Source organism: Lelliottia sp. SL45 (assembly GCF_026672535.1).
Taxonomy (GTDB): Bacteria; Pseudomonadota; Gammaproteobacteria; order Enterobacterales; family Enterobacteriaceae; genus Enterobacter; species Enterobacter nimipressuralis.
In genome coordinates, this window is record NZ_JAPPRH010000003.1 from 3,082,394 (window position 1) to 3,140,064 (window position 57,671).

Annotated in this window: 47 protein-coding genes, 1 pseudogene and 1 riboswitch (2 of these 49 running past the window's edge); of the genes and pseudogenes, 22 read left to right on the forward strand and 26 right to left on the reverse strand. The window is 56.6% G+C overall.

Annotation, left to right across the window (positions count from 1 at the left end):
• Together OVA10_RS20965 and sgrT are read right to left on the reverse strand one after the other, a co-directional pair.
• Nucleotides 1-675, reverse strand: partial view of a sugar efflux transporter gene (locus tag OVA10_RS20965; RefSeq protein WP_102104589.1) — the 5' portion only. 504 nt of this gene lie to the left of the window's left edge; only the first 675 of its 1,179 coding nucleotides appear in the window; its start codon is at nt 673-675; its stop codon lies beyond the left edge, outside the window.
• Between the two features lie 120 nt (nt 676-795).
• Nucleotides 796-948 carry a glucose uptake inhibitor SgrT gene (sgrT, locus tag OVA10_RS20970; protein WP_100777656.1) on the reverse strand — a complete coding sequence of 51 codons (153 nt, stop codon included), beginning with the start codon at nt 946-948 and terminating at the stop codon, nt 796-798.
• 87 nt (nt 949-1,035) lie between these two features.
• On the opposite strand from sgrT, the gene sgrR reads away from it, so the two are divergent.
• The 4 genes from sgrR (at nt 1,036) to thiQ (ending at nt 6,117) form a co-directional block, all read left to right on the forward strand.
• Nucleotides 1,036-2,691: an HTH-type transcriptional regulator SgrR gene (sgrR, locus tag OVA10_RS20975; protein ID WP_129035432.1), complete on the forward strand. Its 1,656-nt coding sequence runs from the start codon at nt 1,036-1,038 to the stop codon at nt 2,689-2,691.
• 36 nt (nt 2,692-2,727) lie between these two features.
• Nucleotides 2,728-2,828: riboswitch (TPP riboswitch) on the forward strand.
• Nucleotides 2,829-2,859: 31 nt separating this feature from the next.
• Nucleotides 2,860-3,843, forward strand: coding sequence for a thiamine ABC transporter substrate binding subunit (thiB, locus tag OVA10_RS20980; RefSeq protein WP_268196731.1), 984 nt, complete (start codon nt 2,860-2,862; stop codon nt 3,841-3,843).
• Nucleotides 3,819-5,429 (forward strand): thiamine/thiamine pyrophosphate ABC transporter permease ThiP, encoded by a 1,611-nt coding sequence (gene thiP / locus OVA10_RS20985; protein ID WP_268196732.1) that lies wholly within the window; start codon nt 3,819-3,821, stop codon nt 5,427-5,429. Before thiB ends, thiP begins: the two co-directional genes overlap by 25 nt.
• On the forward strand, nt 5,413-6,117 hold the full coding sequence (gene thiQ / locus OVA10_RS20990) for a thiamine ABC transporter ATP-binding protein ThiQ (protein ID WP_268196733.1): 705 nt from the start codon (nt 5,413-5,415) through the stop codon (nt 6,115-6,117). Before thiP ends, thiQ begins: the two co-directional genes overlap by 17 nt.
• A 57-nt stretch (nt 6,118-6,174) precedes the next feature.
• On the opposite strand, the gene OVA10_RS20995 is transcribed toward thiQ, so the two are convergent.
• Nucleotides 6,175-6,942 carry a DedA family protein gene (locus OVA10_RS20995; protein ID WP_102104584.1) on the reverse strand — a complete coding sequence of 256 codons (768 nt, stop codon included), beginning with the start codon at nt 6,940-6,942 and terminating at the stop codon, nt 6,175-6,177.
• A 128-nt stretch (nt 6,943-7,070) separates the two neighbouring features.
• The gene (gene araC, locus OVA10_RS21000) at nt 7,071-7,913 is read right to left on the reverse strand and encodes an arabinose operon transcriptional regulator AraC (RefSeq protein WP_100777662.1); all 843 of its coding nucleotides are present in this window, start codon (nt 7,911-7,913) and stop codon (nt 7,071-7,073) included.
• A gap of 337 nt (nt 7,914-8,250) precedes the next feature.
• Here araC and araB point away from each other — a divergent pair, with 337 nt between their 5' ends.
• From araB to rluA, 6 genes are all read left to right on the forward strand, one after another.
• Entirely contained in the window at nt 8,251-9,960 is a 1,710-nt protein-coding gene (araB, locus tag OVA10_RS21005; protein ID WP_268196734.1) for a ribulokinase, read from the forward strand.
• A gap of 10 nt (nt 9,961-9,970) precedes the next feature.
• On the forward strand, nt 9,971-11,473 hold the full coding sequence (gene araA, locus OVA10_RS21010; RefSeq protein ID WP_100777664.1) for an L-arabinose isomerase: 1,503 nt from the start codon (nt 9,971-9,973) through the stop codon (nt 11,471-11,473).
• 82 nt (nt 11,474-11,555) lie between these two features.
• The gene (gene araD / locus OVA10_RS21015; protein WP_100777665.1) at nt 11,556-12,251 is read left to right on the forward strand and encodes an L-ribulose-5-phosphate 4-epimerase; all 696 of its coding nucleotides are present in this window, start codon (nt 11,556-11,558) and stop codon (nt 12,249-12,251) included.
• A gap of 132 nt (nt 12,252-12,383) precedes the next feature.
• Nucleotides 12,384-14,741 carry a DNA polymerase II gene (gene polB / locus OVA10_RS21020; protein WP_268196735.1) on the forward strand — a complete coding sequence of 786 codons (2,358 nt, stop codon included), beginning with the start codon at nt 12,384-12,386 and terminating at the stop codon, nt 14,739-14,741.
• A gap of 129 nt (nt 14,742-14,870) precedes the next feature.
• Nucleotides 14,871-17,777, forward strand: a complete 2,907-nt coding sequence (gene rapA / locus OVA10_RS21025) for an RNA polymerase-associated protein RapA (RefSeq protein ID WP_268196736.1) — start codon at nt 14,871-14,873, stop codon at nt 17,775-17,777.
• Between the two features lie 12 nt (nt 17,778-17,789).
• Nucleotides 17,790-18,449 carry a bifunctional tRNA pseudouridine(32) synthase/23S rRNA pseudouridine(746) synthase RluA gene (gene rluA, locus OVA10_RS21030; RefSeq protein WP_102104579.1) on the forward strand — a complete coding sequence of 220 codons (660 nt, stop codon included), beginning with the start codon at nt 17,790-17,792 and terminating at the stop codon, nt 18,447-18,449.
• Between the two features lie 30 nt (nt 18,450-18,479).
• On the opposite strand, the gene djlA is transcribed toward rluA, so the two are convergent.
• Nucleotides 18,480-19,301, reverse strand: a complete 822-nt coding sequence (gene djlA / locus OVA10_RS21035) for a co-chaperone DjlA (RefSeq protein WP_268196737.1) — start codon at nt 19,299-19,301, stop codon at nt 18,480-18,482.
• Between the two features lie 239 nt (nt 19,302-19,540).
• On the opposite strand from djlA, the gene lptD reads away from it, so the two are divergent.
• The 6 genes from lptD to apaH are packed head-to-tail and all read left to right on the forward strand — an operon-like array spanning nt 19,541 to nt 26,267.
• Nucleotides 19,541-21,889, forward strand: coding sequence for an LPS assembly protein LptD (gene lptD, locus OVA10_RS21040; protein ID WP_181827324.1), 2,349 nt, complete (start codon nt 19,541-19,543; stop codon nt 21,887-21,889).
• A 53-nt stretch (nt 21,890-21,942) separates the two neighbouring features.
• Nucleotides 21,943-23,229 carry a peptidylprolyl isomerase SurA gene (gene surA / locus OVA10_RS21045; RefSeq protein ID WP_100777671.1) on the forward strand — a complete coding sequence of 429 codons (1,287 nt, stop codon included), beginning with the start codon at nt 21,943-21,945 and terminating at the stop codon, nt 23,227-23,229.
• Nucleotides 23,229-24,215, forward strand: a complete 987-nt coding sequence (gene pdxA, locus OVA10_RS21050) for a 4-hydroxythreonine-4-phosphate dehydrogenase PdxA (RefSeq protein ID WP_123429503.1) — start codon at nt 23,229-23,231, stop codon at nt 24,213-24,215. Before surA ends, pdxA begins: the two co-directional genes overlap by 1 nt.
• The gene (gene rsmA, locus OVA10_RS21055) at nt 24,212-25,033 is read left to right on the forward strand and encodes a 16S rRNA (adenine(1518)-N(6)/adenine(1519)-N(6))-dimethyltransferase RsmA (protein ID WP_100777673.1); all 822 of its coding nucleotides are present in this window, start codon (nt 24,212-24,214) and stop codon (nt 25,031-25,033) included. The genes pdxA and rsmA overlap by 4 nt, the downstream gene beginning before the upstream one ends.
• Nucleotides 25,034-25,036: 3 nt before the next feature.
• Nucleotides 25,037-25,414: a Co2+/Mg2+ efflux protein ApaG gene (gene apaG, locus OVA10_RS21060; RefSeq protein WP_100777674.1), complete on the forward strand. Its 378-nt coding sequence runs from the start codon at nt 25,037-25,039 to the stop codon at nt 25,412-25,414.
• A gap of 4 nt (nt 25,415-25,418) precedes the next feature.
• The gene (gene apaH / locus OVA10_RS21065; protein ID WP_100777675.1) at nt 25,419-26,267 is read left to right on the forward strand and encodes a bis(5'-nucleosyl)-tetraphosphatase (symmetrical) ApaH; all 849 of its coding nucleotides are present in this window, start codon (nt 25,419-25,421) and stop codon (nt 26,265-26,267) included.
• Nucleotides 26,268-26,358: 91 nt separating this feature from the next.
• On the opposite strand, the gene folA is transcribed toward apaH, so the two are convergent.
• From folA to OVA10_RS21150, 17 genes and pseudogenes are all read right to left on the reverse strand, one after another.
• Entirely contained in the window at nt 26,359-26,838 is a 480-nt protein-coding gene (gene folA / locus OVA10_RS21070; protein ID WP_100777676.1) for a type 3 dihydrofolate reductase, read from the reverse strand.
• 114 nt (nt 26,839-26,952) lie between these two features.
• On the reverse strand, nt 26,953-28,818 hold the full coding sequence (gene kefC, locus OVA10_RS21075) for a glutathione-regulated potassium-efflux system protein KefC (RefSeq protein WP_123429505.1): 1,866 nt from the start codon (nt 28,816-28,818) through the stop codon (nt 26,953-26,955).
• Nucleotides 28,811-29,341: a glutathione-regulated potassium-efflux system oxidoreductase KefF gene (kefF, locus tag OVA10_RS21080; protein ID WP_100777679.1), complete on the reverse strand. Its 531-nt coding sequence runs from the start codon at nt 29,339-29,341 to the stop codon at nt 28,811-28,813. Before kefF ends, kefC begins: the two co-directional genes overlap by 8 nt.
• Before the next feature lie 96 nt (nt 29,342-29,437).
• On the reverse strand, nt 29,438-30,289 hold the full coding sequence (locus OVA10_RS21085; protein ID WP_268196738.1) for a 4Fe-4S binding protein: 852 nt from the start codon (nt 30,287-30,289) through the stop codon (nt 29,438-29,440).
• Nucleotides 30,289-31,113 (reverse strand): dimethyl sulfoxide reductase anchor subunit family protein, encoded by an 825-nt coding sequence (locus tag OVA10_RS21090; RefSeq protein ID WP_268196739.1) that lies wholly within the window; start codon nt 31,111-31,113, stop codon nt 30,289-30,291. Before OVA10_RS21090 ends, OVA10_RS21085 begins: the two co-directional genes overlap by 1 nt.
• Complete coding sequence (locus OVA10_RS21095) at nt 31,106-31,735, reverse strand: DMSO/selenate family reductase complex B subunit (RefSeq protein WP_268196740.1); 630 nt, start codon at nt 31,733-31,735, stop codon at nt 31,106-31,108. Before OVA10_RS21095 ends, OVA10_RS21090 begins: the two co-directional genes overlap by 8 nt.
• A complete protein-coding gene (locus OVA10_RS21100; protein ID WP_268196741.1) occupies nt 31,722-34,118 on the reverse strand; it encodes a DMSO/selenate family reductase complex A subunit in 2,397 nt (798 codons plus the stop codon). Before OVA10_RS21100 ends, OVA10_RS21095 begins: the two co-directional genes overlap by 14 nt.
• 119 nt (nt 34,119-34,237) lie before the next feature.
• Nucleotides 34,238-34,471, reverse strand: a complete 234-nt coding sequence (locus tag OVA10_RS21105; protein ID WP_100777684.1) for a YgdI/YgdR family lipoprotein — start codon at nt 34,469-34,471, stop codon at nt 34,238-34,240.
• A gap of 208 nt (nt 34,472-34,679) precedes the next feature.
• Nucleotides 34,680-37,904, reverse strand: a complete 3,225-nt coding sequence (gene carB, locus OVA10_RS21110; RefSeq protein WP_100777685.1) for a carbamoyl-phosphate synthase large subunit — start codon at nt 37,902-37,904, stop codon at nt 34,680-34,682.
• An 18-nt stretch (nt 37,905-37,922) separates the two neighbouring features.
• Nucleotides 37,923-39,071: a glutamine-hydrolyzing carbamoyl-phosphate synthase small subunit gene (carA, locus tag OVA10_RS21115; RefSeq protein WP_102104569.1), complete on the reverse strand. Its 1,149-nt coding sequence runs from the start codon at nt 39,069-39,071 to the stop codon at nt 37,923-37,925.
• 454 nt (nt 39,072-39,525) lie between these two features.
• The gene (gene dapB, locus OVA10_RS21120; protein WP_268196742.1) at nt 39,526-40,347 is read right to left on the reverse strand and encodes a 4-hydroxy-tetrahydrodipicolinate reductase; all 822 of its coding nucleotides are present in this window, start codon (nt 40,345-40,347) and stop codon (nt 39,526-39,528) included.
• Between the two features lie 246 nt (nt 40,348-40,593).
• Nucleotides 40,594-41,544, reverse strand: a complete 951-nt coding sequence (gene ispH, locus OVA10_RS21125) for a 4-hydroxy-3-methylbut-2-enyl diphosphate reductase (RefSeq protein WP_100777688.1) — start codon at nt 41,542-41,544, stop codon at nt 40,594-40,596.
• Nucleotides 41,525-41,995, reverse strand: coding sequence for an FKBP-type peptidyl-prolyl cis-trans isomerase (gene fkpB, locus OVA10_RS21130; protein ID WP_095280714.1), 471 nt, complete (start codon nt 41,993-41,995; stop codon nt 41,525-41,527). The genes ispH and fkpB overlap by 20 nt, the downstream gene beginning before the upstream one ends.
• Before the next feature lie 108 nt (nt 41,996-42,103).
• Nucleotides 42,104-42,604, reverse strand: a complete 501-nt coding sequence (lspA, locus tag OVA10_RS21135) for a signal peptidase II (RefSeq protein ID WP_268196743.1) — start codon at nt 42,602-42,604, stop codon at nt 42,104-42,106.
• Entirely contained in the window at nt 42,604-45,420 is a 2,817-nt protein-coding gene (gene ileS, locus OVA10_RS21140; protein WP_268196744.1) for an isoleucine--tRNA ligase, read from the reverse strand. Before ileS ends, lspA begins: the two co-directional genes overlap by 1 nt.
• 37 nt (nt 45,421-45,457) lie before the next feature.
• Complete coding sequence (gene ribF / locus OVA10_RS21145) at nt 45,458-46,396, reverse strand: bifunctional riboflavin kinase/FAD synthetase (RefSeq protein ID WP_102104566.1); 939 nt, start codon at nt 46,394-46,396, stop codon at nt 45,458-45,460.
• 7 nt (nt 46,397-46,403) lie between these two features.
• Nucleotides 46,404-46,625, reverse strand: a pseudogene (locus OVA10_RS21150) (DUF2575 domain-containing protein).
• A gap of 98 nt (nt 46,626-46,723) precedes the next feature.
• Here OVA10_RS21150 and rpsT point away from each other — a divergent pair.
• On the forward strand, nt 46,724-46,987 hold the full coding sequence (gene rpsT / locus OVA10_RS21155; RefSeq protein ID WP_100777693.1) for a 30S ribosomal protein S20: 264 nt from the start codon (nt 46,724-46,726) through the stop codon (nt 46,985-46,987).
• A 58-nt stretch (nt 46,988-47,045) separates the two neighbouring features.
• Here the strand turns inward: rpsT and nhaR are convergent, their stop codons facing one another.
• The 4 genes from nhaR to dnaK all read right to left on the reverse strand — a co-directional run bounded on the left by nhaR (nt 47,046) and on the right by dnaK (nt 52,511).
• Nucleotides 47,046-47,948, reverse strand: coding sequence for a transcriptional activator NhaR (gene nhaR / locus OVA10_RS21160; protein ID WP_100777694.1), 903 nt, complete (start codon nt 47,946-47,948; stop codon nt 47,046-47,048).
• Between the two features lie 60 nt (nt 47,949-48,008).
• Entirely contained in the window at nt 48,009-49,187 is a 1,179-nt protein-coding gene (nhaA, locus tag OVA10_RS21165) for a Na+/H+ antiporter NhaA (protein ID WP_100777695.1), read from the reverse strand.
• A gap of 172 nt (nt 49,188-49,359) precedes the next feature.
• Entirely contained in the window at nt 49,360-50,505 is a 1,146-nt protein-coding gene (dnaJ, locus tag OVA10_RS21170; RefSeq protein ID WP_102104565.1) for a molecular chaperone DnaJ, read from the reverse strand.
• An 86-nt stretch (nt 50,506-50,591) separates the two neighbouring features.
• Entirely contained in the window at nt 50,592-52,511 is a 1,920-nt protein-coding gene (dnaK, locus tag OVA10_RS21175) for a molecular chaperone DnaK (protein ID WP_107702285.1), read from the reverse strand.
• 294 nt (nt 52,512-52,805) lie between these two features.
• Here dnaK and satP point away from each other — a divergent pair, with 294 nt between their 5' ends.
• The 5 genes from satP to OVA10_RS21200 all read left to right on the forward strand — a co-directional run.
• Nucleotides 52,806-53,369 carry an acetate uptake transporter gene (gene satP, locus OVA10_RS21180; protein ID WP_100777698.1) on the forward strand — a complete coding sequence of 188 codons (564 nt, stop codon included), beginning with the start codon at nt 52,806-52,808 and terminating at the stop codon, nt 53,367-53,369.
• A gap of 117 nt (nt 53,370-53,486) precedes the next feature.
• Nucleotides 53,487-54,737: a chloride channel protein gene (locus tag OVA10_RS21185; protein WP_268196745.1), complete on the forward strand. Its 1,251-nt coding sequence runs from the start codon at nt 53,487-53,489 to the stop codon at nt 54,735-54,737.
• A 256-nt stretch (nt 54,738-54,993) separates the two neighbouring features.
• Nucleotides 54,994-55,995: a FecCD family ABC transporter permease gene (locus OVA10_RS21190; protein WP_369804796.1), complete on the forward strand. Its 1,002-nt coding sequence runs from the start codon at nt 54,994-54,996 to the stop codon at nt 55,993-55,995.
• Nucleotides 55,995-56,768, forward strand: coding sequence for an ABC transporter ATP-binding protein (locus tag OVA10_RS21195; protein ID WP_268196746.1), 774 nt, complete (start codon nt 55,995-55,997; stop codon nt 56,766-56,768). The genes OVA10_RS21190 and OVA10_RS21195 overlap by 1 nt, the downstream gene beginning before the upstream one ends.
• 29 nt (nt 56,769-56,797) lie before the next feature.
• Nucleotides 56,798-57,671 carry the 5' portion of an ABC transporter substrate-binding protein gene (locus OVA10_RS21200; protein WP_268196747.1) on the forward strand. 245 nt of this gene lie beyond the right edge of the window, so the window shows 874 of its 1,119 coding nt (coding positions 1-874); the start codon lies at nt 56,798-56,800; its stop codon lies beyond the right edge, outside the window.

Below are 57,671 nucleotides of genomic sequence, written 5' to 3' on the forward strand. Positions count from 1 at the left end.
CGTCGAGGCTATGAACAGCATGCGCACGTTTTTATTGTGCCAGCCGCTCACCTGGGTGACGGGCGTATCCGCCGCCTGCTCCACCCGGGCGACCGACGGCAGCACAAAGGCGATCAGCGCCAGGCTGATGGCAAAAATCCCGGCCGCAATGGAGAACATCACCGTAAAGCCGTAATTCAGCGCCAGCATAAAGGCCAGCGGCGGGCCGATCACCCACGCCAGGGAGAGCTGTGCACGCATCACCGAGCTGAACATCACCACTTCCCGCGCCGAGCTGTCCGCGTACTCACGGGCGAGCGCAAAAAGCTGCGGCATGGCGGTATTGGCGAGCGAAGCCAGCAGCACCCCGCAGGTGAGCAGCGTCAGATAGTGGCGGTTGAAGGCAAACAGCAGAGCGTTGCCGATGGCCATCGCGCAACAGAACAGAATTAATTTGCGGCGATCGCCCTGGCTGTCGGATCGTTTTGCCAGCCACAGGCTGACCAGGATCCCGGCAATGGCGTTGACCGTGTAAAACAGGCCCACCCAGAAAGGCTGTGCGCCCACCTCACGACTCAGGAACAGGCTCAGGGTCGGCGCCTGTAGCGCCCCCGCGACGCCCATCATAAAGGCCACCAGCATAAAAGCGGCATACACGCCGTTCAGGCGGCGGCCCATCGTCATCAACCAGAGCATGCGCAGTTCCTTGTCAAAGAGGAGCGAAATGGAGAGGCAGTGTAAACGAAAAAAGCCAGCAAAAACATTTTGCTGGCGGGTGATAAGCACCAATACTCAGTCACACATGGTCGAGGCGAGTCAGCGGTCAGAGGTCGATTTCGTAACGTCCCACTGCATCAGATCTTCAAGCATTTTCAGGCGCTGTTCTGCGCACTGGCGGGCCAGCCAAGACACTCCCTTTGTCGCTGAAAAGTAGTGCTGATAAAACTGACGTGCGGTAGACCTCTTCATATTTACCTCCTCACTTCAACAAGGAGGATTATTGGCTTAATATGAGGATTAATAAATTGCTGATTTTTTGTCAGGAGTTCCCCTTTTATGCCGTCTGGTCGTCTGCAACAACAATTTATCCGCCTCTGGCAGTGCTGCGAAGGCCAGTCAAAAGAGACCACGCTGAACGAACTGGCGGAACTGCTGAACTGCTCGCGCCGCCACATGCGCACGCTGTTGAACACCATGCAGCAGCAGGGCTGGCTGAACTGGGAGGCGGAAGCAGGGCGCGGAAAGCGTTCGCGCTTAACCTTCCTGTATACCGGTCTGGCCTTACAACAGCAGCGCGCTGAAGACCTGCTGGAGCAGGACCGCATCGATCAGCTGGTGCAGCTGGTGGGCGATAAAGCCGCCGTCCGCCAGATGCTGGTCTCCCATCTGGGCCGCAGCTTCCGCCAGGGAAAGCACATCCTGCGCGTGCTCTACTACCGTCCGATGAAAAACCTGCTGCCGGGCACGGCGCTACGCCGCTCCGAAACGCACATGGCGCGACAAATCTTTAGCGGCCTGACGCGCATAAATGAGGAAAACGGGGAACTGGAAGCCGACATCGCGCATCACTGGCAGCAACTTTCTCCGCTGCACTGGCGCTTTTTTTTGCGTCCCGGCATCCATTTTCACCATGGCCGCGAGCTGGAGATGAACGATGTGATCGCTTCTCTGCAGCGCGCTCGCGGGCTGCCACTCTACTCCCACATCGCACACATTCACTCTCCCACCGCCTGGACGCTGGATATCGAGCTTTCCGAGCCTGACCAGTGGCTGCCGTGGCTGATGGGCTATGTCCCGTCGATGATTTTGCCTCATGAATGGGAGAGCATGCCCAGTTTCGCCAGCCAGCCCGTCGGCACCGGCCCTTACGCCGTGATGCGCAATAACAGTAACCAATTGAAAATCCGCGCCTTCGATGACTACTTTGGCTACCGCGCGCTGATTGACGAGGTGAATGTCTGGGTGCTGCCGGACATCAGCGAAGAGTTCAGCCCCGGCCTGACGCTGGAAGGCCCGACCGAAGGCGAAAAAGCCGTCGAAAGTCGCCTCGAAGAGGGCTGCTACTATCTGCTGTTTGACGCCCGCACCCACCGGGGTGCCAGCAGCGAGGTGCGCCAGTGGATAAGCCAGATCCTCGCCCCCGCCAATCTGATCTATCAGGCGGAAGACCAGCACCAGACCTACTGGTTCCCGGCCTACGGGCTGCTGCCCCGCTGGCACCACGCCCGTCCTGGGCGCGGCGAAAAGCCCGCCGGGCTGGAAACCATTACCCTCACCTATTATCGCGAACACGTTGAGCACCGCTTTATTGCGCGCATCATGAGCAAACTGCTGGCCGCGGAAGGCGTGACGCTGGAAATTCAGGAGGTGGATTACGATGAATGGCATCGCGGCGAAGCGGTGAGCGATATCTGGCTCAACAGCGCGAACTTCACTCTGCCGCTCGATTTCTCGCTCTTCTCGCATCTGTATGAGATCCCGCTGATCCAGCACTGCATTGCCCGCGACTGGCAGCAGGACGCCGCTCAGTGGCGCGCCGGAGAGATGAATCTGGCGGTCTGGTGCCAGCAGTTGCTGTCCCAGCAGGCGATGGTACCACTGATCCACCACTGGCTGATGATCCAGGGACAGCGCAGTATGCGCGGCTTACGCATGAACACGCTCGGCTGGTTTGACTTTAAATCCGCCTGGTTTGCGCCGCCGGAACCATAACACTTTCGTAATATTCACCAAATCATTACAATACCGCCGTTCTCAACGGGGTGCTGCATCGATGATGTGCGCTGAGATAATACCCGTCGAACCTGATCCGGATAACGCCGGCGAAGGGATTTGAGGCTGTCGCTCAAAATCCTTTGCCACTCAACTTTGAGGTGCAAAGTGTTAAAAAAAGTTCTCCCCCTGCTGGCGCTCTTCGCGCTGCCTGCGTTTGCCAAGCCCGTTTTAACGGTCTACACCTACGACTCCTTTGCCGCCGACTGGGGCCCAGGCCCGGTGGTCAAAAAAGCCTTTGAAGCCGACTGTCACTGCGAACTGAAATTCGTGGCGCTGGAAGATGGCGTTTCGCTGCTCAACCGTCTGCGGATGGAGGGTAAAAACAGCAAGGCCGACGTGGTGCTGGGCCTGGATAACAACCTGCTGGAAGCGGCCTCGCAAACCAAACTCTTTGCCAAAAGCGGTATCGCCGCCGATGCGGTGAACGTTCCGGGCGGCTGGAAAAACGACACCTTTGTCCCCTTCGATTACGGTTATTTCGCCTTCGTCTACGATAAAAACAAGCTTAAGAATCCGCCGAAAAGCCTGAAAGAGCTGGTCGAGAGCGACCAGAAATGGCGCGTGATTTATCAGGACCCACGCACAAGCACACCGGGCCTTGGCCTGCTGCTGTGGATGCAAAAAGTGTACGGCGATAAAGCGTCGGAAGCCTGGCAAAAACTGGCGGCGAAAACCGTTACCGTCACCAAAGGCTGGAGTGAAGCCTACGGCCTGTTCCTGAAAGGCGAAAGCGATCTGGTCCTGAGCTACACCACCTCGCCGGCCTACCACATTATCGAAGAGAAAAAAGACAACTACGCCGCCGCTAACTTTGCCGAAGGCCACTATCTGCAGGTGGAAGTCGCCGCCCGCACCGCGGCCAGCAAAGAGCCGGAACTGGCCGAGAAGTTCCTGAAATTTATGGTCTCGCCTGCGTTCCAGAACGCCGTCCCGACGGGCAACTGGATGTATCCGGTGACCGACGTGAAACTGCCTGCGGGCTTCGATCAGTTGAGCAAACCGCAAACCACGCTGGAGTTCACCCCGCAGCAGGTTTCCACTCAACGCGCCGCCTGGATCAGTGAATGGCAACGCGCCGTCAGCCGCTAATTCCCGGCTGGCTGCTCCCTGGGCTGACTGCCGCCACGCTGATGGTGGTGGTGAGCCTGGGGGCTTTTCTTGCCCTGTGGCTGAACGCACCGCAAAGCGATCTCGCCGCGCTGTGGCACGATAGCTATCTCTGGCACGTGGTGCGATTCTCCTTCTGGCAGGCATTTCTCTCAGCCCTGCTCTCGGTCGTCCCGGCGATCTTTTTGGCACGGGCGCTTTATCGCCGCCGTTTCCCCGGAAGACAAGCGCTGCTGCGCCTGTGCGCGATGACGCTGATCCTGCCCGTACTGGTCGCCGTCTTCGGTATTCTGAGCGTGTATGGGCGCCAGGGGTGGATCGCCACGCTGTTAAATGCGTTTGGCATCGAATGGACATTTTCGCCTTACGGCCTGCAGGGCATCCTGCTGGCCCACGTTTTTTTCAATATGCCCATGGCGACGCGACTGTTCTTACAGGCGCTGGAAAATATCTCTGGTGAACAGCGACAGCTGGCCGCCCAGCTCGGAATGCGCGGATTTGCCTTCTTTCGCTTTGTTGAGTGGCCATGGCTGCAGCGGCAGATCCCGCCCGTTGCAGCATTAATTTTTATGCTCTGCTTCGCCAGTTTTGCCACGGTGCTGTCGCTGGGCGGCGGCCCGCAGGCCACCACCATTGAGCTGGCGATCTATCAGGCCCTGAGTTACGACTACGATCCGGGTCGTGCGGCGCTGCTGGCGATGATCCAGATGTTCTGCTGTCTGGGGCTGGTCCTGCTCAGCCAGCGCCTTAGCAAAGCCATTGCAGTGGGGAGCCATCAGGTGAACGGCTGGCGCGATCCGCAGGACAGCCTGCGCAGCCGCCTGAGCGATCTCCTGCTTATTGTACTTGCACTGCTGTTACTCCTCCCGCCGCTGCTGGCAGTGGTAGTGGATGGTCTCAATCTGAATCTGATCTCGGTGCTGCAACAGCCGGTGCTGTGGCAGGCGTTGTGGACGTCGCTGCGAATTGCCCTCGGCGCCGGGCTGCTGTGCGTCCTGCTGACCATGATGCTGCTCTGGAGCAGCCGCGAGCTTTACGCCCGCCACTCCCGAATCGCCGGGCAAGCGCTGGAGCTAAGCGGGATGTTGATTCTGGCGATGCCGGGCATCGTGCTGGCGACCGGGTTCTTTTTGCTGTTTAACAGCACCATCGGATTACCCGAGCACGCCGACGGGATCGTCATTTTCACCAACGCGCTGATGGCGATTCCCTATGCCCTGAAAGTGCTCGAAAACCCGATGCGCGACCTGAGCGCCCGCTACACTCTGCTCTGTCAGTCGCTGGGGATGCGCGGCTGGCAGCGAGTGAGGGTCGTTGAACTCCGCGCCCTGAAACGCCCTCTGGCGCAGGCGCTGGCTTTTGCCAGCGTGCTGTCGATTGGCGATTTCGGCGTAGTGGCGCTGTTTGGTAATGACGATTTCCGCACGCTGCCGTTCTGGCTGTATCAGCAAATCGGTTCGTATCGCAGTCAGGATGGTGCCGTGACGGCCCTGCTCTTGCTGCTGCTGTGCTTTACCCTCTTCACCGTTATCGAAAAACTTCCGGGGCGCGATGCTAAAACTGACTGATGTAACCTGGCTTTATCAGCACCTGCCAATGCGCTTTACGCTCTCCGTCGAACGCGGAGAGATGATTGCCATTCTCGGCCCAAGCGGTGCCGGGAAAAGCACGCTGCTCAATCTGATTGCCGGTTTCCTGCCCCCGGCGCGCGGCAAGATGCTGATCGACGGGCAAACGCACACCCACACGCCGCCGTCCCAGCGCCCGGTGTCGATGCTGTTTCAGGAAAATAATCTGTTTACCCATCTGACGGTGCGACAGAATATCGGCCTGGGAATGGACCCCGGCCTCAAGCTGACGGCGCTTCAGCGTGAGAAACTCGAAGCGATTGCTCAGCAGATGGGGCTGAATGAATTTCTCGAACGCCTGCCTGGTGAGCTTTCTGGCGGGCAGCGTCAGCGCGTCGCGCTGGCTCGCTGTCTGGTGCGGGAACAGCCAATTTTGCTCCTCGACGAGCCGTTCTCGGCCCTCGACCCGGCCCTGCGTCAGGAGATGCTGTTGCTGGTAAAAGAGGTGTGTCAGCAAAAAAATCTCACCATGCTGATGGTCTCGCACAGCGTGGAAGACGCCGCCAGAATCGCGGCGCGCTCCGTCGTGATTGCCGACGGGCGCATCGCCTGGGATGGGGAAACGCAGGAGCTGATAAGCGGGAAGGCAAGTGCCTCAGCGTTGTTGGGAATAATGCAGCCGCAGTAAGCCCGGCAAACAATGCGCCACCGGGCAATCTCAGGCCTGGTGGCGGCTGAAAATCGCCTACCGGCTCACCACCTTCAACAAAATCTCGCCATACACGGGCATCAGCGGATGACGAATCAGCGCCACCAGCGCCACCACGGCCACCCCGAGCGTCAAGGGCGCCAGCCACAACAGGCGGCCACGCGGCAGATATTGGGTGAGGCGATCCGTACCGGCTTTCGCACTGCGCCACAGGCGCCAGCACAGCCACACCGCGACCCACAGCAGCAGCGCGGTGGCTAACAGCAGCCATTTAAAATGGCCGCTTTGCGCATCGGCGGGGATATCAATCGCCGCACCGGCCAGAATGCCCGGCAGGAAATAGAACGGCGGCCAGAAGACGCAGCCGATGATATTGGGCAGAATAAATTTTGAAACGGGCAGATCCAGCATCCCGGCAACCATCGGCACCAGCGGACGCGTCGGGCCGACAAAACGCCCGACCAGAATGGTAAACATACTGTGCTGATGGAGGGCATGCTCGGTTTTGTCGAGCAGCGCTTTGTTCTTTTTCATGAACGACCAGCGGTGCAACGGCTTTTTGAAGCGCCAGCCTAACCAGAAAGAGATCCAGTCGCCCAGCAGACAGCCAACGATACCGGCCATCCACGCCTGCCAGAAGTTCACCTCGCCGCTGCCAATCAGCGCACCGAGGCCCGCCATCATGACAGTGCCAGGTAAAATCAGCCCCACCAGCGCCAGCGATTCCAGAAAGGCGACCAGCGCGACAGCGATCAGCGAGTAGGCCACGGACTGCGTAATAAAATGTTCCAGCAATGCCTGCATAACGATTCCGGTCAGATAACAGAGCAGGGATTCTGCGAAGTGCTTCCTGCCTCGTCAAGACAACAATTGTCTGAATAGTTTACCGGGTGCCGCCAGACTTCACCTGTTTGTTTCGTTTTATTTACGTTTTACTCACATCCGGCGCGGAATTCGCTCGGGCTGGCGCCGGTGCATTTCTTGAAGACGCGGGAAAAATAGAGCTGATCCTCAAAGCCGACGTTACGCCCCACGGTGGCAATCGGCATACGCGTGGTGCTGAGAAGCAGTTTGGCCTGGCTGATGCGCTGATCCTCGCGCCAGCTCAGAACGCTCACCCCCAACTGCTGACGGAAGAGGTGCGACAGGCGCGACGGCGACAGGCAGACGTGCTGCGCGACCCCCGCGATATCAAACTGGCTGTCCGACAGATGATCGCTGATGTACTGGCAGGCGTCGCGCACGCGATTGTCCAGCGGCGGATTAAGGGAGGCGTTAATCGCCTCCATGCGCCGCAGCAACAGCTGTTCGAGCAGATTGATCGCCAGCAGCTCGGCGTAGCGCCCGCCCGCCTGGGCTTCGATGATCTGGGCAAAAAGCTCGCGGAACTGCGCCTGATGCGCTTCGTCGGGCCGGTAAAAACCGGTGTGGGCGAAAATCGACGGCCAGGCCAGCCACTCCTGCCAGTAAGCACGCGGGCGGAAGTAGACCCACTGGTGATACCACTCTTTTGCATCAGGATGCCGACCGTAGTGGTGAATTTCTCCCGGCGGGAACAGCAAAATATCGCCAGGGCGACAGACAAATTGCCGATCATTATTTTTGATCACCCCCTCACCGCGCACAGTGATATTCAGGATATAGCCTTTCATGCCCAGCGGGCGGTCGACGAAAAAGTCGAGGTAACCCTCGGCTTCGATAGGGGTCAACCCCGCCACCAGATGGGCGTTGAAGGAGTACCCCGGCAACAGGGGATCGTTTTGTGTTTCGGCCATAAACAGGTCACTCCCGACGGTCAATAAGGAAACAAATTGTCCATATCTATAAAAGCGGTATAAAAACGGGTCTTTAAGAGAATCACATCGCCTGCCCTCTCTTTTAACTCCGCTTTGTCTCGGCCTTTACCCCAGATTCATCCACGATCTCGTGCAAATCAGCAGTAACAAAAGTGTCTATAACTGCGGCAGAAATGTCCACATTGAATATTTGCACAACGTCACACTTTCCACCTCAACAGCAATTTAATCCATAAGATTAGCGGATCCTGCCTGACGATTTTCTCCCTCAATCTCTAATGTTGATCCATACCCGTTTTTTGATGGAGCAACATAAATGGCAATTGCGATTGGCCTCGATTTTGGCAGTGACTCAGTACGCGCCCTGGCGGTGGAGTGTCGTACGGGCCAGGAGATAGCGACCAGCGTTGAGTGGTATCCGCGCTGGCAAGAGGGGCGTTATTGCGATGCGCCAAATAATCAGTTCCGCCATCATCCGCGCGATTACATCGAATCGATGGAAGCGGCGATCAAAAACGTTCTGGCCGAATTGAGCGAAGATCAGCGCGCACAGATCGTCGGTATTGGCGTGGACAGCACCGGCTCAACGCCTGCCCCCGTCGATGCCGAAGGCCGCGTGCTGGCGCTGCGCCCTGAGTTTGCCGACAACCCGAACGCCATGTTCGTGCTGTGGAAAGACCATACTGCGGTTGAAGAAGCCGAAGCCATCACCCGTTTGTGCCATCAGCCTGGAAAAGCGGACTACTCCCGCTACATTGGCGGCATTTATTCCAGCGAATGGTTCTGGGCCAAGATTTTGCACGTCACCCGTGCCGACCGTGACGTGGCGCAGGCCGCCGTGTCATGGATTGAGCTGTGCGACTGGGTACCGGCCCTGCTGTCGGGCACTACCCGCCCGCAGGATATTCGCCGTGGACGCTGCAGCGCCGGGCATAAATCCCTGTGGCATGAGAGCTGGGGCGGTCTGCCACCTGCGGCGTTCTTCGATGAACTCGATCCGATTATCAATCAAAGCCTGAAATATCCGCTGTTTACCGACACTTATACCGCCGACATTCCGGTCGGAACCCTGAGCGCAGAGTGGGCGCAGCGTCTGGGCTTGCCGCAAAACGTGGCGATTTCCGGCGGCGCGTTCGACTGCCATATGGGTGCCGTCGGCGCGGGCGCACAGCCTAATACACTGGTGAAAGTGATTGGTACCTCCACCTGCGACATCCTCACCGCGGATAAAGCCAGCGTCGGCGACCGCGCCGTGAAAGGTATTTGCGGCCAGGTGGACGGTAGCGTGGTCCCTGATTTTATCGGGCTGGAGGCCGGACAATCCGCCTTCGGCGATATCTACGCCTGGTTTGGCCGCGTGCTCGGCTGGCCGCTGGATCAGCTGGCGGAAACGCATCCGGAGCTGAAAGCGCAGATCGCGGCCAGCAAAAAACAGCTTCTCCCGCAGCTGACGGAAGCCTGGGCGAAAAACCCGTCCCTTGATCATCTCCCGGTGGTGCTCGACTGGTTCAACGGTCGTCGCACGCCGTTTGCCAACCAGCGTCTTAAAGGCGTGATTACCGATCTCAACCTGGCAACTGACGCCCCTGCGCTGTTTGGCGGTCTGATTGCGGCCACCGCCTTTGGCGCGCGCGCCATCATGGAGTGTTTCACCGAGCAGGGCATCGCCGTGAACGAGGTGATGGCGCTCGGCGGCATCGCGCGTAAAAACCCGGTGATCATGCAGGCCTGCTGCGACGTGCTGAACCGTCCGCTGCAGATCGTCGCCTCCGATCAGTGCTGTGCCCTGGGGGCCGCCATTTTCGCGGCAGTCGCGGCGGGTGTTCACGCAAATATTCCGACCGCTCAACAGCACATGGCGAGCGCCGTCGAGAGCACGCTCCAGCCGCGCCCTCAGCAGGCCCAACGCTTCGAGCAGCTTTATCAGCGCTACCTGCAATGGTCAAAAAGCGCCGAACAACACTATCTCCCTGTCGCCGCCCCGGCCAAAAACACCGCGGAAAAACCGGCAACCCTGACACATTAAGGACACGATAATGAGCATTTTTAATAATTATGAAGTGTGGTTTGTCATTGGCAGCCAGCATTTATACGGCCCGGAAGCGCTGCAACAGGTGACGAAACACGCGGAGCATGTGGTTAACGCCCTGAACGCTGAGGCCAAACTGCCGTGCAAACTGGTGCTGAAACCGCTCGGGACCACGCCAGACGAAATCACCCACATCTGCCGCGACGCGAACTACGACGACAAATGCGCCGGGATGGTGGTGTGGCTGCACACCTTCTCTCCGGCCAAAATGTGGATCAACGGCCTGACCATCCTCAATAAACCGCTGCTGCAGTTCCATACCCAGTTCAACGCTTCCCTGCCGTGGGACAGCATCGATATGGACTTTATGAACCTGAACCAGACCGCGCACGGCGGCCGCGAGTTTGGCTTTATCGGCGCGCGTATGCGTCAGCAGCACGGGGTAGTGACCGGCCACTGGCAGGATCAACACGCGCAGCAGCGCATCGGCTCGTGGATGCGCCAGGCTGTCTCCAAACAGGATACCCGTCATCTGAAAGTGGTGCGTTTTGGCGACAACATGCGCGAAGTGGCAGTGACGGACGGCGATAAAGTCGCTGCACAGATTAAGTTTGGTTTCTCCGTTAACACCTGGGCCGTGGGCGATCTGGTGCAGGTGGTGAACGAAATCAGCGACGGCGATATCAGCGCGCTGGTGGACGAATACGAAAGCAGCTACCGCCTGACTGCTGCGGCGCAGATCAACGGCGATAAACGCCAGAACGTCATCGATGCGGCGCGCATTGAACTGGGGATGAAACGCTTCCTGGAACAGGGCGGCTTCCACGCCTTTACCACCACATTTGAAGACCTGCACGGCCTGAAACAACTGCCAGGCCTGGCGGTACAACGTCTGATGCAGCAAGGCTACGGCTTTGCGGGCGAAGGCGACTGGAAAACCGCCGCCCTGCTTCGCATCATGAAGGTGATGTCGACCGGTCTACAGGGCGGCACCTCATTTATGGAGGATTACACCTACCACTTCGAGAACGGCAACGATCTGGTGCTCGGCTCGCACATGCTGGAAGTGTGTCCATCCATCGCCGTCGAAGAGAAACCGATCCTCGACGTGCAGTACCTGGGCATTGGCGGCAAGGCCGATCCGGCCCGTCTGATCTTCAACACCCGCACCGGCCCGGCGATAAATGCCAGCCTGATCGATCTGGGCGATCGTTTCCGCCTGCTGGTGAACTGCGTGGATGCCGTGGAGACCCCGCATTCATTGCCGAAACTGCCCGTCGCGAACGCCCTGTGGAAAGCGCAGCCGGATCTGCCGACCGCGTCTGAAGCCTGGATCGTGGCCGGTGGCGCGCACCACACGGTCTTCAGCCACTCGCTGGATCTGAACGATATGCGTCAGTTCGCGGAGCTGCACGACATCGAGCTGACCGTCATCGATAACGACACCCGTCTGCCAGCGTTTAAAGACGCGCTGCGCTGGAACGAAGTCTATTACGGTTCAAAACGTTAAGCACGTGCCCGGCGGCACGTCGTCTGCCGGGCTTATAAACCCAGGCCGGATAAGCAAAGTGCCATCCGGCAAGGAGAACAGAATGCTTGAAGCATTAAAGCAGCAGGTGCTGGAAGCCAACCTGGCCCTGCCGAAACACCATCTCGTCACCCTCACCTGGGGCAACGTCAGCGCTGTCGATCGGGAGAAAGGGGTGTTTGTGATTAAGCCGTCCGGCGTGGATTACAGCGTGATGACCGCCGAGGATATGGTGGTGGTGAGTATCGCGACCGGAGAAGTGGTCGAAGGGAAGAAAAAGCCCTCTTCCGATACGCCAACCCATCGCCTGCTCTATCAGTCATTCCCGTCGATTGGCGGTATCGTGCATACCCACTCGCGCCACGCCACCATCTGGGCGCAGGCAGGACAATCCATTCCGGCGACAGGCACGACCCATGCCGACTATTTTTACGGCACCATCCCCTGCACCCGTAAAATGACCGATGCGGAAATTAACGGCGAGTATGAGTGGGAAACGGGCAACGTGATCGTCGAAACCTTTGAAAAAGCGGGAATCGATGCGGCGCAAATGCCGGGCGTGCTGGTGCACTCTCACGGGCCGTTTGCGTGGGGCAAAAACGCCGAGGATGCGGTGCATAACGCCATCGTGCTGGAAGAGGTCGCCTATATGGGGATCTTCTGCCGCCAGCTGGCGCCACAGCTTCCGGATATGCAGCAAACCCTGCTGGATAAACACTATCTGCGCAAGCACGGTGCGAAAGCGTATTACGGGCAGTAACTCGGGAACAGGGACATTATTGCCGGATAAGCTCAGCGCCATCCGGCAAAATCACACCTGTATATAAACCCAGCAAAAAATCCGTAACCAGGCTATAATCACGCCTGGTTTTGTTTTTTGGGATGACGGTGTGTGACGCAGGCGCGAGAAGGCTTTTTACTGACCCGACACTGGCGGGATACGCCGCAGGGTACTGAAGTGGAATTCTGGCTGGCGACGGACGAGGGTCCGCTGAACGTCACGCTGCCGCCACAGGAGTCCGTGGCGTTTATCCCGGAACAGCACGTCGAAAAAACGCGCGAGGTGTTACGCGGGGAAAATGGCTGGCGCATCACGCCGCTTGAGCTGAACGATTTCCACCGCCAGCCCGTTTACGGGCTTTACTGCCGCGCCCATCGCCAGCTGATGCGCTTTGAAAAGCTGCTGCGAGAAGCCGGGGTAACGCTGTACGAAGCGGATATTCGCCCGCCGGAACGTTTTCTTATGGAGCGTTTTATTACCGCTCCCGTCTGGGTCGACGGCACGCCGCAGGGCGGCAAACTGCTCAACGCCCGCCTCAAACCCAATCCCCACTACCGTCCGCCCCTGAAATGGGTGTCGCTGGATATCGAAACCACGCGCCACGGCGAGCTGTATTGCATCGGCCTTGAAGGCTGCGGACAGCGGATTGTCTATATGCTCGGGCCGCCAAACGGTGATGCGTCAGCCCTCGATTTTGAGCTGGAGTATGTCACCAGCCGCCCACAGCTGATTGAAAAGCTAAACCAGTGGTTTGCCATTCACGATCCTGATGTCCTGATTGGCTGGAATGTGGTGCAGTTTGACCTGCGCGTGCTGCAAAAGCATGCCGAGCGTTACCGTATTCCGCTGATGCTGGGCCGCGGCAACAGCGAGCTTGAGTGGCGCGAGCACGGTTTTAAGAATGGCGTGTTCTTCGCGCAGGCTAACGGGCGGGTGATTATCGACGGTATCGACGCGCTCAAATCCGCCTTCTGGAGTTTCTCCTCGTTTTCGCTGGAAGCCGTCTCTCAGGAGCTGCTCGGCGAAGGGAAATCCATCGACAATCCCTGGGATCGAATGGATGAGATTGACCGGCGCTTCAATGAAGACAAACCGGCGCTGGCCACCTACAACCTGAAGGACTGCGAGCTGGTGACGCGGATTTTCCACAAAACGGAGATCATGCCGTTCCTGCTGGAGCGCGCGACCGTCAACGGCCTGGCGATCGATCGTCACGGCGGTTCCGTCGCTGCGTTCGGCCATCTGTATATTCCGCGCATGCACCGCGCGGGCTATGTCGCGCCAAATCTTGGCGAGGTCCCGCCTCAGGCTAGCCCTGGCGGCTATGTGATGGACTCCAGGCCTGGCCTGTATGACTCGGTCCTGGTGCTGGATTATAAAAGCCTCTATCCGTCGATCATTCGCACCTTTCTGATCGATCCCGTTGGCCTGGTCGAGGGGATGGCCCAGCCGGATGACGCGCACAGCACCGAAGGATTTCTCGGCGCGCGTTTCTCGCGGGAAAAGCACTGCCTGCCTGAAATCGTCGGCCAAATCTGGCACGGGCGCGAGGAAGCTAAGCGTCAGCACAATAAACCGCTCTCTCAGGCGCTGAAGATCATCATGAACGCCTTTTATGGCGTGCTCGGCACCAGCGCCTGTCGGTTCTTCGATCCCCGTCTCGCCTCGTCGATCACCATGCGCGGGCATGAAATCATGCGCCAGACCAAAGCGCTGGTGGAATCCCAGGGCTATGACGTGATTTACGGCGACACGGACTCAACGTTCGTCTGGCTGAAAGGCGCCCACAGCGAAGAGGACGCCGCGCAAATTGGCCAAAATCTGGTGGCGTTCGTCAACGACTGGTGGCGCAATCATTTGCAAAAAGAGCGGTTAACCAGCGCGTTAGAGCTGGAATTTGAAACCCATTTCAGCCGCTTTTTGATGCCGACAATTCGCGGTACCGAGCAGGGCAGTAAGAAGCGTTACGCCGGTTTGATTCAGGAGGGCGAGAGCCAGCGCATGGTGTTTAAAGGCCTGGAAACGGTGCGAACCGACTGGACGCCACTGGCGCAACAGTTCCAGCAAACGCTCTATCTGCGCGTGTTCCGCAACGAGCCGTATCAGGATTATGTCCGCGAGACTATCGCCAGCCTGCTGGCCGGTGAGCTGGACAGCCAGCTGGTCTACCGCAAGCGCCTGCGCCGCCCGCTGGCAGAGTATCAGCGCAATGTGCCGCCGCATGTTCGCGCCGCGCGGCTGGCCGATGAAGAGAACGTACGTCGCGGCCGCGCGCCGCAGTATCAAAATCGCGGCACCATTAAATACGTCTGGACCACCAGCGGCCCGGAACCGGTGGATTATCAGCACTCGCCGCTGGACTACGATCACTATCTGACGCGACAGCTAATGCCTGTCGCCGATGGAATTTTACCTTTTGTCGACGATGATTTTGCTACACTCATGACAGGGCAACTGGGGCTATTTTGACGCGTGACGAAAACGCCGCCATCCAGTACCATAGCGCCCTTTCCATTCCCGGACCCATTTTTCGATGGCCGTCACTTTGCGACGGTGGTCGAACTATTGCCTGCAATTAAAGATTAGAGCCAAACAACTATGCCTTTTACACTTGGTCAACGCTGGATCAGCGATACAGAAAGCGAGCTTGGATTAGGAACTGTGGTAGCGCTGGATGCGCGCATGGTCACTATCCTTTTCCCGGCCACGGGTGAAAACCGTCTGTATGCACGCAATGACTCCCCTGTTACCCGCGTCATGTTTAACCCGGGTGACACCGTTACCAGCCATGAAGGCTGGCAGCTGAAGATTGAAGACGTAAAAGAAGAGAACGGGATCCTCGCCTACATCGGTACGCGAGTCGACACGGAAGAAACAAATGTCATCCTGCGCGAAGTGCTGCTCGACAGCCGACTGGTCTTCAGCAAGCCGCAGGACCGTCTGTTTGCCGGTCAGATCGACCGCATGGACCGTTTTGCCCTGCGCTATCGCGCGCGTAAATTCCAGAGTGAACAGTACCGCATGCCGTGGAGCGGCCTGCGTGGTCAGCGTACCAGCCTGATCCCACACCAGCTGAACATCGCCCACGACGTTGGCCGTCGCCATGCGCCGCGCGTGCTGCTGGCTGATGAAGTCGGCCTCGGTAAAACCATCGAAGCAGGGATGATCCTGCATCAACAGCTGCTCTCCGGCGCTGCCGAGCGCGTGCTGATCGTGGTGCCTGAAACCCTGCAACACCAGTGGCTGGTCGAGATGTTGCGCCGCTTCAACTTACGCTTCTCCCTGTTTGACGACGAGCGCTACGCCGAAGCCCAGCACGACGCCGATAATCCGTTCGAAACGGAACAGCTGGTGATCTGCTCTCTGGACTTCGTGCGCCGCAGCAAGCAGCGCCTTGAGCATCTGTGCGATGCTGAGTGGGATCTGATGGTCGTCGATGAGGCCCACCACCTGGTCTGGAGCGAAGATGCGCCCAGCCGTGAATATATGGCGATCGAACAGCTGGCCGAACGCGTGCCGGGTATCCTGCTGCTGACCGCTACGCCGGAGCAGCTGGGGCTGGAAAGCCACTTTGCGCGTCTGCGCCTGCTCGATCCTAACCGTTTCCACGATTTCTCTGTGTTTGTCGAAGAGCAGCAAAACTACCGCCCGGTTGCCGATGCGGTCGCCCTGCTGCTGGCTGGTAAGCACCTGTCCAACGATGAACTCAACACCCTGAGCGAGCTGATTGGCGAGCAGGATATTGAGCCACTGCTGCACGCCGCCAACAGCGACCGCGACGACGCGGAAACCGCGCGTCAGGAGCTGGTCTCCATGTTGATGGACCGCCACGGCACCAGCCGCGTGCTGTTCCGTAACACCCGTAACGGCGTGAAAGGCTTCCCGAAACGCGAGCTGCACACCATCAAGCTGCCGCTGCCGACACAGTACCAAACCGCGATTAAAGTCTCCGGCATCATGGGGGCGCGCAAAAGTGCTGAAGAGCGCGCGCGCGATATGCTCTATCCGGAACAGATTTATCAGGAATTTGAAGGCGATACCGGCACCTGGTGGAACTTCGATCCGCGTGTCGAATGGCTGATGGGCTATCTGACCGCTCACCGCTCGCAGAAAGTGCTGGTGATTTGCGCCAAAGCGGCCACCGCGCTGCAGCTGGAGCAAGTCCTGCGCGAGCGCGAAGGTATCCGCGCTGCCGTGTTCCACGAAGGGATGTCGATCATCGAACGCGACCGCGCGGCGGCCTGGTTTGGTGAAGAGGACAGCGGCGCGCAGGTGCTGCTCTGCTCCGAAATCGGCTCCGAGGGCCGTAACTTCCAGTTCGCCAGCCATCTGGTGATGTTCGATCTGCCGTTTAACCCGGACCTGCTGGAGCAGCGTATTGGCCGTCTGGACCGTATCGGCCAGGCTCATGATATTCAGATCCACGTTCCGTTCCTGGAAAAAACTGCCCAGTCGGTGCTGGTACGTTGGTTCCACGAAGGTCTGGACGCGTTTGAACACACCTGCCCGACCGGGCGCACCATTTACGATCAGGTGCACAGCGATCTGATCGGTTATCTGGCGGCACCGGAAGAGACCGAGGGCTTTGACGATCTGATCAAATCCTGTCGCGAAAAACACGACGCGCTGAAGCTGCAGCTGGAGCAAGGGCGTGACCGTCTGCTGGAGATCCACTCCAACGGCGGCGAGAAAGCGCAGCAGCTTGCCGAAAGCATCGAAGAGCAGGACGACGACACCAGCCTAATCAGCTTCGCGATGAACCTGTTTGATATCGTTGGTATCAACCAGGACGATCGCGGCGAGAACATGATTGTGCTGACGCCGTCCGATCATATGCTGGTCCCGGATTTCCCTGGCCTGCCGGAAGATGGCTGCACCATCACCTTCGAGCGTGACGTGGCCCTTTCCCGCGAAGATGCGCAGTTCATCACATGGGAACATCCGCTTATCCGCAACGGTCTGGATTTGATTCTGTCTGGCGATACCGGCAGCAGCACCATTTCCCTGTTGAAAAACAAAGCGCTGCCCGTTGGGACGCTGCTGCTTGAGCTGATCTACGTGGTTGAGGCGCAAGCGCCGAAACAGCTGCAGCTCAACCGTTTCCTGCCCGCCACTCCGGTGCGTCTGATGCTCGACAAAAACGGCACTAACCTCGCCGCGCAGGTCGAGTTTGAGAGCTTTAACCGCCAGTTGAGTGCCGTTAACCGCCACACGGGCAGCAAACTGGTGAATGCGGTCCAGCAGGATGTGCATGCCATTTTGCAGCAGGGTGAAGCGCAGATTGAGAAAGCCGCGCGCGCACTGATTGATGGGGCTCGCAGCGAAGCAGACGAAAAGCTCTCTGCCGAACTGTCGCGTCTGGAAGCGTTACGCGCGGTGAATCCAAACATCCGTGACGACGAGCTTGCAGCCATTGAGAGCAACCGTGAGCAGGTGCTGGAAAGCCTGGATCAGGCGAGCTGGCGACTGGATGCGCTGCGCCTGATCGTTGTGACGCATCAGTAAACGGAGCGCGACATGATCATGGAGACCTACAATCCGCCGATGGACCCGTGGCTGGTCATTCTGTATCAGGATGACCACATTATGGTGGTCAACAAGCCCAGCGGCCTGTTGTCCGTGCCGGGACGTCTGGAGGAGCACAAAGACAGCGTGATGACGCGCGTACAGCGCGATTATCCGCAGGCAGAATCCGTGCATCGCCTGGATATGGCGACCAGCGGCGTGATTGTGGTGGCTCTGACGAAAGCGGCTGAGCGCGAGTTAAAGCGCCAGTTCCGCGATCGTGAACCGAAGAAACAGTATGTCGCGCGCATCTGGGGACACCCGGAAAAGGCGGAAGGTCTGGTGGATTTACCGCTGATTTGCGACTGGCCGAACCGGCCTAAGCAAAAAGTCTGTTTTGAAACCGGCAAGGCGGCGCAGACCGAGTATGAGGTGCTGGATTACGCTGCGGATAACACCGCGCGTATTCTGCTCAAACCGATTACTGGCCGTTCGCATCAGCTGCGCGTGCATATGCTGGCGCTGGGCCATCCAATTCTGGGGGACCGTTTTTACGCCACCCCGGAAGCGCTCGCAATGGCGCCGCGTCTGCAATTACACGCTCAGATGCTGACGATAACGCATCCGGAATTCGGCAATCTGATGACGTTTAAAGCCCCTGCCGATTTTTAACGTAGTGCCCGGCGGGTGCCGGGCTTACGTTTATTTAAAGCCCTTCTGCTCTTTAATGAGCTCGTACGCTTTCTGAATTTCCTGCGCTTTCTGCTTCGCCATTTCCATCATCTCCGGCGGTAACCCTTTCGCCACCAGTTTATCCGGATGATGTTCGCTCATCAGCTTGCGATAGGCGCGTTTAATGGTGGTCGCATCGTCGGTCGCTTTCACTCCCAGTACGTTACACGCATCTTCCAGCGTCGGGCCGCGCTGCGCCTGCTGCCAGCCACCGCCAGCAGACTGCTGCTGGTGTTGATAGCCGCCACCAAATTGCGCGCCGCCCTGCATCATGCGCAGGAACTGGTCGAACTGCATGCGGGAGATACCCAACTCTTCGGCAATCACGTACAACACGTCGCGTTCGTTAGGGTGCAGTGACCCATCCGCAAACGCCGCCTGAATCTGGATTTCCAGAAACATCCGAATTAAATCAAAGCGTCCGAAACAGATGCTGCGGAACTGGCGCATTTTCTCGCGCAGCGGATAGTTATCCGCCTTACCGATACGAAACGCATTTTGTGCCGCCACGCGGGACTCGCCGTGCAGGCTCATGCGATCCATAAATACGCTGGCAATTTGAATGTCTGCTTCGGTGACGCGTCCCTTCGATTTGGTTAAATGCCCCATCACCTCAAAGGTGGTCGCAAAAAAGAGCGCCTGACGCTCGCGCTGGTTAGCAAACCAGGCCATTTTACGACTGCGCGCCTTATCGAACATATGCCCGATAATCAGGCCCAAAACGATGCCCCAAAACCCTTCGCCCATCAACAAAGCGAATGCGACGCCAATAATTTTACCCCAATACTGCATAGACTCCCCGTATGGTCATAGTCCTGATTCGACGCAACTCCATCATCTCAGTGGTCGAGCCACGGTCAATTGAGGGACATCGCCTATAATTTGCATTATCATACTCGTCATTCGATAGCGAGCCTAACACTCTGACTCGTAAACGGGCAGGATTAACGCTGGCACTGCGCAGATGAGTAAGATAGTCTCTGAGCGTTTGTAAGCCGTAGCCACTGATGACGGAACACTAAATATAACGTATGAAAAAACGTATCCCCACCCTCCTGGCCACCATGATCGCCGCCGCTCTGTACAGTCAACAGGGCATGGCTGCCGATCTCGCCTCACAGTGTAAGCTTGGCATCCCAAGCTATGATCGCCCATTGGTGCAGGGTGATACCAATAGCTTGCCCGTCACGATTAATGCCGACCATGCCGGTGGCAATTATCCGGATAACGCGACATTTACGGGCAATGTCGATATTAATCAGGGCAACAGCCGTCTGCGGGCGGACGAAGTCCAGCTGCATCAAAAGCAGCCTGAGGGCGCGGCAGAGCCGGTTCGCACAGTCGATGCTCTGGGCAATGTGCACTATGACGACAATCAGGTCATCCTGAAAGGTCCGAAAGGCTGGGCAAACCTGAATACCAAAGATACCAATGTCTGGGAAGGTGATTACCAGATGGTGGGTCGCCAGGGACGCGGTAAAGCAGACCTGATGAAACAGCGCGGTGAAAACCGCTACACCATTCTGGAGAATGGCTCCTTCACCTCTTGTCTTCCAGGTTCTGACACCTGGAGCGTCGTCGGTAGCGAAGTGATCCACGACCGCGAAGAGCAGGTGGCGGAAATCTGGAATGCGCGCTTTAAACTCGGCCCGGTGCCGGTGTTTTATAGCCCCTACTTGCAGTTGCCGGTCGGCGATAAGCGTCGTTCAGGTTTCCTGATCCCGAACGCCAAGTACAGCACCACGAACTATTTTGAGTTCTACCTGCCGTACTACTGGAACATCGCGCCGAACATGGACGCCACGATTACGCCGCACTATATCCATAAGCGCGGCAATATCATGTGGGAAAACGAGTTCCGTTACCTGACCAAAGCGGGTACAGGTCTGATGGAGCTGGATTACTTGCCATCGGATAAAGTGTTTAACGATGAGCACCCGACAGAGGGCGATCGTCACCGCTGGTTATACTACTGGCAGCATGCCGGTGTGATGGATCAGGTCTGGCGTTTCAACGTCGACTACACCAAAGTCAGCGATCCTTATTACTTTAACGATTTCGATTCCAAGTACGGCTCAAGTACCGATGGCTACGCGACGCAGAAATTCAGCGTCGGTTACGCGAATCAGAACTTCAACGCCACGGTTTCTACCAAGAAGTTCCAGGTCTTTAGCTCTCAGACAGCCAGTACCTATGGCGCTGAGCCACAGCTGGACGTGAACTGGACGCAGAATGACGTCGGTCCGTTTGATACCCGCGTTTATGCTCAGGCCGTACACTTCGTGAATACCAATTCCGATATGCCGGAAGCGACCCGTGTCCACCTTGAGCCGACCATTAATCTGCCGCTCTCTAACGACTGGGCTAGCCTCAATACCGAAGCCAAGATGATGGCTACCCACTATCAGCAGAAGAATCTGGACTGGTACAACAATCGCTACAACACCGATCTCGAAGAGTCCGTTAACCGTGTGCTGCCACAGTTCAAAATGGACGGTAAGCTGATTTTCGAACGTGATATGAACCTGGCGAACGGCTATACCCAAACGCTGGAACCGCGCATGCAGTACCTGTATGTGCCGTATCGCGATCAGAGCAAAATCCAGAACTACGACTCCTCTTTCCTCCAGTCCGACTACAGCGGTCTGTTCCGCGATCGTACCTATGGCGGACTTGACCGTATTGCTTCCGCGAACCAGGTGACAACCGGCGTCACGACTCGCGTATATGATGACGCTGCGGTTGAACGTTTTAACGTTTCTGTTGGTCAAATCTACTACTTCACTGAAGCACGTACCGGTGATGACGACATTAACTGGGAGAAAGACAATAAAACGGGTGCCCTGGTATGGGCTGGTGATACCTACTGGCGCATGACCGATCGTTGGGGTCTGCGCGGTGGCCTGCAGTACGATACACGTCTGGATAACGTCGCCACCAGCAGCGCAAGCGTTGAGTATCGTCGTGATGAAGACCGGATGGTGCAGTTGACTTACCGTTACGCCAGCCCGGAATATATTCAGGCGACGCTGCCAAACTACGCCAACGTCGAACAGTATAAAGACGGTATTTCGCAGGTGGGTGGTGCCGCAAGTTGGCCGATCGCCGATCGCTGGTCCATTGTGGGCGCCTACTACTTTGACACGAACACCAGCAAGCCTGCGGATCAGATGGTTGGCTTGCAATACAACTCCTGCTGTTATGCGCTTCGCGTAGGCTACGAGCGCAAACTTAACGGCTGGAATACCGACAATAATCAGAGCAAATACGATAACGTCATTGGCTTCAATGTCGAATTGCGCGGCCTGAGTTCCAACTACGGCCTGGGCACGCAGCAGATGCTGCGCTCGAACATTCTGCCATATCGTAGTTCCTTGTAATGTGCTTGATTTACAACGCCATCCGCTTTGCGGTTAATTGAAATGGAAAAAGTATGAAGAACTGGAAAACGCTGCTGCTCGGTATCGCTATGGTTGCGAACACCAGCTTTGCCGCGCCACAGGTTGTTGACAAAGTCGCCGCCGTGGTGAACAACGGTGTAGTACTTGAAAGCGACGTAAATGGCTTAATGCAATCTGTGAAGCTCAATTCGGGTGAAGCAGGTCAGCAACTTCCAGATGACGCGACGCTGCGTCATCAGATCCTCGAGCGTTTGATCATGGATCAGATCGTGCTGCAGATGGGTCAGAAAATGGGTGTGAAGGTGACCGATCAGCAGCTCGATGAAGCGATCGCCAACATTTCTAAGCAAAACAACATGACCCTCGATCAGATGCGCAGCCGTCTGGCCTACGATGGGATCAGCTATGCGACCTACCGCAACCAGATCCGCAAAGAGATGCTGATCTCCGAAGTGCGCAACAACGAAGTGCGTCGCCGCGTATCGATCCTGCCGCAGGAAGTGGATCAGCTGGCGAAGCAGGTGGGCAACCAGAACGATGCCAGCACTGAGCTGAACTTGAGCCACATTCTGATTCCACTGCCGGAAAACCCGACTTCCGATCAGGCTGCTGAAGCGGAAAGCCAGGCACGTTCTATCGTGGATCAGGCGCGTAACGGCGGTGACTTCGGCAAACTGGCGATCAGCTACTCCGCTGACCAGCAGGCGCTGAAAGGCGGCCAGATGGGCTGGGGTCGTATTCAGGAGCTGCCGTCTATTTTTGCGCAGGCGCTGAGCACTGCGAAGAAAGGCGATGTCATCGGTCCTATCCGCTCCGGTGTCGGCTTCCATATTCTGAAAGTGAACGATATGCGCGGTCAGAGCCAGAGTATTTCCGTAACGGAAGTGCATGCTCGCCACATCCTGCTTAAGCCGTCACCGATTATGACCGACGACCAGGCGCGCGTGAAACTGGAGCAGATTGCTGCCGATATTAAGAGCGGTAAAACCTCCTTCGCCAATGCGGCGAAAGAGTTCTCTCAGGATCCTGGTTCTGCGAATCAGGGCGGCGATCTGGGCTGGGCGGCTGCGGATATCTACGATCCTGCCTTCCGCGATGCGCTGATGAAGCTGAACAAAGGCCAGATGAGCGCCCCGGTTCACTCCTCCTTCGGCTGGCACTTAATCGAACTGATGGATACTCGCAACGTGGATAAAACCGACGCGGCCCAGAAAGACAGAGCCTACCGTATGCTGTTCAACCGTAAATTCTCTGAAGAAGCGGCGACCTGGATGCAGGAACAACGCGCCAGCGCTTACGTGAAAATACTGAGCAACTAATGAAACAACATCGTGTTGTTATCACTCCCGGCGAACCCGCCGGGATTGGTCCTGACCTCGTCGTCCAGCTTGCACAACAGAGCTGGCCGGTGGAACTGGTCGTCTGTGCTGATGCAACACTGTTAAAAGACCGGGCTGAATGGCTCGGTCTGCCTTTAACGCTCCTGCCTTACGACGCCAGCCAAACGCCTGTTCCACAGCAGGCGGGTACCTTAACGCTTCTCCCTGTTGCTCTTCGTGCCCCTGCGCAGCCAGGCCTGCTCAACACCGAAAACGGGCACTACGTTGTCGATACGCTGGCGCGCGCCTGTGATGGTTGCCTGAGCGGTGAATTTGCCGCGCTGATTACCGGTCCGGTACATAAGGGCGTGATTAACGATGCGGGTGTGCCGTTTACTGGCCACACGGAATTCTTTGAAGCGCGCTCCCACAGCGACAACGTGGTCATGATGCTGGCGACGGAGGAACTGCGCGTCGCGCTGGTGACGACCCATTTGCCGCTGAAAGCCATTGCAGAGGCGATCACGCCTGCTCTGCTGCGCGACATCATCACCATATTGCATCACGATCTGCAAACCAAATTCGGTATCAAAGCGCCGCATATTCTGGTCTGCGGGCTGAATCCCCACGCGGGTGAAGGCGGGCATATGGGCACGGAAGAGATCGAAACCATCATTCCGGTGCTGGAAGAGATGCGCGCCAAAGGGATGAATCTCAGCGGGCCGCTGCCGGCTGATACCCTTTTCCAGGCTAAATATCTTGATAGTGCGGATGCTGTGCTCGCGATGTACCACGATCAGGGCCTGCCCGTGCTAAAATACCAGGGATTTGGCCGCGCCGTGAACATCACGCTCGGTTTACCCTTTATTCGAACGTCCGTTGACCACGGTACTGCGCTGGATCTGGCAGGAAAAGGCAAAGCGGATGTCGGCAGTTTTATTACGGCGCTTAATCTCGCCATCAAAATGATTGTTAATACTCAATGAATACTAGAGTCCATCAGGGCCACTTAGCCCGCAAACGCTTCGGGCAAAACTTCCTTAACGATCAATTCGTTATTGAAAGCATCGTTTCCGCTATTAATCCACAAAAAGGCCAGGCGATGGTCGAAATCGGTCCGGGCCTTGCCGCGCTGACCGAGCCGGTGGGTGAACGCCTCGACGAAATGACGGTTATCGAGCTGGACCGCGATCTGGCGGCCCGTCTGCAAACGCATCCGTTCCTCGGTCCTAAGCTGACGATTTACCAGCAGGACGCCATGACCATGAACTTCGCCGAGCTCTCCGAGAAGCTGGGCCAGCCGCTGCGCGTGTTCGGTAACCTGCCGTATAACATCTCTACGCCGCTGATGTTCCATCTGTTTAGCTATACTGATGCCATTGCAGACATGCACTTCATGCTGCAAAAAGAGGTCGTCAACCGACTGGTTGCAGGGCCGAACAGTAAAGCGTATGGTCGATTAAGCGTTATGGCGCAATACTATTGCCAGATAATCCCGGTACTCGAAGTGCCACCGACCGCCTTTACCCCGGCGCCAAAAGTGGAATCTGCGGTAGTGCGTCTGGTCCCCCATGCCGTGATGCCGTACCCGGTCAAAGAGCTGCGCGTACTGAGCCGCATCACCACGGAGGCCTTTAACCAGCGCCGTAAAACGATTCGCAACAGCCTGGGTAACTCGTTTACCGTTGAGGTGTTGACCGAATTAGGTATCGATCCGGCAATGCGTGCGGAAAATATTTCCGTTGAGCAGTACTGTAAGTTGGCTAATTACATCAGCGACAACGCACCGCCAAAGGAGAGCTAAGCCATGATTGATTCGCCCCGCGTATGTGTTCAGGTGCAAAGCGTTTACGTCGAGTCTCAGTCCACACCGGACGACGAGCGTTTTGTTTTTGCTTACACCGTAACCATTCGCAATCTGGGGCGGATGCCTGTGCAACTGCTCGGGCGCTACTGGCTTATCACCAACGGCAATGGCCGTGAAATTGAAGTCCAGGGTGAAGGTGTGGTGGGAGAACAACCTCACATCGCCCCTGGCGAAGAGTATCAGTACACCAGCGGTGCCGTCATAGAGACACCGATGGGCACCATGCAAGGCCATTATGAAATGGTCGATCCAGACGGCAATACCTTCCGTATTGCCGTGCCTGTTTTCCGTCTCGCCGTTCCTACATTCATTCACTAAAAAAATGTCTACATATCTCATTGGCGACGTTCACGGTTGCTACGATGAACTGATCGCATTGCTAAAACAGGTCGATTTTACGCCTGGACAAGACACCCTCTGGTTGACGGGCGATTTAGTGGCGCGCGGCCCTGGGTCGCTGGATGTCTTACGCTTCGTCAAATCGCTGGGCGACAGCGTGCGTGTGGTGCTGGGCAATCACGATCTGCATCTGCTGGCGGTGTTTGCCGGAATCAGCCGCAACAAGCCTAAAGACCGCATCACGCCGCTGCTTGAAGCACCCGATGCCGACGAGCTGCTCAACTGGCTGCGTCGCCAGCCTTTGCTGCAGGTCGACGAAGAGAAAAAACTGGTTATGGCCCATGCCGGGATCACCCCGCAGTGGGATCTGCAGACCGCCAAAGAGTGCGCGCGCGACGTAGAAGCGGTGCTGGCGAGCGACTCCTATCCGTTCTTCCTCGACGCGATGTATGGTGATATGCCAAACAACTGGAGCCCGGAGTTAAGCGGTCTGGCGCGCCTGCGCTTCGTGACCAATGCCTTTACCCGCATGCGCTACTGCTTCCCGAACGGTCAGCTGGATATGTACTGCAAAGACACGCCGGAAAACGCCCCTGCGCCTCTAAAACCCTGGTTTGCCATTCCTGGCCCGGTGACGGATGAGTACAGCGTTGTGTTTGGCCACTGGGCATCGCTGGAAGGCAAAGGCACGCCGGAGAACATTTACGGGCTGGATACAGGATGCTGCTGGGGCGGAGATTTAACCTGCCTGCGCTGGGAAGATAAGCACTATTTTGTGCAGCCGTCGAACCGGCATCTGGAGCTAGGGGATGGCGAGGCGGTTGCCTCCTGATATTAATGCCGGATAGTGGCGGCTTTGCCTTATCCGGCTTATGTTCAGGTCGTAAAACCCCGGTCAGCGAAGCGCCACCGGGGAATAAGACTTAACGACGTTCTAAAACTTCGAAGCAGTAGCTGTGCGAGTTCTGCGCATCAGCGTCGTGGAATTCGCTGAAGACAGATTCCCACTCGTCAGGATCGTAGTCAGGGAAATGCGTATCCCCTTCCACTTCTGCGTCAATGTGGGTCAGGTAGAGCTTCTGTGCTTTTGGCAGGAACTGCTCGTAAACACGCCCCCCACCAATCACCATAATCTCTTCCGCATCGCCACAGGCGGCAATCGCGTCGTCGACGGATTTTACCCATTCAACGCGATCGTCCGTGCCCGGCTGGCTACTGATGACGATGTTTTTACGACCCGGTAGCGGGCGACCGATTGACTCCCAGGTCAGGCGGCCCATCACTACCGGCTTGTTTAGCGTGGTGCGTTTAAACCATGCCAGATCGGCAGGCAGGTTCCACGGCATGGCGTTTTCCATACCGATAACGCGGTCTACCGCCAGCGCTGCAATCAGACTGATCATTGAAAATTTCCCGGATGCAAAAAATTGCCGCCACTATACGGAAAGCTTAATCTTTCGTCGACTGGCGGCAGAGTAAAGAACGGGAAATATTTCAATATTGCTGGCAACTCCTCTTCACGCGACAGGTTTACTCTCTGGCTCATCCTTCGGATCGCCAGTATGTTTACCCTCTTCCGTGCCTTGCCAACCGTGACGCTGGGTCAACGACAGATGATTGCGGTCTTCGTTGATGATCTCGGTCAGCATCGCGCTGGTGCGTTTCACGGCGGCGGCGCGGGACGTAGAATCATCATCGGCCATCTCAACCATCTCTTCGACCATATCGGTGTTAAAACGACGGAACAGATCGGCGCGCTCACGCGCCTCATAGGCGCCAAGCCCCAAACCTTCCAGCGCCATACGCCCGGATTTTAGCGCCCCTTCGAATGTTTCACGCTCGGGCGCGTCCACCCCTGCCTGACGCAGCTTGATGTAATGGTCCACGTCGCGCGCCCGGGAGATGATTTTCAGGTTCGGGAAATGCTCCATGGCCAGTTCAGCTAACTGCAGGCTGGCCTGCGGATCGTCAATCGCATTGATCAGCACTTCGGCTTTCGCCGCTCCGGCGGACTCCAGCAGATCGACACGTGTCGCATCGCCGTAGAAGACCTTCATACCGAATTTACGCAGGGTTTCGATATGGTCGGGATCGTGATCCAGAATGACCATTTTCACGCCGCTGGAGAGCAGCAAACGGCCGGCGATCTGCCCGAAGCGGCCAAACCCGGCGATGATCACCCGCGGCTGCTCTTCGTCAATCTCATCGGCTTCGCGATCCTGCCCGCTGCCTGATTGTTCAAGACGCGTCAGGAGCACCAGCAGAATCGGCGTGGCGGCCATCGACAGCGCCACTGCCAGCGTCAGCGCTTTCGCCCACTCCGTATCCAGCACGTTCGCCATCTGCGCCGCGCCAAACACCACGAAGGCGAACTCGCTCCCCTGCCCCAGCAGCACGGCAAACCAGCGGCGCTGTTTATTCGGCACATTCAGCGGACGGGCGATCAGCCACAACATCCCCATTTTGATCACCAGGAAACCGGCCAGCAGAATGAGAATGCGCAGCGGGTGCGTCACCAGCGTCCCAAAGTCGATAGACATCCCGACGCCGATGAAAAACAGCCCCAGCAGCAGGCCCTTGAAGGGTTCGATATCGCTTTCAAGCGCATGCCGGTATTCGGAGCTGGCCAGCAGCACACCCGCCAGGAAAGCGCCCATCGCCATCGACAGACCGGCCTCCTCAAGCAGCAAACCAAAACCGAAGACCAGGAACAGCGCCACGGCGCTGAACACTTCGCGCAGGCCGGAGCGAGCCACAAAGCGCAGCAGCGGACGGGTCACATAGCGCCCTAACAAAATCACCAGCGCCAGCGCGCCCGCCACCTTCAGCGCCGACAGGGCAAAAGCCCCCAGCGTGGTGGATGATCCGCTCGCCGCCAGCAGTGGGATCATTGCCACCAGCGGAATGGCGGCAATATCCTGGAACAGTAAAACGGAAAACGTGCTGCGCCCCATCTGGGAAACCGTCAGGTTACGCTCATTCATCGCCTGCATGGCAATCGCCGTCGAGGAGAGCGCAAGGGTCATCCCGATAAGCTCGGCCACCTTCCAGTCCATCCCGAGCAGCATACAGAAGCCGCCCAGTAGTGCGCCGCAGGCGATCATCTGCAGTGCGCCACCGCCAAATACCGAGGCGCGCAGTTTCCACAGACGCTGCGGATCGAGTTCCAGACCAATGACAAACAGCATCAGCACTACGCCGATCTCAGCGAAGTGCAAAATGGACTCAGCGTCCGTGACCAGCCCCAGCCCCCACGGGCCGATGGCGCAACCGGCAATCAAATAGCCGAGAACCGATCCCAGCCCCAGACGCACGGCAACCGGAACAATCAGCGCAGCGGCCCCCAGGTAGATCAGCGCCTGTATTAGCGTATGGCTATCCATGGTGGTGCTCCTGCCAGTCGAGTAAACGTTGTTTATAGTGACGCGCCTGCGCCTGTAGTGTTTCGTCGTCACAGACAAAGGTGCAGTGCATGGCGAAAGGCGGCAGCCACTGCAATCCGCAGTAGATTGCCGTCGCCTGCAGCGGCTGAGACAGCACCTCAAACCCTGGATGTTCGCCGATTTCGAAATGGCTTTCACCGCCGCCGGTGGTAACGGCCCACATCAGGCTTTTACCTTTTAGCGCGTGGCCGTTGTGCCCGTACGCCCAGCCGTGGGAGAAGACTTTGTCGATCCACAGTTTGAGCAGCGGCGGCGTGCTGTACCACTGCATGGGATGCTGCCAGACGATAAGATCCGCGCGGGAGATGGCCTCCTGTTCGGCGGCGATATCGATGTTGAAGTCGGGATAGAGTTGATAGAGGGAGCGTATCTCAACGCCGTCGATTTCCCTGGCTTGTTCAAGCATCCGCTTATTCGCGTGCGAGTGCTGCGGATAAGGATGCGCATAAATTATCAGAATCATTCGGAGCTCTTAACGAGAGGAACATCTGATCAAGCATATCCCATTGGCGGTAAAACAAAAACGAGATACATAAGCCCGGTTAATATGACAGAGACGTCACCGCATCCCGTGATGATGCTGACGGCAAATCGGACACAGCGACGCCTGCGGGTGCCAGGCATAAAATGGGCGGGAGCACGCCGGGCATGACGTCTCAAACAGAGCGTGAACGACAGGATCCGCTCTCCCCGTCGCAGGCGCTATGGAAATGGCATCGACAGGACAGACCGCCTCGCACGCTTTACAGCCGTGACACAGCCGGGCATCGAGGGTAAAGGAACCCGCCTTGAGCACGACGGCTTTTGGGGAACAGACCCGGCTGCACGCCGCGCAGGCCACACACGTTTCAGTGTCGAGGTGCAGCGTAAACTGATGATACTGCGGAAATGCCTTTGACAGCGGCTCCACCGCGACCGAAACGCCCTTCTCCAGACCAGACAAACGGCGGCGTCCACGATTGAGGGACGCGAGCTGAGGCGGATAAATTTGCCAGGTTGGCTCATCCAGCTCGCGCAGTTTTAAATTGAGCGCCGCGATAGCAACGCCCCAGTGAGGATGTTCATCCAGATCGATTTCGACGCCACGAATATGATGCTGGACATGCCACAGCAACAGTTCATTGATTTCAGGTGCAATGGATGTGAAAGGTGCGATTAAGCGTTGCGCGCTGAGGTGTCTTCGGGGCGGCTCCAGGTGCGCAATGGCCTCCACGGGGCAGACAAACAGACAGCGCCCACAGCCCAGGCAAAGATCTTGGTTCAGCGCCGCGCTCTCTCCGGTGATACTCAGCGCACCTGCGGGACAGGTGTCAACGCAGGCACGGCAGGTTGCACGTCGAAGCGAGCGGCGTAAACATGACTCGCCCACCGCAGGAGGCGGTGGGGAGTCAGCGAAAGCAAAACGAAACATCAGTGAATGCTAAAGAACGCAAAGCGCAGCAGGACTTCTGCTACCAGCAGTAACACGCCCCCTACATACAGCCACACCTGGCGCCGGCCAAGTGCGCCATATGCAAAGGCCAGCATGCCGACGACAGAAAGGCTCCAGCCCCATAAACGCAGCTGTGCGGTTGCCTGAAACGCCTCCAGCGGCTGATGCGGGAACGTCAACGCGTCAGTCAGTCCGGCTCCGGCCAGCCAGGACAGGTAAGGCATTTGCACCAGCAACCGAACCAGAACGGCGGCCACGACCAGCCCCATCATCCAGCGTGTCAGGGAGCTATTACCTAAAGGCAGCACCGCACTCGCCACCACCGCACCGACAATGACGACCGAGCCATAAAACATGACCAGGGTGTTAGCATGCATCCAGGTGATCACCGAAGTATGCATGTAGATTTGGCTCATGCAAAACACATCAACCAGCCCTGCCAGCAGCGCCAACGGCATCAGCGCTTTCCACAGCGCCCCGTTCATCAGCGAGGCCAAAAAACCCAATCCGGCGAGGGCCAGGAACAGGCTGGCAAATACGATTTCCCGGCTTAGCCACGAACTGCTGAAATGGCGCAGCGCATTGAAGGCGTTAAGCGGATACCCCAGATGGAATACCGATGCCAGCAGGCCAAGTCCGGCCATTACGCAGACGATAAAGACCGGCATACGTGTGCGTTCCGTTGGCATTCGTGCGGAATGACTCTGCGTTGTGCCAGCGCACAGGTTTAAGCTCACAAACAGCGTCAGCCCGACGGCCCCCTGCAGCAGCAGGGTAAACATTAATAGCGGCCACTCATGCATGAGGCTTCTCCTTTTTCTCCGCACCCTGATGCGCTTTGATCACCAGGTTTGGCTGCGTGATCGCCGAATCAGGCAATCCCTTCACATCGCAAAGGTCGCCATATTTTTGGCGTAATTCCTCAATCGGGCCAAACTGAATAGCCCCCAGCGGGCAGGTTGCAACGCAGATCGGCTGCTCGCCCTGAGCCTGCAGATCCACACAAAAATCGCACTTCGACATCTGTCCGGTCTGCTCATTCAGCTGCGGCGCGCCGTAAGGGCAGGACCATGCGCAGTATCCACAGCCCACGCATTTATCCGTGTTCACCCTGACAATGCCGTCGCCAGGCCGTTTGTGCATCGCGGTGGTTGGGCAATTTTTCGTACAGACAGGATCTGCGCAATGATTGCAGGAGATGGAGAGCGTATACGCGAAGACATTATTCTGCATGCCTCCCTGCCCCGTAGGCATAAACCCGCCGCCAGTCACTTCGTAAACCCGGCGAAAACGGCGCCCCACGTCCAGATTATTTTTATCTTTGCACGCGACCTGGCAGGCCTTGCAGCCGGAACAGCGTGAAGAATCGATAAAGAACCCGAGCTGCTTATCGCTCACGGGCGCAAAGTCCTTAAACTGACTCATGCTTCGCTACCTCCACCAGCATGGTTTGATGAGAATTCCCTTTCGCCAGCGCCGTAATTCGCGACGAGCTAAGTACGTTGGCACATCCGCCATGATCGATCCCTTGCGCATCGGGCTGCCACCAGGCACCAGCCTGCATAGCGACGACGCCTGGGATAATACGCGGCGTCACTTCCGCCTCTACCAGGCTCACGCCGCGTGCGTTATGAATGCGCACCTTGTCGCCTTGCACGATCCCGCGAGACTCAGCATCCCGTGGGTTAATCCACAGTTTTTGTGCCTGCACCTCCTGCAGCCAGGGGTTAGCGTACTGAGTTGAGTTCGCCCGGTTTTTGCCTTTCCAGGTGATGAGCTGCAAAGGGAACTGCTTCGCTAAAGGATCTTCCGGCCCTTCGTGCGCCGGCACATAGTGGGAAAGCGCCGGAATTTCCGGGTGCTGCATGTCATACAACCGCTTCGAAAAAATTTCGATCTTGCCGGACGGCGTCGGGAAAGGATGGTTATCCGGATCGCGGATGTTCTCCTCAAAGGCCACCCATGGGGCGCTCTTAAACAGATGACGGCGCTGGACCTGCAGTTGTTCAAAGGTCGGAAGATGTTCATCCGGCATCGACAGCCGGGTGTTTTCCCAGATGTGCTCGATCCACTGTTTCTCATCCCGGCCCTGACTGAACTCCGCTTCCACGCCAAGTTTTGCCGCTACTTCGCGCTGCCACTCATAGTCGCTACGGCGCTCAAACTCCGGATCGATGAGCTTTTCTGATAGCACCAGATAATTTGCCGTCCCCCAGGTTTCACCGATATTCCAGCGCTCCATAAAGCTGGTTTCTGGCAAAAGCAGGTCGGCATATTTCGCGCTGGGGCTCATGTAGAGATCGCTGACGACGATAAACTCGATTTTCGATTCGTCCTCAAGCACTTTCACCGTCTGGTTAACGTCCGGGTTTTGGTTCGCCAGATAGTTACCTGCCAGCGAGAACAGGATGCGGATGTTGCTGCTGAGTTTCTCGGCCCCTTTCAGGCCATCGTTCGGGCTGACTTTACTGGCATCTTCCGCCGCCTGGACCCAGTTCATGATCGAGATACTCTCTTTAACAGGGTTCTCCAGCGTTTCGGTGCCGGTGGTGAATTTTCGGTTGGCACATCCGCCGTAGCCCGCGGCCCAGCCGCCCATCACGCCGACATTGCCGGTCAGCGTGGCTAGCAGCGTGGAGCCTCTGGCGGTACGTTCACCGCAGTTATGTCGTTGCGGACCCCAGCCCTGAATCAGCGCCGCCGGTTTGGTGGTGGCGTAATCGCGCGCCAGCTGGCGAATCGTCTGCGCGGGAACGTGGGTGATTTTCTCGGCCCATTCGGGGGTCTTCACCACGCCGTCTTTTTTCCCCATCAGATAGGCCATCAGCGACTCATTCGCCGGAACGCCCTCTGGCATCGAATCCTCGTCAAAGCCAAGCGTGTGACGGGCGATAAAGTTTTTGTCGTGCAGATCCTCGCTGATGATGACGTACATCATCGCATCCATCAGCGCATTGTCGGTCGTCGGCAGCAGCGGGATCCACTCATCCGCCAGCGACGACGTGGTGTCAGAATAGCGGGGATCAACCACGATGAAGCGGGTGCCGTTTTGCTTCATCTGCTGGAAATAGTGGTTGGTGTGACCAAAAATCGTCTCGGTAGGGTTGTGCCCCCAGAGGATCACCAGCGGGGTGTCTTTCAGGGTATCGAGGGAGTTTCCGCTGGCCGCGATGCCGTAAGTGTACGGCGTGGCCGCCACGGTATTTCCGAGGCTGACGGAGTGGTAGTACGAGAGATACCCGCCGGTCAGATTCAGCAGGCGTTTCATCATCCCGTCGCCGGAAAACGCCCCGCCGCTGGTGGCGGTATTGTTATGCATAAACCGCGACGCCGGGCCATATTTCGCCGTGATCCGCGTGAGGTTATCCGCAATCATCGTCGTGGCTTCATCCCAGGAGATGCGCTCGAACTTCCCTTCCCCGCGCTTGCCCACGCGTTTCATCGGGTATTTGAGACGATCGGGATGATAGACGAATTTACGGTATCCACGACCACGCACGCAGGCGCGCATAATCGGCATATCAGGATCGAGTTCATTATCGGGGCGAGTGGTGATTCGCGTGACAACGCCCTCTGAAACATGAGCGCGAATATCACATTTTCCGCCGCAGTCGAAGGTGCTGCAGGTTGCAACCACTTTTTCCATCGACGGTGAGTCCGGCACGACGGCAGTCGTGTCTGCGACATCAGCGGAACGTGCAGTGCGGGATACAAAAGGAAGGGTCAGGAGTAAAGAACCCGATTTGAGGACGTTACGCCGTGAAATTTCTAAACCTTGCTTATCTGGTGCTTTTTGATGTTCTTCCATAATCACTCTCCATTTTTCAGAGCGTGATTCTCGCTTACCTCCTAAGGATTACGGTTGATATTCGTCAAGGATTAGATACAGCGGCGAGGCGCCGCTGTAAGAAAAAAAATGAATGAGAATTAGTTATCTAATTCACTCATGTTCTTAACCTGATCGCGGTTAATTTGCTCGGTTTTACCGGTTTGTGCATTTTTATAGGAAACCAGACCGGTGTCGTCATCGACCTGTGGTTTACCGTCGGTGACGATGGTTCTGCCATCCGTGGTTTCCACTGCCTGGTTAGATGAACAACCAGCAACGGTGAAGAGAGCTGCGGCAGCAAAAATTGAGGTGGCCAGAAGTTTATTTCGCATGGTGTTCTCCCTGCTTTTCAGTTGAATTTAATTATCGACCTAACCATTTTAGGCTAACTGACTGAAGAGAGATGGAAAACCAGAAGACTCTGAAGTGGAACAAAGAGGCGTTTGTTGTAGGCGGGTAAGCGAAACGCCACCCGCCAGAGGCTTGCGCGAACAAAAACGTGCCGGGTGGCAGCTTCGCCTTACCCGGCCTGCAATACTGTTACTTGTTAATCTGCGCGTGCATTTCCTGCACCGAAATCACTTTCTCGGTGGCATCCGCGTTCAGCGCCATGGCTGTCGCGAAACCGCCGTTCAGGGTGGTGTCGTAATGCACTTTGTACTGCAGCGCGCTGCGGCGAATCAGCTTGGAGTCTTCAATCGCCTGACGACCTGCGGTGGTGTTGATGATGTAGGTGTACTCGCCATTCTTGATACGGTCCTGAATGTGCGGACGACCTTCATGAACCTTGTTGACCAGACGCGGGTTGATACCAGCTTCACCCAGTACGATAGCCGTACCGTGGGTGGCATCCAGTTCAAAGCCCTGTTTCAGCAGTTTCGCTGCCAGGTCAACCACACGTTCTTTATCCCCTTCACGCACGGAGAGCAGCGCGCGGCCCTGCTTTCTCATGGTTGAGCTGCTGCCCAGTTGCGCTTTAGCGAAGGCTTCTGCGAAGGTGCGGCCTACGCCCATGACTTCACCGGTGGAGCGCATTTCTGGCCCTAACAGCGGGTCAACGCCCGGGAATTTGTTGAACGGCAGCACCACCTCTTTCACCGAGTAGTACGGTGGGATGATCTCTTTGGTGACGCCCTGCTGGGTCAGCGTCTGGCCCGCCATCACGCGCGCCGCCACTTTCGCCAGCGGGATACCGGTGGCTTTGGAGACGAACGGTACGGTACGTGCCGCACGCGGGTTAACTTCAATCAGATAGACTTCGTTGTCTTTCACCGCGAACTGGACGTTCATCAAACCGCGTACCTGCAGCTCGAAGGCCAGCTTCTGCACCTGCTGGCGCATCACATCCTGAATTTCCTGGCTCAGGGTGTAGGCTGGCAGAGAACATGCGGAGTCACCGGAGTGTACGCCTGCCTGTTCGATGTGCTCCATGATGCCACCAATCAGCACCATTTCGCCGTCGCAGATGGCATCCACGTCCACTTCTACCGCGTCGTCGAGGAAACGGTCGAGCAGCACTGGCGCATCGTTAGAGACGCTCACTGCCGTCTGGAAGTAGCGACGCAGGTCGGCTTCGTCGTAGACGATTTCCATCGCACGGCCGCCCAGCACGTAGGACGGGCGCACCACCAGCGGGTAGCCAATCTCTTTCGCCTTCTCAACCGCCATTTCAATCGCGGTCACAGTGGCGTTCGCCGGTTGTTTCAGCTTCAGACGGTCAACCGCCTGCTGGAAACGCTCGCGGTCTTCCGCGCGGTCAATCGCATCCGGGCTGGTGCCGATAACCGGCACGCCTGCTGCTTCCAGCGCACGCGCCAGTTTCAGCGGGGTCTGGCCGCCGTACTGCACGATAACGCCCTTCGGCTTCTCGATGCGCACGATTTCCAGCACGTCTTCCAGGGTCACCGGCTCGAAATAGAGGCGGTCAGAGGTGTCGTAGTCGGTCGATACGGTTTCCGGGTTACAGTTGACCATGATGGTCTCGTAACCGTCTTCACGCAGCGCCAGAGAGGCGTGTACGCAACAGTAGTCAAACTCGATGCCTTGGCCGATACGGTTTGGACCGCCGCCCAGCACCATAATTTTGTCGCGGTCTACGGACGGATTCGCTTCGCACTCGTCTTCATAAGTGGAGTACATGTAGGCGGTGTCAGTTGCGAACTCGGCGGCGCAGGTGTCCACGCGTTTGTAGACCGGGTGCAGGTTATACTGGTCACGCAGCTTGCGGATTTCGGATTCACGCACACCCGCCAGTTTAGCCAGACGGGCATCGGCAAAGCCTTTACGCTTCAGCATACGCAGGAAGTCCGCGTCGAGACCGGTGATACCCATCTCAGCCACTTTCTCTTCCAGTCGCACCAGCTCTTCAATTTGCACCAGGAACCAGCGGTCGATGTTGGTCAGGTTGAAGACGCCATCCACAGAGAGGCCCGCGCGGAACGCATCGGCGATGTACCAGATACGCTCAGCGCCTGCGTCTTTCAGTTCGCGACGAATTTTGGTCAGCGCTTCCGGGTCATCGAGGCTCACTTTCGGGTCGAAGCCCATTGCGCCCACTTCCAGGCCGCGCAGCGCTTTCTGCAGGGATTCCTGCTGAGTGCGGCCAATCGCCATCACTTCGCCGACGGATTTCATCTGGGTCGTCAGACGGTCGTTTGCGCCCGCGAATTTCTCGAAGTTAAAGCGAGGAATTTTGGTCACAACATAGTCGATAGACGGCTCAAACGACGCCGGAGTGCGGCCACCGGTGATGTCGTTCATCAGCTCGTCGAGGGTGTAACCTACCGCCAGTTTCGCCGCCACTTTCGCAATCGGGAAGCCGGTCGCTTTGGATGCCAGCGCCGAGGAGCGTGAAACGCGCGGGTTCATTTCGATAACAATCAGGCGACCGTTTTTCGGGTTCACGGAGAACTGCACGTTAGAACCGCCGGTTTCGACGCCGATTTCACGCAGTACCGCCATCGAGGCGTTACGCATGATTTGATACTCTTTATCGGTCAGCGTCTGGGCTGGCGCGACGGTGATGGAGTCACCGGTGTGGATGCCCATCGCATCGAAGTTTTCGATAGAGCAGACGATGATGCAGTTGTCGTTTTTATCACGCACCACTTCCATCTCGTACTCTTTCCAGCCAATCAGCGACTCATCAATCAGCAGCTCTTTGGTTGGGGACAGATCCAGACCGCGTTCGCAAATCTCTTCGAACTCTTCACGGTTGTAAGCGATACCGCCGCCGGTGCCGCCCATGGTGAAGGACGGACGGATGATGCACGGATAGCCCACGTCAGCGGCAACCGCCAGCGCTTCTTCCATGGTGTGTGCGATGCCGGAGCGCGCGGTGTCGAGGCCGATTTTTTTCATCGCCACGTCGAAACGGCGGCGGTCTTCGGCTTTATCAATCGCGTCGGCGGTGGCACCAATCATCGTCACACCGAATTCCGCCAGCACGCCCTGACGCTCCAGTTCCAGCGCGCAGTTCAGCGCGGTCTGGCCGCCCATGGTTGGCAGTACGGCGTCCGGACGCTCTTTTTCGATGATTTTGCGCACCACTTCCCAGTGAATCGGCTCGATGTAGGTCGCATCGGCCATTTCCGGGTCGGTCATGATGGTGGCTGGGTTAGAGTTCACCAGGATTACGCGGTAACCCTCTTCGCGCAGGGCTTTACACGCCTGTGCGCCGGAGTAGTCGAATTCGCAGGCCTGGCCGATGACAATCGGACCAGCGCCAAGGATCAGGATGCTTTTTATATCTGTACGTTTTGGCATGGTGTTCTCGGCTCCTGATTATTTAGCGGTCTGACGGTATTGCTCGATAAGTTCGATAAAGTGATCGAACAGGGGCGCGGCATCGTGCGGGCCTGGGCTGGCTTCCGGGTGACCCTGGAAGCTGAACGCCGGTTTGTCGGTGCGATGGATACCCTGCAGGGTATGGTCGAACAGCGACTTGTGGGTGACGCGCAGGTTGGCGGGCATTGACGCCTCATCCACCGCAAAACCGTGGTTTTGCGCGGTAATCATCACCGTGTTGTTGTCGATATCTTTCACCGGGTGGTTTCCACCGTGGTGGCCAAACTTCATCTTGATGGTTTTCGCACCGCTCGCCAGCGCCAGCAGCTGATGGCCGAGGCAGATGCCAAACACCGGAATATCGGTTTCGAGGAAGCGTTTAATCGCTTCAATCGCGTAATCACACGGTGCCGGGTCACCCGGGCCGTTGGAGAGGAAGATGCCATCCGGGTTCATCGCCAGCACGTCTTCGGCCGGGGTTTTCGCCGGAACGACTGTCAGGCGACAGCCGCGATCCACCAGCATGCGCAGGATGTTGCGCTTCGCGCCGTAGTCGTAAGCCACCACGTGGAACGGCAGCTCGTCTTCTTTTTTCGCTTCTGGCAGTTCACCTGCCAGCGTCCAGCTCCCCTGGGTCCAGCTGTAGGCTTCCGCTGTGGTCACTTCTTTCGCCAGATCCATTCCGTTCAGGCCAGGGAAGGCTTTCGCTTTTTCCTGCGCCAGTGCCGCATCCAGATTGTCGCCTGCGATGATGCAGCCGTTCTGTGCGCCCTTCTCGCGCAGCAAACGGGTCAGCTTACGGGTATCAATATCGGCAATCGCCACGATGTTGTGACGCTTCAGGTAAGAAGAGAGGTCTTCAGTATTGCGGTAGTTGCTGGCAATCAGCGGCAGGTCGCGAATAATCAGACCTTGCGCGTGAACCTGAGAGGATTCTGCATCGGCTTCGTTGGTGCCGACATTACCAATATGAGGATAAGTAAGGGTGACGATTTGGCGGGAATAGGAAGGATCAGTGAGGATTTCTTGATAACCGGTCATTGAAGTATTGAAAACGACTTCCCCAACCGCCGAACCTGTTGCCCCTATGGCCCGACCGATAAACTGGGTTCCGTCTTCCAGAACCAATAGCGCTGACTTAATCAAAACACCCTCCAGAGAATATTCACTCACTTTATCTGCATATTAATTCACAACGACGTTATGAATCAATGCAAATTTGTTTCCCGCGGATTTTCGGCAAACGGCGGCATTCTGGGGATTTAGAGGGGTAAAGTCAACTCAAAATGGCTTTTTTGTTTATTATTTTACGCGGCTTTGGCATTTAACGGAGTTTAAGCCATAAAAAGATCAACAAAATCACGTTAAAAAACGTTTGTACGCTGAGTTTAGTGAGATTTGTTGAGGTGGGACAACAAAAACCAGACCAAATGGTCAAAATTTACAGTGCGATAACACAAAAAAGCGAGATAACTGTAAATTTACTCAACAATATTACGAAATCCACTTCAAACAGGCAAAATAAAAGGGCAATAAAATATTGCCCTGTGCAATCAATCAATTAAGACTGCAATAACCACATCACGATGGGTAATAACACTTATAAATCGTTAAGATTAAGCACATCTCGCATGTCAAAAAGACCATTATCTAAATTTTTGAGCCACAATGCCGAGCGCACGGCGCCGTTGGCAAAGGTCATGCGGCTGGATGCTTTATGGGTAATTTCCACGCGCTCACCGATATCGGCGAAGATCGCCGTATGTTCGCCGACGATATCCCCCGCTCGCACCGTAGCAAACCCAATTGTGCCTGGAACACGCTCGCCCGTATGCCCTTCGCGAGAATAGACCGCGCAGTCCTTTAAATCCTTATCAAGTGCATAAGCAATCGCTTCGCCCATTGCCAGCGCCGTACCGGATGGGGCATCCACTTTGTGGCGGTGGTGCGCTTCGATAATTTCGATATCCGTGTAGTCGCCCATCACTTTCGCGGCTTTCTCCAGCAGCTTGAGCATGACGTTCACGCCCACGCTAAAGTTAGCGGCGAAGACAATCGCAATCTCCTGGGAAGCGTCTTTGATCGCCTGTTTGCCCGCGTCGTCAAAACCGGTGGTGCCGATGACCATTCCTTTACCGTGCTGACGGCAAAAGGCCAGATGGTGCAGCGTCCCTTCCGGGCGCGTGAAATCGATGAACACGTCAAAATCGTCTTTCACCGCATCCAGACTGCTTTGCACGATTACGCCCGTCTTGCCCACACCCGCCAGTTCACCCGCGTCCGTTCCAAGAAGCGAGGAGCCGTCGCGCTCCAGCGCCGCGCCAAGCGCAACGCCGTCTAACTGTAGCGCTGCCTGAATTAACTGACGGCCCATACGGCCACCCGCGCCCGCTATCGCGACACGCACCTGTGCATCATGCATAGTTATTCTCTTACGTTAAAAGTATGTAAATCGTTTTCAGATTAACCAGCCTGTGACGAAGCCGCTATCTTAAAACGCCGATAATTAGAATTTTATGATAAACAGGCGGCAGTATCAGTAAAAGACATGAGGATCAGCGAAAACCGCATGATTCACGCAAAGGGTGGAACTGTCGGGTTCATCACAGGGAATCAGACAAAAAAATGCCGGTCTCTTTCGGGACCGGCATTTTCTAAACAGAGAGGATTATTCGACTTCTTTCGCGTCGATGCGCAGCTCTTTCGGCACTTCAAAAACGATATTCTCTTCGCGACCTTCCAGCGGCACCGCTTCGCCGCCACCCAGTTCCTGCAAACGCTTAATCACGTTTTGCACCAGAATATCCGGCGCGGAGGCACCGGCGGTCACGCCGACACAGGCTGCGTTTTTGACCCACGCTTCCTGAATGTCCGTGGCATCATCAATCAGAAACGCGGTTTTCCCCATACGCTGCGCCAGTTCGGCCAGACGGTTGGAGTTGGAAGAGTTTTTGGAACCGACCACCAGCACCACATCCGCCTGCTCGGCCAGCGCGCGCACCGCTTCCTGACGATTGGTGGTGGCGTAGCAGATGTCATCTTTGCGCGGCCCGACAATTTTCGGGAACCGGCTGCGCAGGGCATCGATCACATCAGAGGTGTCATCCACCGAGAGCGTCGTCTGGGTCATGAACGACAGGCGCGCTTCGTTTTTCACTTCCAGCGACAGCACATCGTCCGGCGACTCAACCAGGTACATTCCCCCTTCCGGGTTGCTGTACTGGCCCATCGTGCCTTCCACTTCCGGGTGGCCGGCGTGGCCAATCAGAATCGACTCTTCACCACGACGGCTGGCGCGGGCGACTTCCATATGCACTTTGGTCACTAACGGACAGGTGGCGTCGAAGACCGTCAGGTCACGACTTTTCGCTTCGTTACGCACCGCCTGCGAGACGCCGTGCGCCGAGAAGATCAGGATCGCGCCGTCAGGCACTTCACTGATCTGCTCGATAAAGATTGCGCCGCGCTCGCGCAGGCTGTCTACCACATAGCGGTTGTGGACCACTTCGTGACGGACATAAATCGGCGCGCCGTAAATTTCCAGCGCGTTTTCAACAATGCTGATAGCGCGGTCTACTCCGGCACAAAAACCGCGCGGGTTAGCCAACAGGATCTGCATTTACTTCCTCCAGCGCCGGGTCGATCTCCAGCACTTCAACATCAAAATGGACGGTACGCCCGGCCAGCGGATGGTTGAAATCAACGGTGATGGAATCGCCATTAATTTCGCGGATCACGCCAGGCATTTCGCTGCCATCCATAGCGGTAAAGAGCATAATCGCGCCGATTTCCGGCTCGCCCGCGTCCATGAATTCACGGCGCGAGAAATACTGGATCAGATCCGGGGTTGGCACGCCAAACGCCGCATCAGGCTCGAGAGAGAAGGCTTTTTTCTCCCCCTCTTTCAGCCCAAGCAACTGCTGCTCCAGACCTTCCGAAAGAGAGGTGTCACCCAGGCGGAACAGCGCAGGTTTGCCGTTATTGCGGGTCGATTCCGCAGTGGAACCGTCGTCCAGTTTCAGCGTGAAATGGACCAGCACCGCGCTATTGCTCTGTATGGATTTTGACATGCCGATTTGCTCGCTTGTTTTGCCTCAACGGTTTGCCCGGTGGCGCCTGGCTTCCGGGCTTACGTGAGGCACATATTCTGTAGGCCGGGTCACACCCGGCCTTTATATTTACGCCTGCTCTTTCGCTGCGGGTTTAGGCAAGAAACCTTCCAGTACAATCAACGCGGCACCGATGCAAATTGCGCTATCGGCCAGGTTGAAGGTGGCGAAGTGCCAGTCACCGACGTAGAAGTCGATCATATCGACCACAAAGCCGTGCCACAGACGGTCAAACAGGTTACCCAGCGCACCGCCAATGATCAGCGCGTAGGCGATGTTGGTCAGCTTCTGCGTCGCTTTTGAGCGATACATCAGCACCGCGAGGATCACGCAGATACCGATAGCGATACCTGCGAAGAACCAGCGCTGCCAACCGCCGCTGTCGGCGAGGAAGCTGAACGCCGCGCCGTAGTTGCGCGCGTAATGCAGATTAAGTGTCGGGAACAGCGGAACCGTATCCCCCAGAGCAAAGTTCTGGAGGATCAGGAACTTGCTGCCCAGATCAATAATCAGTACGACGACGACCAGCCACAGCCAGCGCAGTCCTGTTGCACAGAGACATTTACTCATCAGGCAAACTTACGTTTTTCGCCATCACCGGCGATGTTGCTGACACAGCGTCCACAGATATCTGCGTGTTCCGCCACCTGACCAATATCGTTGGTGTAATGCCAGCAGCGCGGACATTTCTCACCTTCGGCTTTGCTCAGCGCCACCTTCAGCCCTTTGAGCAGCTCGCTCTGCTGGGCATCGGCAGTCCCCTGTGCATAATCGGCAACGCTGGCACCTGAGGTCAACAGGACAAATCGCAATTCATCGCCCAGCGCCGTCAGTTTCGCCGCCAGCTCAGGTTCAGCGTACAGGGTCACTGCCGCTTCCAGAGAGCCACCGACTTTCTTGTCAGCACGCGCCTGTTCGATAACCTTGTTCACTTCGCCACGCACTTTCAGCAGCTCGTCCCAGAAGGTATCGTTCATGGCTTCAGTCTCAGCCAGACCAAACAGGCCGGTGTACCATTCGCCGGTGAAGACGTACTTCTCGCGCTCGCCTGGCAGGTAGCCCCAGATTTCGTCTGCGGTGAAGGACATGATCGGTGCCATCCAGCGAACCAGTGCTTCTGCGATGTGATACAGCGCAGTCTGGCAGCTGCGACGCGCCACGCTGTCTGCTTTAGCGGTGTACTGGCGGTCTTTAATGATGTCGAGGTAGAACGAGCCCATCTCGATGGAGCAGAAACGCATCAGGCGCTGCACCACTTCGTGGAAATCGTAAGACTCGTAGGCTTTCAGGATATCGTCCTGCGCCGCTTGCGCGCAGCCCACAGCCCAACGATCCAGCACGACCATCTCTTCCGGTTTCACCATGTCTTTGACCGGATCGAAACCGTTCAGGTTAGCGAGCAGGAAGCGCGCGGTGTTACGGATACGACGATAGCTGTCGGCAGCACGTTTGAGGATCTCATCGGAAACCGCCATTTCGCCGGTGTAGTCCGTAGAGGCCACCCACAGACGCAGAATGTCCGCGCCCAGTTTGTTCATCACATCCTGCGGAGAAACGGTATTACCGATGGATTTGGACATCTTGCGTCCCTGACCATCTACGGTAAAGCCGTGCGTCAGAACCTGACGGTATGGCGCTTTACCTTTCATCGCGGTGGAGATCATCAGAGATGACATGAACCAGCCGCGGTGTTGGTCAGAACCTTCCAGGTACATATCCGCCGCATGGCCATAGAACTCAGGGCGCACATCCACTACAGAAGAGTGGGTAGAGCCGGAGTCGAACCATACGTCGAGGGTGTCTGGTACTTTCTCGTAGTTGGCCGCGTCGTCGCCCAGGATCTCTTTCGAGTCCAGATCCCACCACGCCTGGATGCCATCCACTTCAACACGTTTGGCGATTTCTTCCATCAGCTCCAGCGAGCGAGGGTGCAGCTCCTGCGTCTCTTTGTGAACGAACAGGGACATCGGTACGCCCCAGGTACGCTGACGTGAAATACACCAGTCAGGGCGGTTAGCGACCATGGATTCGATACGCGCCTGGCCCCAGTCCGGGATCCACTGCACGCCTTTGATCTCTTTCAAAGACTGCTCGCGTAGGCCTTTCTGATCCATGCTGATGAACCACTGTGGGGTCGCACGGAAGATGATTGGCGACTTGTGACGCCAGCAGCACGGATAGCTGTGCTGCATCTTCTCAACGTGCAGCAGGGCACCGCTGGTGCGCAGCATGTCGACAATGATGTCGTTCGCTTTAAAGACATTGATGCCGTCCAGCGCCGGGTAGGTGCCTGGCAGGTATGCGCCGTCTGGCCCAACCGGGTTGGCGATTTCCAGACCGTACTTCAGGCTGATGTTGTAGTCATCCGGGCCGTGGCCACCGGCGGTGTGTACCGCACCGGTACCAGCGTCCAGCGTAACGTGATCGCCAAGGATTGCTGGCACGTCGAAATCGAGGAACGGGTGTTTGAAGCGCATCAACTCAAGCTCAGCGCCGTTCACGGTGCCCAGTACGGTGTATTCGCTGATGTTTGCGCGTTTCAGGACGCTCTCAACCAGATCTTTAGCCAGAATCACCGCCTGGCCTTCAACCTGTACCAGCGCGTAATCGAAGTCCGCAGACAGGGAGATTGCGCGGTTCGCAGGCAGAGTCCACGGGGTAGTGGTCCAGATAACCAGGGAAATTGGGCCGTTGACGGAGGTCACGCCGAATTTCGCTTTCACCGCGTCCTGATCTACCGCGTGGAACGCCACGTCGATAGACGGAGAGGTTTTGTCGTAATATTCCACTTCCGCCTCTGCCAGCGCAGAACGGCAGTCAACGCACCAATGCACAGGCTTCGCGCCTTTATGCAGATGGCCGTTACCGATGATTTTACCCAGAGCGCGAATGATGTTGGCTTCAGTTTTGAAGTCCATCGTCAGGTATGGACGAGACCAGTCGCCCAGCACCCCCAGACGGATGAAGTCTTTACGCTGACCATCAACCTGCGCGGCCGCGTATTCGCGGCATTTTGCACGGAACTCGGCAGCGGTGAATTTCTCACCTGGCTTGCCGTGTTCCTGCTCCACTTTCAGCTCGATCGGCAGACCGTGGCAGTCCCAGCCCGGAACGTAAGGCGAGTCAAAACCGGTGAGTCCTTTGGACTTCACGATAATGTCTTTCAGAATCTTGTTTACAGAGTGACCAATATGAATGCTGCCATTCGCATATGGAGGGCCATCATGCAGAATGAAGGTTTTTTTGCCTTTTTTGGCTGCACGGATGATGCCGTACAGGTCATCATCGGTCCAACGCGCCAGCATTCCCGGTTCACGCTTGGCGAGATCGCCGCGCATCGGGAACCCTGTTTCCGGCAAATTCAGGGTTGATTTATAGTCACTCATCAGATTCTCGGTTCCGTATTTAAAACTCGTTCAGGCATTAAGCCGGGTTCGATAGCCCAAAAAATTCGCGGGCCGTTAACTCATCACGCGCAATTTGTGCTTTCAGCTCATCGAGCGAAGCAAATCGCTGCTCATTGCGTATTTTTTTACGCAGGATTACATCTATATGGCGACCGTAAAGGTCCATTACAACGTCAAGCAGATGCACTTCGAGCTGCTGACGCACACCTGCTACCGTTGGACGGGTGCCGATATTGGCCACGCCCGGCAACGGTTTATCACCCAGTCCGGTGACTTCTACCGCATACACCCCTTTTACCGGGGAAACCTGACGACGCAGCGGGACGTTCGCCGTCGGGAAACCTATTGTGCGACCGAGTTCATCGCCATGCACGACCCGCCCGGAAATGGCAAACGGATGCCCTAACAGGTTCTCCGCCACGTCCAGCTGATCGTCGGCTAAGGCCATACGCACTGCCGTGCTACTCACGCGCACGCCACCTTCGCAGAAGGTCATGGTGCTGGTGACATCAAAGCCATACTCCAGACCCGCCTTCTGTAATAACAAGAAATCGCCCTGACGACCAGCGCCGAAGCGGAAATCATCGCCCACGGCGAGAAACTGCACGCCCAGACGTTTTACCAGCAGATCGCCGACAAAATTTTGCGCCGTCAGTGCCGCAAAACGTCGGTCGAAGCGCACGCAAAGTACGTAGTCCACGCCGCATTCCGCCAGATAGCGCAATTTTTCACGCAGGCGAGTTAAACGCGCGGGCGCTTTATCACCGGCAAACAGCTCCAGCGGCTGCGGTTCGAAAATCATCACTACGACCGGCAGCCCACGGGCCTCGCCCTCTTTACGCAATCCCTGCAACAGCGCCTGATGCCCACGATGCACGCCGTCGAAATTACCAATGGTCAGTACGCACCCGTGCGGGGCGTGACTGAGATTATGTATGCCGCGTATCAGCTTCATGACAGGCTCAAAACAGTGAAAATCGCCCGAGTATACCTTGTACAGCGGTTAAGGTTAACCGGCGATTGTTGCCTCAAATCAGAAAGCCGTAATGATTTCATGATGCTTAGCTTTCGGAGGGAAAAAATCTGCCCGTTACTGCGTTTTTTTACATCGAAAGACTGTATTCAGCTGAGACAAGCTGGTAGAATCCTGCGCCATCACTACGTAACGTAGCGTCGCCATTCAACGGCGCTTATTTGCACAAATCCATTGACAAAAGAAGGTATAGAGGGCATATTCCTCGGCCTTTGAATTGTCCACATAGATCATATTTGGGAGTTGGACTTGGCTAATATCAAATCAGCTAAGAAACGTGCTATTCAGTCTGAAAAGGCTCGTAAGCACAATGCAAGCCGTCGCTCTATGATGCGTACTTTCATCAAGAAAGTATACGCAGCAATCGAAGCTGGCGACAAAGCTGCAGCGCAGAACGCATTTAACGAAATGCAACCAATCGTGGATCGTCAGGCTGCTAAAGGTCTGATCCACAAAAACAAAGCAGCGCGTCATAAAGCAAACCTGACCGCGCAGATCAGCAAACTGGCTTAATCGCCACTTGTTGTTGCTTGTTATAAAGAACCCGCTTAATGCGGGTTTTTTTATTGGCTCATTTTGACGCTGGCGGCGTAAAGAGCGCCGAGTAGTCGCGGTTACAGATACGCTGCACCGCCGGATGCTGAATCATCCTTTCGGCAAAAATCGCGTGATACTCTTCCATCACGTTGTCCACCCGCCCAATCTCTGTGACTCTGTCATCGGTGTACAGATCGTGTGCGTAAAGCGTTGGGGCGACGAAGATCGCGTTATGCGCTTCGCCAAAAGCTTTCATGAGCGCCGCATCATCAAATTCTCCCAGAATCTCTACCTTCAGACCCTGCGAGTTAAACCAGTTCAGCAGCTTGCGGCCTAACATCGAACGTCGTCCCGGCACGAGCAGGCGTCGCTCCTCAAGGCAGGCGGGAAACGGTTTATCTGGCGGCGGATTGATGCACCAGAAGCTCACGCCGCATTCGCCAATCTTGACCGAGAACAGCCCTTCCTGTTGAGTAGAGTCGATCGGGCAGTCCGAGATGATGATGTCCAGCTTATGCTGGCTCAGCTGTTCCAGCAGCATTTCGTGCGTCGATTCAAAGCAGCGCAAATGGATCTGCTCATCTTCCACCACCGCCGCGTCCAGCACGCCGCTCACCAGCCGTTTAGACAGCGCATCCGCAACGCCCACATCAAACAGCAGGTTTGACTCTTTGCGGTAGTTCACGATATCGAGCATCTCCTGGCTCAGGGTGAACATCTTATCCGCGTAGCGAAAAACCAGTTCACCCAGTTCGCTCGGCTCAATACCACGGCCCTTACGCTTAAACAGCTTCCCCTGCAGGCGTTCTTCAAGTGCCTTTATCTGACCGGTAATGGTCTGGGGCGTCAGATAGAGCGCCTCTGCTGCGCCGACCACTGAGCCTTCTTTGTAGACGTGCCAGAAATAGTACAGATGGTTGTAATTGATGTGAGACATAGCATTTCGCTCCCTGAGAGTATTGTCAGGAGAGGGCCTCTGCCCTCCCCCTTTTAACTGTTAAGCCGGTTGCACCTGTCCGGACAGCTTCACTTTCAACAGTGTGTATCCCGTGAACGCGGCCAGTAACGAGCCGATCAAGATCCCGAGTTTTGCCCACACGATGAGCTGAGGGTCATATGACGCAAAGGCCAGGGTCGAGATGAAAATCGACATCGTGAAGCCAATTCCGCACAGCACGCCGACCGCCGCGATTTGCCGGAAGGTCGTCCCCTGTGGCAATGACGCGAACTTCAGCTTAAGAGCCAGCCAGCAGAACAGGCCGATCCCCAGCGGCTTACCGATAAACAGGCCAGCGACGATGCCCATCGGCAGCATAGACGTCAGGCCACTCAGGGTGACGCCCTGCAGCGACACGCCCGCATTCGCGAATGCAAACAGCGGCAGTATCATAAAGGCGACCCAGGGATGCAGGACATGCTCCAGCTGTTTGGCCGGGGATTTGCCCTTCTCATCCGCTTTCAGCGGCACAAAGAAGCCGATGATGACGCCCGCCAGCGTCGCATGGACGCCCGATTTCAGTACCGCGGTCCACAGCACCACGCCCACCAGAATGTAGATCCCGGTTCGGCGCACGTTAAACAAATTCAGCAGCGCCAGCACAGCGATAGCGCCCGCCGCCACGCTCAGAGATAACACCGACAGCTCGCTGGTATAGAACAGAGCGATAATCACGATCGCGCCCAGGTCGTCGATAATCGCCAGCGCCATCAGGAAAATCTTTAACGCCACCGGCACGCGACTGCCCAGCAGCGCCAGCACGCCCAGCGCAAAAGCAATATCTGTTGCCGCCGGAATCGCCCAACCGTGGCGAGCGACCGGGTCATGGTAGTTAAACACCAGATAGAGCAGCGCAGGCACCACCATACCGCCCAGCGCGGCAATAACCGGGAAAGCTGCCCGCTGACGGCTGTTAAGCGACCCAAGAACCAGCTCACGCTTAACCTCCAGGCCCACCAGCAGGAAGAACACAGCCATCAGTGCGTCGTTAATCCACAGCAGCATGTTCTTGTTGATCTCTAATGCACCCACGCGCAGCTCAACGGGCGTATCCAGAAATGCACGGTACAGGCCCTGAGTCGCATCCATATTCGCCAACACCATGGCGGCAAGTGCAGCGATAATCAAAATCACGCCGCCGGACGCCTCATTGCTGAAGAATCGTTGTAAAAGTTTCACTTTAGTTCTCTCTCTAAGACCATACCTCGATAAAACCATAATACCAAGGCAAACAGCTCGAAAAAATCAGATTAATGTTGCGGCTATACTCGGTTTTACCGAGTCATTCGCCACAAAAAGAAAAAGCCCGGAATCGCTTCCGGGCTTTGAAAAATTCATACTCGCTAAGGGATTAGCGGGTCAAATCATCGAAGAATTTTTTCACGCCATCGAAGAAGCTTTTGGAACGCGGGCTGTTATTCTCGCCCGTTGGACCGCCGAAGCTTTCCTGCAACTCTTTCAACAGCTGTTTCTGTTTGTCGTTCAGACCGACCGGCGTTTCGACGACCACGCGACACAGCAGGTCACCCTGCGCACCGCCGCGAACGGATTTCACGCCTTTGCCGCGCATGCGGAACAGCTTGCCAGTCTGGGTTTCGCCCGGAACCTTCAGGTTCACGCGCCCGTCGAGCGTAGGCACTTCGATTTCGCCGCCCAGCGCCGCCATCGCGAAGTTGATCGGCACTTCACAGTACAGGTTGTTGCCTTCACGCTCAAAGATGGCGTGCTGCTTCACCTGAACCTGAACGTACAGATCGCCTGCGGGTGCGCCGTGCTCGCCTGCTTCGCCTTCACCGGACAGACGAATACGATCGCCCGTATCCACCCCTGCCGGAATTTTGACGGAGAGGGTTTTGGTCTTCTCAACGCGACCGTGACCGTGACATTTGTTGCACGGATCTTTAATCAGCGTACCGCGACCATGACAGTGCGGACAGGCCTGCTGCACCGCGAAGAAGCCCTGGCGAATCTGTACCTGACCGGAGCCGTGACAGGTTGGACAGGTCTGCGGCTTGGTACCCGCTTTCGCGCCGCTGCCGTGGCAGATATCACACTCTTCCAGCGTCGGAATGCGAATCTCTTTCGTGACACCGCGTACGGCCTCTTCCAGCGTCAGATCCATGTTGTAGCGCAGATCCGCGCCGCGCGCTGCGCGCTGACGACCACGGCCACCGCCGAAGATATCACCGAAAACATCGCCAAAGATGTCGCCGAAATCAGCACCACCGCCACCAAAGCCACCGCCGTATCCGCCGCCGCCCATGCCGCCTTGTTCAAACGCCGCATGACCGTACTGATCGTAGGCTGCACGTTTCTGAGCGTCGGTCAGGATTTCATACGCTTCTTTGATCTCTTTAAATTTGGCTTCGGCCTCTTTGTCACCCTGGTTACGGTCCGGGTGAAATTTCATGGCCAGGCGCTTGTACGCCTTTTTGATTTCACGCTCTTCCGCAGTTTTCGGAACGCCTAAAATCTCGTAGTAGTCTTGCTTTGCCATTGGTTTTTTCAGCCCCTTAACATGCGAGCACGGGCGGAGAGGAAACCTCTACGCCCGTGCCGATTAATTACCCTGCATCAGGGCGATTATTTTTTGTCTTTTACTTCTTCGAACTCAGCGTCGACAACGTCGTCGTCTTTCGCGTTGTTCGCGGAAGCACCAGCTTCAGCGCCAGCCTGCTGCTGTGCGTGCTGTTGCTGAGCAATTTCCATCAGCTTCTGGGACGCCTGCGCCAGCTCCTGCATTTTCGCTTCGATGTCCGCTTTGTCTTCGCCTTTCAGGGAAGTTTCCAGCGCGCTCAGTGCAGCTTCGATAGCGGTTTTGTCATCAGCTGGCAGCTGTTCGCCTGCTTCTTCAACCTGCTTACGAGTGCTGTGCAGCAGATGGTCACCCTGGTTACGGGTCTGAACCAGCTCTTCGAATTTACGGTCAGATTCAGCATTTGCTTCTGCTTCACGAACCATTTTTTCGATCTCTTCTTCGTTCAGACCAGAAGAAGCCTTGATGGTGATCTTCTGCTCTTTACCGCTGTTTTTGTCTTTCGCGGAAACGTGCAGGATACCGTCAGCATCGATGTCGAAGGTGACTTCGATCTGTGGCATACCGCGCGGTGCCGGGCTGATACCGTCGAGGTTAAACTGGCCCAGATCTTTGTTATCCGCAGCACGTTTACGCTCACCCTGCAGCACATGGATGGTTACCGCAGACTGGTTGTCTTCAGCGGTAGAGAACACCTGGCTGTGCTTGGTCGGGATAGTGGTATTTTTGCTGATCAGCGCAGTCATCACGCCGCCCATGGTTTCGATACCCAGCGACAGCGGGGTAACGTCCAGCAGCAGAACATCTTTCACTTCGCCGGTCAGTACGCCGCCCTGAACCGCTGCACCGATTGCCACAGCTTCGTCCGGGTTAACGTCTTTACGCGGCTCTTTACCAAAGAATTCAGCAACTTTCTTCTGAACCATTGGCATACGAGTCTGACCACCAACCAGGATAACGTCCTGAATGTCAGAGACAGACAGACCAGCATCCTGCAGAGCAACTTTCAGCGGCTCGATGGAACGGTTGACCAGGTCTTCGACCAGGCTTTCCAGTTTCGCGCGAGTCACTTTGATGTTCATGTGTTTTGGACCAGACGCATCTGCAGTGATGTACGGCAGGTTCACGTCGGTCTGCTGCGCAGAAGACAGCTCAATTTTGGCTTTTTCTGCGGCTTCTTTCAGGCGCTGCATGGCCAGCGGATCGTTACGCAGGTCAATGCCCTGATCTTTCTTAAATTCGTCAACGAGGTAGTTGATCATACGGCTGTCGAAGTCTTCACCACCCAGGTGGGTATCACCGTTGGTTGCCAGAACTTCGAAGGTTTTTTCGCCGTCAACTTCGTCGATTTCGATAATAGAGATATCGAAAGTACCACCACCGAGGTCGTAAACCGCGATAGTACGGTTGCCAACTTCTTTATCCAGACCGTAAGCCAGTGCAGCTGCGGTTGGTTCGTTGATGATACGTTTGACTTCCAGACCTGCGATACGACCGGCATCTTTGGTTGCTTGACGCTGAGCATCGTTGAAGTAAGCAGGTACAGTGATAACCGCTTCAGTTACCGGTTCACCCAGGTAATCTTCAGCCGTTTTCTTCATTTTCTTCAGCACTTCAGCAGAGATCTGCGGCGGTGCCATTTTCTGGCCCTTCACGTCGATCCATGCATCACCGTTGTCAGCACCGATAATTTTGTACGGCATGATGGCTTCATCACGCTGAACTTCTTCATCCTGGAAGCGGCGGCCAATCAGGCGTTTAATCGCAAACAGAGTGTTTTGCGGGTTAGTCACGGCCTGACGTTTAGCCGGCTGGCCAACCAGAGTTTCACCATCCTGGGTATAAGCAATGATAGAAGGCGTGGTGCGATCGCCCTCGGCGTTCTCCAGCACACGTGCAGTAGTGCCGTCCATAATCGCTACACAAGAGTTGGTAGTACCCAGGTCGATACCAATAATTTTACCCATCTAAACGTCTCCACTAAAAATTTGTTCATCATGTGGTTGTGAATCTGTAATAAGGGCGAAACGTGCGGTTTCAACTGCCCAGATTTGATTTTTTTCAGCTTCACTCACTGCGGTTGACTACAAGATGGGGTCGTAACGGCATCCATCAAGGGGGAAGGATAAAAAATTTTTTAATTTCACCCTGCTCAGATCATAGACGCCGAGGGTCGCGGTGATTATTATGCCGCGCCACGCCTGGGAGAGTGGGCGTGGTAAAACCATTTCACCATACTAATGATGATTTTTTGAGGACTTATGGGCAACACTAAGTTGGCTAATCCGGCTCCGCTGGGCCTGATGGGTTTCGGCATGACCACTATTCTGCTGAACCTGCATAACATCGGCTTATTCCCGATGGACAATGTTATCCTGGCGATGGGCATTTTTTACGGCGGTATCGCGCAAATCTTCGCGGGCCTGCTGGAGTATAAAAAAGGCAACACCTTCGGTTTAACCGCATTCACCTCTTACGGTTCTTTCTGGCTGACGCTGGTCGCCATTCTGGTTATGCCGCAAATGGGCTTTGATGCATCAAACGGCCACTTCCTGGGCGTATACCTGGGTCTGTGGGGCGTGTTCACCCTGTTCATGTTCTTCGGTACGCTGGTTGCTAACCGCGTTCTGCAGTTCGTCTTCCTGAGCCTGACCGTGCTGTTCGCCCTGCTGGCGATTGGCCATCTGGCGGAAAACGAAAGCATCGTTCACGTTGCTGGCTGGGTAGGTCTGGTCTGTGGCGCAAGCGCAATTTACCTGGCAATGGGTGAAGTGCTGAACGAGCAGTTTGGTCGCACCGTTCTGCCGATTGGTGAAAAACACTAATCCCCCTTCGTGCCCGCCTCGCGGGCACGAATCTCCAGCCTTAATTCTTCTGATTGATACCTCGTTCATGCGCTTTATGGGACACTGTGGCTCCCTCTTTTTATCAAGACGCTCGCTATGATGGCTAACGATCCGTCTCGTACTGACTGGCTGCAACGCTGGGCCGCGCTACTCCTCACCGGGATTCTGGCCGGGCTGGGCGGCATGCTGCTCGCCATGCTGCTGCATGAAGTTCAGCACCTCGTTTACGGCTACAGCCAGACCATCCTCATCAGCCCGCAGTCATTTTTAGAGGGCGTGACGGATGCCAGCGCACAGCGACGTTTTCTCGCCCTCACCTCTGCGGGTCTGGTAGCGGGTATCGGCTGGTGGTCGCTTGCGCGCTACGCCAAAAAACGCATCAGCATTGGCGAGGCGATAAAAAACCCTGACACACCAATGCCAGCCGTCACGACGCTCATTAACGCTCTGCTGCAGATTATCACCGTCGCGATGGGTTCGCCGCTTGGCCGCGAAGTCGCACCACGCGAAGTGGGCGCACTGTTTGCCGGCGGCGTCGCCCGTCGTTTACACCTGAGTTCTGCGGATATCCAGCTGATGATTGCCTGCGGTGCCGGAGCCGGGCTGGCGGCGGTCTATAACGTTCCTCTGGCCGGGGCCATATTTACTCTGGAAGTGCTACTGGTCAGCTTCAGTTGGGAGAAAGCCATCGCCGCGCTAGTGACTTCGGCACTGGCGGCGTGGATCGCCACATTAGGTCTTGGCGATGAGCATCAGTACCATTTCACCACCGAAATCGCCGCCACCTCGCTTGTTTTCTGGGGCGCGCTTTCTGGCCCGCTGTTTGGTGCGGCGGCGTTTCTGTTTCGTCGTGTGACGCAGCACGCACGCAGTAGGGTACGCAGTAACTGGCAAATGCCGGTCTTCAGCCTGATCGCCTTTACGGCCCTCGGCGCGTTATCCGTCTGGTTCCCACAGTTGCCCGGCAATGGCAAAGGCCCGACGCAGCTTGCCCTCAACGGCGCTATCACGCTACAGCTCGCCACCGCGATCCTCGCTCTTAAAGTGGTGGTGATCTGGGCGGTACTGCGCGCCGGTGCTCAGGGCGGGTTACTGACGCCGGGACTCGCCGTAGGGGGTCTGCTCGGTTCAGTGCTGTTTATCCTGATGGGGCGCTGGTTTCCCGGCACCGATATGGCAAGCTTTGCTCTGACGGGTGCGGCCGGTTTTCTCGCGGCCTCCCTGCAAATGCCACTGACCGCCATCGTGCTGATCATGGAATCCACCCGCATGGACCATAGCTTCCTGGTGCCGGTAGCCCTCTGCGTGACAGGCGCGTACATGACCTGCCGCCGTCTGGAAGGTTAATTTTTGCGCACAACAGAAACCGCGGATAAACAAGTTGCGCTATTCACATCATTTTAATTGATAAGCATTATCATCCCGAATATTGTCACCGGGAGCATCCCGGATATTGGATATCAGGCAGCATTAAGGACAGGAACGTTTCGGGATAAACTACGATTCTGCTTTTGTTGCATAAGGTAAGCCAATGAGTTCCCCTCTTGTCGCCAGCGTGAAGCCTGACGGGTCAGCGGTGGCGTCACAGTACCGAAAAGTCGTGATGCGTCGCTTTATCGTTGCGGGTGTAATCCTGCTCATGATCATCTTCTCGCTGCTGCTCGATTTTACCCTCGGCCCTTCCGGGATTTCCGTCTCAACCCTGTGGCACACGCTGTTTGATGCCGCCTCCGCCGACGCGGGCACACGGGTAATTGTCTGGGATTTACGTCTGCCTTTCGCGCTGATGGCGGTGGTGGTTGGCATGGCGCTGGGCCTCGCGGGCGCAGAGATGCAAACCATCCTGAACAACCCCCTCGCCAGCCCGTTTACGCTGGGCGTCTCTTCCGCCGCCTCCTTTGGCGCGGCGCTGGCAATTATTCTCGGGCTGGGAATCCCCGGTATTCCCGATCAATGGTTTATCTCCGCCAACGCCTTTGTCTTTGCGCTAATGGCCTGCTTCGTGCTCGACGGCATCAGCCGCTGGACGCGCGTCGCCACCTCCGGCGTGGTGCTGTTTGGCATCGCGCTGGTCTTCACCTTTAACGCGCTGATCTCCATTCTGCAATTTGTCGCCAGCGAAGATACGCTCCAGGGGCTGGTGTTCTGGACGATGGGCAGCCTGGCCCGCGCGTCGTGGGATAAGCTCGCGATTCTGGTGGTAGTGCTGCTGGTTGTCGTTCCCCTGTCGCTGAAAAATGCCTGGAAGCTCACGGCTCTGCGCCTCGGCGAAGACAGGGCCGTCAGTTTTGGCATTAACGTGCGCAAACTGCGGCTGGCGACGCTCCTGCGCATCAGCATTATTTCGGCGCTGACGGTGGCCTTTGTCGGGCCGGTCGGCTTTATCGGCCTGGTCGCGCCGCATATCTCGCGCATGATGTTTGGCGAAGACCACCGCTTTTATCTGCCAGGAAGTATGCTGATCGGCGCGCTGGTGCTCTCCCTCGCCTCGGTGCTCTCCAAAAATATCGTTCCGGGCGTCATCATTCCGGTCGGCATCGTCACCTCGCTGGTCGGCGTGCCTTTCTTCCTGAGCATTATTATTCGCCATCGAGGGACGCTGTAATGGATGGCTTGATCGTCACCGACCTGCACACCGGCTATCGCAAAAAGAAAATCATCGACGGGCTGAATACGCCCCTGCTGCCGCGCGGGAAAATTACCGCGCTGCTTGGGCCAAACGGTTCGGGGAAATCGACGCTGTTGCGGGCACTGGCCGATCTGAACCCGGCGCAAGGCAGACTGGAGCTGAACGGCGAAGACCTGATGACATTACCTTCCGCCCAGCGGGCACAGAAGGTGGTCTATCTGCCGCAGTCGCTCCCGGCGGGAGTGCATCTGCATGCGCTGGAGTCAGTGATCGTCGCGCGACGCGCCAGCGGTTTTTACGCCGACGGCAATGCTGAACAGGAAGCGTTCGATATCCTGCAAAAACTCGGCGTCGCCCATCTGGCAATGAGCTATCTCGACCAACTCTCCGGCGGACAGAAACAGCTGATTGGCCTTGCGCAGTCGCTGATCCGCCAGCCCGATCTCCTGCTTTTAGATGAACCGCTGAGCGCCCTCGATCTCAACTACCAGTTTCACGTCATGGATATCGTCGCCCGCGAAACGCGGCTGCGTAACATCGTGACGATGGTGGTTATCCACGACATCAATATCGCCCTGCGCCACGCCGAATACGCCGTGATGCTCAAAGAGGGTGCCCTGGTCGCCAGCGGAATTCCGGGTGAAGTGGTCACCCCCGCAAATCTGGCAACGGTCTACGGAGTGAGGGGCCGGGTGGAATATTGTTCGCAAGGACTGCCGCACGTGGTGGTCGATGGTTTAACCGCATAACAAGCATCATGAGACGGGGAAGTAAGACGATGAAGAAGATGATATTCGCCGCGGTACTGCTGCTCTCGCCGCTGCTGGCGATGGCTCAGAACTGGCCGGTGACCGTAAAAGACAGGGATAACCGCACGGTCACCATTCCGAAGGAGCCGCAGCGCATTATTTTGCAGGATGGCCGCGATATCCTGACGCTGGCGATGCTTGAGCGGGACGATCCCTTCGCCAAAGTCGTGGCGTGGAACAACCTGCCGAAGAAACAGGACACCGAAACCTGGAACGTGCTGAAGCGTAAATGGCCGGAAGCCGAGAAGATCCTTGATATGCAATTCTCGGATCAGGGGAACGTCGATCTGGAGACGGTGATTTCGCGCCATCCGGATCTGATGATCGCCCAGCTACGCGCGAAACCTTCGCTGACGCAAAGCGGCGTGCTGACTCAGCTGGAAGCCCTGCACATTCCGGTGGTTTTCGTCGATTACGAACTGCATCCGGTGAAGAACACCCTGCCGAGTATTGATCTGTTAGGCAAGGTGTTAGGTCAGACGGAGCGCGCGCAGGCCTACATCGACTTCTACCAGCAGCGTCTGGATCGAATTCATCAGCGCCTGGCTACAGCAGAGAAAAAGCCGCTGGTGTTTATCGAACCGATCGCCGGAGTGGCTGGCCTGGATAACGGCTGTTGCTTTACCCATGCGCACAACGGCTGGGGCGGGCTGGTAGAGGCCGCAGGCGGCGTGAACATTGGCTCACAGCTGCTGCCGGGCGCAACCGGAAATATCTCGGTGGAGAAAATTATCTCCCTGAACCCGGATTACTACCTGATGACCGGTTCAAAACGCTCGGGGAAAGGAACGGCGATTATACCGTTTGGCTACAACGTGCCAGAAAGCGATGTCGCCGCCGCGT

Coding starts and splice junctions, on each gene's coding strand:
- lptD (WP_181827324.1), top strand. CDS start 19,541: ATGAAAAAACGTATCCCCACCCTCCTGGCCACCATGATCGCCGCCGCT.
- OVA10_RS21195 (WP_268196746.1), top strand. CDS start 55,995: ATGGATGGCTTGATCGTCACCGACCTGCACACCGGCTATCGCAAAAAG.
- araB (WP_268196734.1), top strand. CDS start 8,251: ATGGCAATTGCGATTGGCCTCGATTTTGGCAGTGACTCAGTACGCGCC.
- kefF (WP_100777679.1), bottom strand. CDS start 29,341: ATGATTCTGATAATTTATGCGCATCCTTATCCGCAGCACTCGCACGCG.
- fkpB (WP_095280714.1), bottom strand. CDS start 41,995: ATGTCAAAATCCATACAGAGCAATAGCGCGGTGCTGGTCCATTTCACG.
- ribF (WP_102104566.1), bottom strand. CDS start 46,396: ATGAAGCTGATACGCGGCATACATAATCTCAGTCACGCCCCGCACGGG.
- djlA (WP_268196737.1), bottom strand. CDS start 19,301: ATGCAGTATTGGGGTAAAATTATTGGCGTCGCATTCGCTTTGTTGATG.
- satP (WP_100777698.1), top strand. CDS start 52,806: ATGGGCAACACTAAGTTGGCTAATCCGGCTCCGCTGGGCCTGATGGGT.
- OVA10_RS21190 (WP_369804796.1), top strand. CDS start 54,994: ATGCGTCGCTTTATCGTTGCGGGTGTAATCCTGCTCATGATCATCTTC.
- thiP (WP_268196732.1), top strand. CDS start 3,819: ATGGCAACGCGCCGTCAGCCGCTAATTCCCGGCTGGCTGCTCCCTGGG.
- lspA (WP_268196743.1), bottom strand. CDS start 42,604: ATGAGTAAATGTCTCTGTGCAACAGGACTGCGCTGGCTGTGGCTGGTC.
- carB (WP_100777685.1), bottom strand. CDS start 37,904: ATGCCAAAACGTACAGATATAAAAAGCATCCTGATCCTTGGCGCTGGT.
- ileS (WP_268196744.1), bottom strand. CDS start 45,420: ATGAGTGACTATAAATCAACCCTGAATTTGCCGGAAACAGGGTTCCCG.
- rapA (WP_268196736.1), top strand. CDS start 14,871: ATGCCTTTTACACTTGGTCAACGCTGGATCAGCGATACAGAAAGCGAG.
- sgrT (WP_100777656.1), bottom strand. CDS start 948: ATGAAGAGGTCTACCGCACGTCAGTTTTATCAGCACTACTTTTCAGCG.
- OVA10_RS21100 (WP_268196741.1), bottom strand. CDS start 34,118: ATGGAAGAACATCAAAAAGCACCAGATAAGCAAGGTTTAGAAATTTCA.
- kefC (WP_123429505.1), bottom strand. CDS start 28,818: ATGGATAGCCATACGCTAATACAGGCGCTGATCTACCTGGGGGCCGCT.
- rluA (WP_102104579.1), top strand. CDS start 17,790: ATGATCATGGAGACCTACAATCCGCCGATGGACCCGTGGCTGGTCATT.
- folA (WP_100777676.1), bottom strand. CDS start 26,838: ATGATCAGTCTGATTGCAGCGCTGGCGGTAGACCGCGTTATCGGTATG.
- dnaK (WP_107702285.1), bottom strand. CDS start 52,511: ATGGGTAAAATTATTGGTATCGACCTGGGTACTACCAACTCTTGTGTA.
- apaG (WP_100777674.1), top strand. CDS start 25,037: ATGATTGATTCGCCCCGCGTATGTGTTCAGGTGCAAAGCGTTTACGTC.
- apaH (WP_100777675.1), top strand. CDS start 25,419: ATGTCTACATATCTCATTGGCGACGTTCACGGTTGCTACGATGAACTG.
- araC (WP_100777662.1), bottom strand. CDS start 7,913: ATGGCCGAAACACAAAACGATCCCCTGTTGCCGGGGTACTCCTTCAAC.
- OVA10_RS21090 (WP_268196739.1), bottom strand. CDS start 31,113: ATGCATGAGTGGCCGCTATTAATGTTTACCCTGCTGCTGCAGGGGGCC.
- araD (WP_100777665.1), top strand. CDS start 11,556: ATGCTTGAAGCATTAAAGCAGCAGGTGCTGGAAGCCAACCTGGCCCTG.
- surA (WP_100777671.1), top strand. CDS start 21,943: ATGAAGAACTGGAAAACGCTGCTGCTCGGTATCGCTATGGTTGCGAAC.
- OVA10_RS21085 (WP_268196738.1), bottom strand. CDS start 30,289: ATGTTTCGTTTTGCTTTCGCTGACTCCCCACCGCCTCCTGCGGTGGGC.
- OVA10_RS21095 (WP_268196740.1), bottom strand. CDS start 31,735: ATGAGTCAGTTTAAGGACTTTGCGCCCGTGAGCGATAAGCAGCTCGGG.
- OVA10_RS21185 (WP_268196745.1), top strand. CDS start 53,487: ATGATGGCTAACGATCCGTCTCGTACTGACTGGCTGCAACGCTGGGCC.
- araA (WP_100777664.1), top strand. CDS start 9,971: ATGAGCATTTTTAATAATTATGAAGTGTGGTTTGTCATTGGCAGCCAG.
- OVA10_RS20995 (WP_102104584.1), bottom strand. CDS start 6,942: ATGCAGGCATTGCTGGAACATTTTATTACGCAGTCCGTGGCCTACTCG.
- pdxA (WP_123429503.1), top strand. CDS start 23,229: ATGAAACAACATCGTGTTGTTATCACTCCCGGCGAACCCGCCGGGATT.
- thiQ (WP_268196733.1), top strand. CDS start 5,413: ATGCTAAAACTGACTGATGTAACCTGGCTTTATCAGCACCTGCCAATG.
- OVA10_RS21105 (WP_100777684.1), bottom strand. CDS start 34,471: ATGCGAAATAAACTTCTGGCCACCTCAATTTTTGCTGCCGCAGCTCTC.
- dnaJ (WP_102104565.1), bottom strand. CDS start 50,505: ATGGCAAAGCAAGACTACTACGAGATTTTAGGCGTTCCGAAAACTGCG.
- rsmA (WP_100777673.1), top strand. CDS start 24,212: ATGAATACTAGAGTCCATCAGGGCCACTTAGCCCGCAAACGCTTCGGG.
- sgrR (WP_129035432.1), top strand. CDS start 1,036: ATGCCGTCTGGTCGTCTGCAACAACAATTTATCCGCCTCTGGCAGTGC.
- dapB (WP_268196742.1), bottom strand. CDS start 40,347: ATGCATGATGCACAGGTGCGTGTCGCGATAGCGGGCGCGGGTGGCCGT.
- ispH (WP_100777688.1), bottom strand. CDS start 41,544: ATGCAGATCCTGTTGGCTAACCCGCGCGGTTTTTGTGCCGGAGTAGAC.
- nhaR (WP_100777694.1), bottom strand. CDS start 47,948: ATGTCTCACATCAATTACAACCATCTGTACTATTTCTGGCACGTCTAC.